Annotated in this window: 54 protein-coding genes and 2 pseudogenes; 25 read left to right on the top strand and 31 right to left on the bottom strand. The window is 53.4% G+C overall.

Going from position 1 to position 55131, the window contains the following annotated elements; translation table 11 throughout:
• Together PHE17_RS04400 and PHE17_RS04395 are read right to left on the bottom strand one after the other, a co-directional pair.
• On the bottom strand, positions 1-1323 hold a 1323-nt coding region (locus PHE17_RS04400; RefSeq protein ID WP_301014602.1), incomplete at its 3' end, for a C1 family peptidase.
• Positions 1324-1509: 186 nt separating this feature from the next.
• Positions 1510-2001 carry a hypothetical protein gene (locus tag PHE17_RS04395; RefSeq protein ID WP_301014601.1) on the bottom strand — a complete coding sequence of 164 codons (492 nt, stop codon included), beginning with the start codon at positions 1999-2001 and terminating at the stop codon, positions 1510-1512.
• Positions 2002-2096: 95 nt separating this feature from the next.
• On the opposite strand from PHE17_RS04395, the gene PHE17_RS04390 reads away from it, so the two are divergent.
• Positions 2097-2531 (top strand): hypothetical protein, encoded by a 435-nt coding sequence (locus PHE17_RS04390; protein WP_301014600.1) that lies wholly within the window; start codon positions 2097-2099, stop codon positions 2529-2531.
• A gap of 441 nt (positions 2532-2972) precedes the next feature.
• On the opposite strand, the gene PHE17_RS04385 is transcribed toward PHE17_RS04390, so the two are convergent.
• Complete coding sequence (locus tag PHE17_RS04385; protein ID WP_301014599.1) at positions 2973-3719, bottom strand: carbonic anhydrase family protein; 747 nt, start codon at positions 3717-3719, stop codon at positions 2973-2975.
• A gap of 185 nt (positions 3720-3904) precedes the next feature.
• Here PHE17_RS04385 and PHE17_RS04380 point away from each other — a divergent pair, with 185 nt between their 5' ends.
• Entirely contained in the window at positions 3905-4405 is a 501-nt protein-coding gene (locus PHE17_RS04380; RefSeq protein WP_301014598.1) for a hypothetical protein, read from the top strand.
• Positions 4406-4465: 60 nt separating this feature from the next.
• On the opposite strand, the gene PHE17_RS04375 is transcribed toward PHE17_RS04380, so the two are convergent.
• Complete coding sequence (locus tag PHE17_RS04375) at positions 4466-5269, bottom strand: hypothetical protein (RefSeq protein ID WP_301014597.1); 804 nt, start codon at positions 5267-5269, stop codon at positions 4466-4468.
• 42 nt (positions 5270-5311) lie between these two features.
• Entirely contained in the window at positions 5312-6934 is a 1623-nt protein-coding gene (locus tag PHE17_RS04370) for an SUMF1/EgtB/PvdO family nonheme iron enzyme (protein ID WP_301014596.1), read from the bottom strand.
• Between the two features lie 220 nt (positions 6935-7154).
• Here PHE17_RS04370 and PHE17_RS04365 point away from each other — a divergent pair, with 220 nt between their 5' ends.
• Positions 7155-8141, top strand: a complete 987-nt coding sequence (locus PHE17_RS04365; RefSeq protein WP_301014595.1) for a hypothetical protein — start codon at positions 7155-7157, stop codon at positions 8139-8141.
• 112 nt (positions 8142-8253) lie between these two features.
• Positions 8254-9411 (top strand): TMEM43 family protein, encoded by a 1158-nt coding sequence (locus tag PHE17_RS04360; protein ID WP_301014594.1) that lies wholly within the window; start codon positions 8254-8256, stop codon positions 9409-9411.
• A 64-nt stretch (positions 9412-9475) separates the two neighbouring features.
• Here the strand turns inward: PHE17_RS04360 and PHE17_RS04355 are convergent, their stop codons facing one another.
• Complete coding sequence (locus PHE17_RS04355) at positions 9476-9832, bottom strand: hypothetical protein (RefSeq protein WP_301014593.1); 357 nt, start codon at positions 9830-9832, stop codon at positions 9476-9478.
• Positions 9833-10003: 171 nt separating this feature from the next.
• On the opposite strand from PHE17_RS04355, the gene PHE17_RS04350 reads away from it, so the two are divergent.
• The 4 genes and pseudogenes from PHE17_RS04350 to PHE17_RS04335 all read left to right on the top strand — a co-directional run bounded on the left by PHE17_RS04350 (position 10004) and on the right by PHE17_RS04335 (position 15018).
• Entirely contained in the window at positions 10004-10294 is a 291-nt protein-coding gene (locus tag PHE17_RS04350) for an HdeA/HdeB family chaperone (protein ID WP_301014592.1), read from the top strand.
• A 174-nt stretch (positions 10295-10468) separates the two neighbouring features.
• A pseudogene (locus PHE17_RS04345) lies at positions 10469-10936 on the top strand (YiiX/YebB-like N1pC/P60 family cysteine hydrolase); the annotation flags it as partial.
• 355 nt (positions 10937-11291) lie between these two features.
• Positions 11292-13559: an acyl-CoA dehydrogenase gene (locus PHE17_RS04340; protein WP_301014591.1), complete on the top strand. Its 2268-nt coding sequence runs from the start codon at positions 11292-11294 to the stop codon at positions 13557-13559.
• Positions 13560-14172: 613 nt separating this feature from the next.
• The gene (locus PHE17_RS04335; RefSeq protein WP_301014590.1) at positions 14173-15018 is read left to right on the top strand and encodes a tetratricopeptide repeat protein; all 846 of its coding nucleotides are present in this window, start codon (positions 14173-14175) and stop codon (positions 15016-15018) included.
• A gap of 67 nt (positions 15019-15085) precedes the next feature.
• Here PHE17_RS04335 and PHE17_RS04330 read toward each other — a convergent pair whose 3' ends face one another.
• From PHE17_RS04330 to PHE17_RS04315, 4 genes are all read right to left on the bottom strand, one after another.
• A complete protein-coding gene (locus PHE17_RS04330) occupies positions 15086-15442 on the bottom strand; it encodes a hypothetical protein (protein ID WP_301014589.1) in 357 nt (118 codons plus the stop codon).
• Positions 15443-15580: 138 nt separating this feature from the next.
• Complete coding sequence (locus tag PHE17_RS04325; RefSeq protein ID WP_301014588.1) at positions 15581-16186, bottom strand: hypothetical protein; 606 nt, start codon at positions 16184-16186, stop codon at positions 15581-15583.
• 78 nt (positions 16187-16264) lie between these two features.
• Positions 16265-16540: a helix-turn-helix transcriptional regulator gene (locus tag PHE17_RS04320; protein ID WP_301014587.1), complete on the bottom strand. Its 276-nt coding sequence runs from the start codon at positions 16538-16540 to the stop codon at positions 16265-16267.
• Positions 16537-16827: a type II toxin-antitoxin system RelE/ParE family toxin gene (locus PHE17_RS04315; protein ID WP_301014586.1), complete on the bottom strand. Its 291-nt coding sequence runs from the start codon at positions 16825-16827 to the stop codon at positions 16537-16539. Before PHE17_RS04315 ends, PHE17_RS04320 begins: the two co-directional genes overlap by 4 nt.
• A 246-nt stretch (positions 16828-17073) precedes the next feature.
• Here PHE17_RS04315 and PHE17_RS04310 point away from each other — a divergent pair, with 246 nt between their 5' ends.
• The 3 genes from PHE17_RS04310 (at position 17074) to PHE17_RS04300 (ending at position 21291) form a co-directional block, all read left to right on the top strand.
• Positions 17074-18363 carry an acetyl-CoA C-acetyltransferase gene (locus PHE17_RS04310; protein WP_301014585.1) on the top strand — a complete coding sequence of 430 codons (1290 nt, stop codon included), beginning with the start codon at positions 17074-17076 and terminating at the stop codon, positions 18361-18363.
• Positions 18360-20303 (top strand): 3-hydroxyacyl-CoA dehydrogenase NAD-binding domain-containing protein, encoded by a 1944-nt coding sequence (locus tag PHE17_RS04305; protein WP_301014584.1) that lies wholly within the window; start codon positions 18360-18362, stop codon positions 20301-20303. The genes PHE17_RS04310 and PHE17_RS04305 overlap by 4 nt, the downstream gene beginning before the upstream one ends.
• A gap of 76 nt (positions 20304-20379) precedes the next feature.
• Positions 20380-21291 carry a hydrogen peroxide-inducible genes activator gene (locus tag PHE17_RS04300; protein WP_301014583.1) on the top strand — a complete coding sequence of 304 codons (912 nt, stop codon included), beginning with the start codon at positions 20380-20382 and terminating at the stop codon, positions 21289-21291.
• Positions 21292-21301: 10 nt separating this feature from the next.
• Here the strand turns inward: PHE17_RS04300 and PHE17_RS04295 are convergent, their stop codons facing one another.
• From PHE17_RS04295 to gspE, 7 genes are all read right to left on the bottom strand, one after another.
• Entirely contained in the window at positions 21302-22204 is a 903-nt protein-coding gene (locus tag PHE17_RS04295; RefSeq protein ID WP_301014582.1) for a type II secretion system protein GspK, read from the bottom strand.
• A complete protein-coding gene (locus PHE17_RS04290) occupies positions 22194-22811 on the bottom strand; it encodes a prepilin-type N-terminal cleavage/methylation domain-containing protein (RefSeq protein ID WP_301014581.1) in 618 nt (205 codons plus the stop codon). Before PHE17_RS04290 ends, PHE17_RS04295 begins: the two co-directional genes overlap by 11 nt.
• Complete coding sequence (gene gspI / locus PHE17_RS04285) at positions 22808-23209, bottom strand: type II secretion system minor pseudopilin GspI (protein ID WP_301014580.1); 402 nt, start codon at positions 23207-23209, stop codon at positions 22808-22810. Before gspI ends, PHE17_RS04290 begins: the two co-directional genes overlap by 4 nt.
• Positions 23193-23642, bottom strand: coding sequence for a GspH/FimT family protein (locus PHE17_RS04280; RefSeq protein WP_301014579.1), 450 nt, complete (start codon positions 23640-23642; stop codon positions 23193-23195). The genes gspI and PHE17_RS04280 overlap by 17 nt, the downstream gene beginning before the upstream one ends.
• On the bottom strand, positions 23614-24063 hold the full coding sequence (gspG, locus tag PHE17_RS04275) for a type II secretion system major pseudopilin GspG (protein ID WP_301014578.1): 450 nt from the start codon (positions 24061-24063) through the stop codon (positions 23614-23616). The genes PHE17_RS04280 and gspG overlap by 29 nt, the downstream gene beginning before the upstream one ends.
• Before the next feature lie 65 nt (positions 24064-24128).
• Positions 24129-25355, bottom strand: coding sequence for a type II secretion system F family protein (locus tag PHE17_RS04270; RefSeq protein ID WP_301014577.1), 1227 nt, complete (start codon positions 25353-25355; stop codon positions 24129-24131).
• The gene (gspE, locus tag PHE17_RS04265; protein WP_301014576.1) at positions 25342-27066 is read right to left on the bottom strand and encodes a type II secretion system ATPase GspE; all 1725 of its coding nucleotides are present in this window, start codon (positions 27064-27066) and stop codon (positions 25342-25344) included. The genes PHE17_RS04270 and gspE overlap by 14 nt, the downstream gene beginning before the upstream one ends.
• Positions 27067-27230: 164 nt before the next feature.
• On the opposite strand from gspE, the gene PHE17_RS04260 reads away from it, so the two are divergent.
• The 5 genes from PHE17_RS04260 (at position 27231) to folK (ending at position 30280) form a co-directional block, all read left to right on the top strand.
• The gene (locus tag PHE17_RS04260) at positions 27231-28361 is read left to right on the top strand and encodes a VWA domain-containing protein (RefSeq protein WP_301014575.1); all 1131 of its coding nucleotides are present in this window, start codon (positions 27231-27233) and stop codon (positions 28359-28361) included.
• A 219-nt stretch (positions 28362-28580) separates the two neighbouring features.
• On the top strand, positions 28581-28859 hold the full coding sequence (locus PHE17_RS04255; protein WP_301014574.1) for a glycine zipper 2TM domain-containing protein: 279 nt from the start codon (positions 28581-28583) through the stop codon (positions 28857-28859).
• A 21-nt stretch (positions 28860-28880) separates the two neighbouring features.
• Positions 28881-29342, top strand: coding sequence for an RT0821/Lpp0805 family surface protein (locus PHE17_RS04250; RefSeq protein WP_301014573.1), 462 nt, complete (start codon positions 28881-28883; stop codon positions 29340-29342).
• A gap of 87 nt (positions 29343-29429) precedes the next feature.
• Positions 29430-29801: a dihydroneopterin aldolase gene (gene folB, locus PHE17_RS04245; protein ID WP_301014572.1), complete on the top strand. Its 372-nt coding sequence runs from the start codon at positions 29430-29432 to the stop codon at positions 29799-29801.
• Entirely contained in the window at positions 29783-30280 is a 498-nt protein-coding gene (folK, locus tag PHE17_RS04240; RefSeq protein ID WP_301014571.1) for a 2-amino-4-hydroxy-6-hydroxymethyldihydropteridine diphosphokinase, read from the top strand. The genes folB and folK overlap by 19 nt, the downstream gene beginning before the upstream one ends.
• On the opposite strand, the gene PHE17_RS04235 is transcribed toward folK, so the two are convergent.
• The 5 genes from PHE17_RS04235 to PHE17_RS04215 all read right to left on the bottom strand — a co-directional run bounded on the left by PHE17_RS04235 (position 30257) and on the right by PHE17_RS04215 (position 34082).
• Positions 30257-30745, bottom strand: coding sequence for an SRPBCC family protein (locus PHE17_RS04235; RefSeq protein WP_301014570.1), 489 nt, complete (start codon positions 30743-30745; stop codon positions 30257-30259). The genes folK and PHE17_RS04235 overlap by 24 nt on opposite strands.
• Before the next feature lie 108 nt (positions 30746-30853).
• Positions 30854-31024 (bottom strand): 50S ribosomal protein L33, encoded by a 171-nt coding sequence (gene rpmG, locus PHE17_RS04230; RefSeq protein WP_301014569.1) that lies wholly within the window; start codon positions 31022-31024, stop codon positions 30854-30856.
• 20 nt (positions 31025-31044) lie between these two features.
• Positions 31045-31281 carry a 50S ribosomal protein L28 gene (gene rpmB / locus PHE17_RS04225; RefSeq protein WP_301014568.1) on the bottom strand — a complete coding sequence of 79 codons (237 nt, stop codon included), beginning with the start codon at positions 31279-31281 and terminating at the stop codon, positions 31045-31047.
• Positions 31282-31370: 89 nt separating this feature from the next.
• The gene (cls, locus tag PHE17_RS04220) at positions 31371-32804 is read right to left on the bottom strand and encodes a cardiolipin synthase (protein WP_301014567.1); all 1434 of its coding nucleotides are present in this window, start codon (positions 32802-32804) and stop codon (positions 31371-31373) included.
• Between the two features lie 15 nt (positions 32805-32819).
• Positions 32820-34082, bottom strand: coding sequence for an MFS transporter (locus PHE17_RS04215; RefSeq protein ID WP_301014566.1), 1263 nt, complete (start codon positions 34080-34082; stop codon positions 32820-32822).
• A 146-nt stretch (positions 34083-34228) separates the two neighbouring features.
• Between PHE17_RS04215 and PHE17_RS04210 the strand changes: the two genes are divergently transcribed.
• Positions 34229-34714 carry a hypothetical protein gene (locus PHE17_RS04210; RefSeq protein ID WP_301014565.1) on the top strand — a complete coding sequence of 162 codons (486 nt, stop codon included), beginning with the start codon at positions 34229-34231 and terminating at the stop codon, positions 34712-34714.
• Here PHE17_RS04210 and PHE17_RS04205 read toward each other — a convergent pair.
• The gene (locus tag PHE17_RS04205) at positions 34711-35289 is read right to left on the bottom strand and encodes a carboxymuconolactone decarboxylase family protein (protein WP_301014564.1); all 579 of its coding nucleotides are present in this window, start codon (positions 35287-35289) and stop codon (positions 34711-34713) included. The two genes, PHE17_RS04210 and PHE17_RS04205, sit on opposite strands and share 4 nt — an antisense overlap.
• Positions 35290-35436: 147 nt before the next feature.
• Here PHE17_RS04205 and PHE17_RS04200 point away from each other — a divergent pair, with 147 nt between their 5' ends.
• Both PHE17_RS04200 and PHE17_RS04195 read left to right on the top strand, forming a co-directional pair.
• Positions 35437-35811 carry a CidA/LrgA family protein gene (locus PHE17_RS04200; RefSeq protein ID WP_301014563.1) on the top strand — a complete coding sequence of 125 codons (375 nt, stop codon included), beginning with the start codon at positions 35437-35439 and terminating at the stop codon, positions 35809-35811.
• On the top strand, positions 35804-36538 hold the full coding sequence (locus PHE17_RS04195) for an LrgB family protein (protein WP_301014562.1): 735 nt from the start codon (positions 35804-35806) through the stop codon (positions 36536-36538). The genes PHE17_RS04200 and PHE17_RS04195 overlap by 8 nt, the downstream gene beginning before the upstream one ends.
• Here PHE17_RS04195 and PHE17_RS04190 read toward each other — a convergent pair.
• Entirely contained in the window at positions 36518-36985 is a 468-nt protein-coding gene (locus PHE17_RS04190) for a Dps family protein (RefSeq protein ID WP_301014561.1), read from the bottom strand. The two genes, PHE17_RS04195 and PHE17_RS04190, sit on opposite strands and share 21 nt — an antisense overlap.
• Before the next feature lie 181 nt (positions 36986-37166).
• On the opposite strand from PHE17_RS04190, the gene asd reads away from it, so the two are divergent.
• Entirely contained in the window at positions 37167-38285 is a 1119-nt protein-coding gene (asd, locus tag PHE17_RS04185; protein ID WP_301014560.1) for an aspartate-semialdehyde dehydrogenase, read from the top strand.
• A gap of 43 nt (positions 38286-38328) precedes the next feature.
• Here the strand turns inward: asd and PHE17_RS04180 are convergent, their stop codons facing one another.
• Positions 38329-38694 carry a hypothetical protein gene (locus PHE17_RS04180; RefSeq protein ID WP_301014559.1) on the bottom strand — a complete coding sequence of 122 codons (366 nt, stop codon included), beginning with the start codon at positions 38692-38694 and terminating at the stop codon, positions 38329-38331.
• A gap of 212 nt (positions 38695-38906) precedes the next feature.
• On the opposite strand from PHE17_RS04180, the gene PHE17_RS04175 reads away from it, so the two are divergent.
• A complete protein-coding gene (locus PHE17_RS04175; RefSeq protein ID WP_301014558.1) occupies positions 38907-39242 on the top strand; it encodes a TfoX/Sxy family protein in 336 nt (111 codons plus the stop codon).
• A 43-nt stretch (positions 39243-39285) separates the two neighbouring features.
• The gene (locus tag PHE17_RS04170) at positions 39286-39570 is read left to right on the top strand and encodes a hypothetical protein (RefSeq protein WP_301014557.1); all 285 of its coding nucleotides are present in this window, start codon (positions 39286-39288) and stop codon (positions 39568-39570) included.
• A 28-nt stretch (positions 39571-39598) separates the two neighbouring features.
• On the opposite strand, the gene PHE17_RS04165 is transcribed toward PHE17_RS04170, so the two are convergent.
• From PHE17_RS04165 to PHE17_RS04140, 6 genes are all read right to left on the bottom strand, one after another.
• Positions 39599-40030, bottom strand: coding sequence for a DUF3592 domain-containing protein (locus PHE17_RS04165; RefSeq protein ID WP_301014556.1), 432 nt, complete (start codon positions 40028-40030; stop codon positions 39599-39601).
• Between the two features lie 20 nt (positions 40031-40050).
• Positions 40051-41088 carry an ABC transporter permease gene (locus PHE17_RS04160; protein WP_301014555.1) on the bottom strand — a complete coding sequence of 346 codons (1038 nt, stop codon included), beginning with the start codon at positions 41086-41088 and terminating at the stop codon, positions 40051-40053.
• Entirely contained in the window at positions 41085-41978 is an 894-nt protein-coding gene (locus PHE17_RS04155; RefSeq protein WP_301014554.1) for an ABC transporter ATP-binding protein, read from the bottom strand. The genes PHE17_RS04160 and PHE17_RS04155 overlap by 4 nt, the downstream gene beginning before the upstream one ends.
• A 24-nt stretch (positions 41979-42002) precedes the next feature.
• The gene (locus PHE17_RS04150) at positions 42003-42584 is read right to left on the bottom strand and encodes an alkylphosphonate utilization protein (protein WP_301014553.1); all 582 of its coding nucleotides are present in this window, start codon (positions 42582-42584) and stop codon (positions 42003-42005) included.
• Positions 42585-42665: 81 nt separating this feature from the next.
• Positions 42666-43001, bottom strand: a complete 336-nt coding sequence (locus tag PHE17_RS04145; protein WP_301014552.1) for a hypothetical protein — start codon at positions 42999-43001, stop codon at positions 42666-42668.
• A 133-nt stretch (positions 43002-43134) separates the two neighbouring features.
• On the bottom strand, positions 43135-44295 hold the full coding sequence (locus PHE17_RS04140; RefSeq protein WP_301014551.1) for a YbfB/YjiJ family MFS transporter: 1161 nt from the start codon (positions 44293-44295) through the stop codon (positions 43135-43137).
• A gap of 163 nt (positions 44296-44458) precedes the next feature.
• Here PHE17_RS04140 and PHE17_RS04135 point away from each other — a divergent pair, with 163 nt between their 5' ends.
• From PHE17_RS04135 to PHE17_RS04125, 3 genes and pseudogenes are all read left to right on the top strand, one after another.
• On the top strand, positions 44459-45046 hold the full coding sequence (locus PHE17_RS04135) for a DNA-3-methyladenine glycosylase I (protein WP_301014550.1): 588 nt from the start codon (positions 44459-44461) through the stop codon (positions 45044-45046).
• Positions 45047-45217: 171 nt separating this feature from the next.
• Positions 45218-50239 (top strand): cadherin domain-containing protein, encoded by a 5022-nt coding sequence (locus PHE17_RS04130; protein WP_301014549.1) that lies wholly within the window; start codon positions 45218-45220, stop codon positions 50237-50239.
• Positions 50240-50452: 213 nt separating this feature from the next.
• Positions 50453-55131, top strand: a pseudogene (locus tag PHE17_RS04125) (hypothetical protein); the annotation flags it as partial.

The following is a 55131-nucleotide window of genomic DNA, read 5'->3' as shown; positions in this document are numbered from 1 at the left end:
CTCTTCTTCCTCTGACTCCTCGTCATCGGATTCCTCATCGTCTTCCGATTCTTCGTCGTCAACTTCCTCTTCTTCCTCTGACTCCTCGTCATCGGATTCCTCATCGTCTTCCGATTCTTCGTCGTCAACTTCCTCTTCTTCCTCTGACTCCTCGTCATCGGATTCCTCATCGTCTTCCGATTCTTCGTCGTCAGCTTCCTCTTCTTCCTCGGATTCGTCTTCGTCAGACTCTTCGTCATCGGCTTCTTCGGACTCTTCCTCTTCCTCGTATTCTTCGCTGGACGATTCATACGAGTAGAATTCTTCAGTCTCTTCCATGTACTCGGACACGTACTCTATCGTTTCAGAGTACGTTGTATATTCATCCGGCACATAGTCGGAATAATCCAGATCATCGGACAGATCGAAAAAGACCAAATCAAGCAGGTCATAGGCATCAAACGAGTACGGATTAATATTAAAGTTAGGTTTATTTTTAATGATGGATTTATTATTGTCATCCCAACCTTCTTCCGGCGTAGGGATATTTTCCGCTGCACGGATAATCCAAGAATCCCCCAGATTAAGTTTTTCACTCATCAAGTAATTGTAAGGAATGTAACAATATCCGCGTTCACCCCAACTATCCCCCCACGAGTTCCTGACAATAAATGCCTCATCCACATCGGAATAACCCACGCACAACATGGCATGAAGCCGATGTTCACCCCGACCAGCATCCGAAGGCGCAGGCATAGGAACAACACCGCCTTGTTTCTTACAATCGTCAAAGGAATCAAACAAAGCGCAGCCAAACACAATCGGGTAGCCTTCAGCCAAACAGCTTTTCCACTTATCCAACTGGGTTGGGAGATTTTGCATCTGCAAGACCTTGAAACGTGATGCCTCACTATAAGCCGCATCTTCTGGCTTATCCAGCACCGCTTTGACGTTATAAGGCCATGATTTTTCGGTACATGCACCAAACGTTTGCAAACTTTCCATCCCATATTGGATGCGGCTACCCGTCACCTTATTTTGGTTGCCTGCCCGCCAGCGGGCGTTGTAATAAATAAACAAGCGGCTAATATCGACTTCTGCGCCTTGTAAATGGCGTTTAATCAAATATTCATAAGCACCAGCAATGGCATTAGCAGTACAAGAACCAATTGACCCCTGATTTTCCACGGGAGTCATAAACGGGCGTAAATCTACTTTGCGGGGTAAATCTGCTTCGCTAACGACAGACGGCTCGTATTGCTCTGCTGCCGGATTAGCGTTCATGAACTGATAACCAGTGTCACCGTTTGTGCCTGATTTTCCCTTGGATTTAAGCTCTGACATACCATCCACTCCTTATATTTCACTTCTTTGGTGGGGAGATGCTAATTTGATTATTTGCTATGCAGTCACGCACCCGCATTGCTCCCTCGGGATTGATTTTGGCACGTAAAACGCAGAGTTTCCAACTTTATAAGTTATATGTTTTGTATATTAATATTTGCTTAAATACTTTAATAGCACCAATCCCTAACCCAGCCGCTGCTCCAAGCGTTTACGTAACGCCAGCGCCTCAGCCTCACTTGGATAAACGCCGAGTGAAAGGCTTTTTCCCCGCTTCGTCATTCCCTTCAGATGCCACTGCGGCGGCAAAGCTGTGACGCCGACGGTTCCTTGAGTGCGCGGAGTAACCATCACGGGAAATTCTTGTGTCACGGAAAACCCCGCCCACTCATCTATCCCGATCCGGCGGTAAACCCACGGCCATTTCAGCCCCCACGCAATGCTCAAACAGGCATCAGTTTCGTCCAAGCGCACAACACGCGGGCGCAGGGCAATCCCCATGAACAGAGCGCCAAGCACAAAAAGCCACCATTGACGCAGGATACACATCGGGCATCCTGCAACCAACATGATCAGTGGGAAGAGTAAAAACATGAGTCCAGCGAAGGCAAACGGCATGAACACTGGCACAAACAGGCGTTTATTAAGGATGCGGGGGGCAGGTCTGGAAGTATTCATGGAATGGTGCGCCATACTGGATTTAGAGGAATTGTTTGAACATTTCCCGTGAATAATTATAGACTTCACTTATCCTGTCAAAGCATTTGTAACCCATGCCACCGACCATACCCGATAGCTCCAGCAGCAACACCGACCGTCCAGCACCTCCTGCTGAACTATCCAACATGATCCAAAACCGGATCGCTGAGCTGAACCCCAAAGGGCTTGGGGATGGCCCAATCGAAACCTGCAAGGAACGGCTCAACGCCCTCCCGCTTCATGCCAATCTGGTCTACCTCTGGGCTATCCGACCCGATGGCATTTTGCTCTGTCTGGATCATGGGGCGTTCAACTACCCGACCGAACCGGAAACAGACCCCCTAATCATCTACGCTGCCCTGCTCCACGGCACGGCGATTTACCCCGAACTCCGTACACTGATCCCGCCCCGCCCACCACTCGCACGGCTTTGTGGTGAATGCCACGGGACGGGGATGCAGGATGCTGCAACTTTTTGTTTGGGGTGCAGGGGATTAGGCTGGGTCTAAATTTAAGCGGCGGCATAAACCCCCTGCTCTTCGCGCACCATCCCCAACGCGACTAAGATCAGTAACAGCAATAAACCGGATATTGGCGTTCAGGACATCACCCTTTATACTGAAAATCAACGCTGCCTCATCATGCTCAACGAAATTGATGAAGAGGGTGAATACCAAGTCAGGACACTTACCAACACTGACTGTCCCAACGGACTAGAATCGTTTCATGGTAAACCTTTTCCGGCACATGCCATAACTCGTGATTTTCAAACAGTGGTTAGCATTTTTGAAGAGTTTGCCGTCAAGGGAGATGTATCGTGTGCGCTTACCTGATCAAGTAATCCGCACTTGCTAACGTGAAAAAACCAAAAAGAAGCGGAACAATTTTCAGTTGCCGCTTCTTTTGTTTGGAGTCAGGTATTTTGTGGGCTTAGCAAGTCATCCACGACATTACTTCAATACCGTGCGGGCATTCACTGGCTGTACCGGGCGATTGTTCGGATGCCCCATGATCTGGGAGAACTTCTCAATTTGTGCTTTGGAGGCACTGACTGGCTGCTTCATCACCAGCCAAACCACCCCTTCAGTACACGGTGGCGTGGTCAAGGAGCCATTGAAGCGGTAGTAATCATGCTTGGCAGGCAACAGTTTGGAAGCATCCACCTTGGTCGTCAAAGCAACTTTTTCTTCGGCTTTAGCAGGAATTTGTGACCAGAATTGGTTCAACCCCGGATTGTCTGTAGCACTTTCGGTGAACATGAGTGCCAACACAGCCAAATTGCCATCTTTGTCAGCGTGTACCAGATGCGCCTCCATCGGGTATTGTTTGCTGTCAATTTCATTTTCACTGGGGGCGTGGAAGTGGAACTGTTTCAGTTCATACGAATACCCATCCAGCGTTAGCGTATTGCCGGGTTCATAGCTCACCTGAACGGTATGCCCATTATTGAGCACTTCCTTGCCGCCTGCCTTGTACGCTAGTGCCAAGGGGGAAAGTTGCGCCTCGATTTCATGCTGACTGTCGAGATTGATGGGGGATTGGTTTTTGCCAACGGTACACATTCGATAACTGTCGGCGAGTTCGCCCCAATGTTCTGGGCCTTCCGCCCCCTCATACGTCCAGTGGGTGGGCTTTTCCTGTACGTGGGCGCACCCAGCAGACAGTAATAACATTCCAGTAGCTAACCATGGTTTCATATCGTATCTCCAACTTTTAGATAAATTTTTACTCGCAAAAAATGGGGTGCGATTATAAGTGCTGTTTCAGAAATGTAACCCAAAGCTGCAATGAAAGCAGTAAATTTAAGGGCAATTGCACCCAAACTAAATAAGCATACGATAGCAAGCAGGCAATAATCACCACAGTCACAGGAGTACACGTTATGCCAAAACGTTGGTTACAAATAAAAGGCGACCCTTCCGTCCGTGCATTTCTGTTCCAACAAGAACGCCAAGTCAGCTTGTTTGACGAGAATATTGATAAGCTACACCGTATTATGTATGCCCTCGCCACCCGTAAAGGCGTGTTCAACATCAAGGTACACTACTCATCTTCCCAATTGAGTTGCTGGTTCTTTGATGACCCGTACAGTTACAAAATTTACGTGAAAGAAGAGGTCTTTGAGAGTGGCTTTCTCGACAGTTTTCCTACCATGAGTTATGAAGGGCGGCAACCTCGTATTGACCGCCACGGTATTGAACCGATCTTCGATGAATTTAAACGCTTGCGGCTGTCGGACGAGCAAATTTATTTACGCAGCGCATCCATCAACCGGATCAATGGCATGATCGGCATGAATTTTTCCTGCGACGGTAGCCACTACATTGAACACGAGGAATTTTTCCGGCGATTAAAAGAATTCGGCGCGACCAATGAACACTGACGCGCCCCATGAAATTCACCCCATCCTGTTATCAGGACGGGGCATGTTAGCTTTTAGGTTTTAGAACCCTGCCCTTTCCCACTTAACGCCCGTCCATTCGGAAACCGCCTCAGCATCTAGCGGCGCACCAAGCGTTTTACATTCATTAGAGAAAACAATATCGCCTTCCCGCATGGACTTTCTAATATCCCGCACCGTAAGGGTATCGCTGCTTTCCGGGGTCTGATTCCCTTCACTGTTGGTGGCTTTGAATTGCCGGAAGCTGGTCAATTCATAAGTGAAATTACCGCCATTTGAAAAGCTCATGTAATTGTATTCCGCACTGTCATCTTTGCTGTGCTGGAGACTTAATTCTTGCGGGAAACTTTTTTTCTTGGCAGGGACAGACAATTCAACTTTACCAATTTTGCCAAAGCGGTATTGCAAATACCCAGAATGGGAGGACACATCATCCGATGCGCACACAGAGACGGTTTTTTTATTTTTCAACTCACAAGAAAATACCGTAAGTTCATCGTCGGCACAATGTGTGGCGCTATCCGCACCTAACAGCTCAATTTCATCGAAGGATTCCATATCCCCCATGTTGTTGCCGCTGCCGTCAACTTGCGTACCCGTGCCGACCTTGATTTTGACCTGCGTGCCTTTAAAGCTGTCAGGCATGGCGGTTTCCGCATTCCAGCTTTCGCACAGCGTGGCGGTACACAGCCCCGTGTGTTCTTCGCCGCTTGCATCCATAACGGTCAAGTAGCAGTTGTCACCGCACTCGTACCCCGTAATTTTTCCCTCAAGGCTAGCGGCACTGGCGGGTAAGGCAAAACCACCTACCGCAGCCAATAAAAGTATCGTGTTCAGTGTTCTCATGGTTTTCCCTCACATTACATTGGTGGACTGTCGTTAAAAAAATTAATCATGGGCAAGACGTAAGCCCACGTTGAAAGTGCTGTTATCCGGCGTGCTGATGTGGCGGTAAGCGGAGCGCAAAAACCCCGCTGCGTTGTACCACGAGCCACCACGCAACACGCGGTTAGCGCCGGAGCTTGCGCCCGTTGGGTCTGCCTGCGGTTCGGCGGCATATGCACCCTTCCAATCCTGCACCCACTCCCACACATTGCCGTGCATGTCATACAGGCCAAAGGAGTTGGCGGCAAAACTGCCGACTGGCGACGGAGAATCAAACGTTTCACCGCACGAATCTTCGTAACAGTTCGCGTTGTCCTTGCCGATGCCATTGCCCCACGGGTAAGCGCTCGCCGTGCCTGCACGGGCGGCATATTCCCATTCAGCCTCGGTCGGCAAGCGATAATTTTTCCCCGTTTCCTGATTTAACCACGGAATGTATTGCAGGGTAACGTCATCCCAACTGACGTTGATTACCGGCAGATCACCGCGTCCCCAACCTTCATCGTCGGCATGGGGGCAGGCATCGGCCTTTTCACAGGCATCCCATTGGTCAAACATCACTTCCGTTTTCGCCAGTTGGAAAGCACTGATGCTGACTTCGTGGGCAGGTTTTTCGCCGCTATTGCAATCACCGTCCACGTCATCGCGCCCTGCCTTGCAGCCCATCGTGAACTTGCCGCTGGGGATTGCCACCATTTCAGGCTCGAAAGGAAGGCGGGCAGGCGGTGCTGCTGCCACTGGCTTTGCGGCTGTCGGCAAGGATACGGGTGAGGCTTGGGCAGGTTGCCCACACCCGGCGAAACAGAAACGCGCCAGCAGGGAACTGGATTCCCACGGCACTTGCTTCTTGCCCTCCCGTTCGGATTGTTGCAACACCCCCAAACGTGTCAGGCGTAGGGTTTCGCCAATGTCGATCCCTGGTGTCTTGATGTGCTGGAGCAAATGACTGGTAAACAGGCCGTTATCGCCCGTGCCATCCGCTGCCACATCGCCCGGTGAGGTGGCGTAAATAATCACAGTCCCGGTCGGTGCATCCATCCTTGCCAGTCCTTTGGTGCTGCTGCGAAAACTGCGCGAAAACGGGTTATTGCGGCAAGCATCAAGGATCAGGATGTTCAAGCCGTTGCGGGCGCTTTCCATTTTTGCCAGCACCAGATCGGCATCCACCGCCGCATCCGCCACCTCATCTTCATACTGGATTTCCGCCCCAATTGGGATCAGGTAGTTTTTGCCGCCGACTTGAGTACCATGCCCCGAGAAATAGAATAGCCCCACGCTGTTGCTATCCAAACGTTCACCAAAGCGGCGGATGGCAGCCTTGATGCCTTTTTGGTCGAGGTTGGTTGCTTTCATGACCTCAAAGCCCAAGCCACGCAGAGCCTCCGCCATTTTGTCCGCATCGTTAACCGGATTGCGCAAGGGTGAATCTGCATACGCCTGATTCCCGATAACCAAAGCCACCCGCTTACCGTCAGCCTCGGCATCAACGGCAGCAGGCACGGGAGACGGCGTGGACGACGGCAATACCTTCAACTCGCCGCGCTGTTCCTGTTGCGCTGGCTGTTTCTCACCGCAACCGACTAATAATGCAGCCAATAAGAAAAAAGCCGTTATGCTTAATTTCACCACAACATCACCTGTTTATACACACTTCATTGCCAGTATACAGACCCATGCTTATATCGCTAGATACAATCCTAGCAAAAAACACAATGACATTTCTCAAATTTATTGATAAATTCGACTTACTATCTTCTGGCCTTATAGTGTGCTCAGGTTTTTTGCGAGAAGAAGATATGTGCGTTCAAAAGATATTTCCGAACCAACCATATAAGCAGCCATTACCATGAAAAAATCACTTGTACTTTGTTTGCTCGCCTTATTAAGCTCCCCATTCGTCATGGCGGATCAATCCATTAACTTCCCTGAAAATGCCCCGCAGCTCGACGTAGCATTCCCAGACGACTGGGAACTCAAGCCGAAGGAAGGCGTACTGTTTGCCCACCCCAAGGATGATGCCAGCTTCTTCATGGAACTCTCTAAGCTCGAAGCCGACAAGGATCACCCTGACAAGGCAATGGAAGAAGCCAAAGCCTCTATCGAAGACAGCTTCAAGAACGTCACTTACGACGAAAAGCCAACCGAAGGCGAAAATCCGGGCGTGACCTTGCAAGTACTCAATGCCAAAGGCGAAGATGAAGACGGCAAAGCGAACATTAACCTCATTCTCGCCAACCACACAGAATCTGGCGACACTTACATGCTGCTGTGGGTTTCCTCCCAAGAAGCCTTTGAAAAGCACGCTGAAATTGCCGCAAAAGTTATCGAGTCAATCAAAGCCCACGGCGGCGGCGATGCGGACAAAGGCGACGACAAAGCAAGCGCTGAGCAAACCTACAGCTACCCAGACAAAGACAAACCGCTCTTTACCGTCGACTTCCCGGCTGATTGGCACGTGACGCCTGATTCCGAAGGTGCTTACGTGGAATCCCCCGACAAACTGGTTGCGATGAATGTACTGCTGATCGACCAAGGCGAACTGGATGTTGCTGTCGAAAAAATGAAAAAGGACGTAGGCGCGAAGTATGAAAGCATCGTGTGGAATGAAGGCAAAGACCCCGAAGTTGCAAAGGATGATGCTTTGGGCGTTACCGCGACCTATAACAACGGGCAGGCAGAAGCGAAAGGCGTCAAGTACTTCGTGAACTTCGTCGAGTATGCCAAAAAGGACGGCGAAAAATTCCTCGTGCTCATCAACCAAGCACCGAAAAAGGCGTTAGAAACACACGCCGACGCGATAGAAAAAACCCTCAAGTCCATCAAAGTCAAATAAGGGCTTATGCCGCCAATGGCCTGATTCCCCCTTGCCTTGCTGACATCGCAAGGGGAGAACCGTTACACAACGACAAACACCTGACTTAACAATCAGTTGAAGGATGTGTCAAATGTCGAATGATAATTTCACCGAAGTGACTTCTGAATCGTGGTTCAGCCGTCTTGGCGGCGCAATCAAAGGGATATTGGTCGGTATTGTACTGATTATCGTCGCCTTGGTGCTGCTGTTCTGGAATGAAGGCCGATCCGTCAAAGAATACAAAACACTCAAGGAAGGAGCGGGTTCTGTCATCTCAGTCGCTTCCGACGCTGTTGACCCTGCCAATGCAGGCAAACTGATCCATACCACCGGGAAAGCTGATACAAAAGCTGTACTGAATGACCCTATTTTTGGGGTATCCGCCAATGCCTTACAACTGCGGCGGGTAGCGGAGATGTACCAATGGAAGGAAACCTCACACAGCGAAACCCAGAAAAAGCTCGGCGGTGGCGAAGAAACCAAGACCACTTACTCATACGAAAAAACCTGGTCGGCAAGCGCAATCAACTCCGGTGATTTCAGAATTCCAGAAGAACACCAGAACCCTGCGACCATGCCCTACGAGTCCAGCACGCAGCTTGCGGATACGGTTTCCCTTGGGAAATTCAGCCTCCCCGCTTCCCTTGTGGAGCGGATTGATGAAACAAAACCCCTTGTTATTCAAGCGGCTGATATTAAAAAGATGGAACTTCCCACCGGAATAAAGTTACAGGCAGGTGGCTTTTACAGCGGAATGAACCCGGCAGCACCAAAGATTGGGGATCAACGCATCACCTTTGAAGTGGTGAACCCGATGGAAGTCAGCGTCATTGCCAAGCAGGTGCGGGATACGTTTGAGCCTTACGCCACCAGCGCGGGCGGGGAAATCGAACTGCTGGAAACGGGCATCCACAGCGCTGATGCCATCATCCAACATGCGCAAGAAAGTAACACCCTAATGACATGGATTATCCGGCTCATTGGATTCATCCTGCTCGTTATTGGGATTAATATGGAATTCAAGGTGCTCTCTGTCATTGCCGACGTATTGCCTATTGCAGGCGATATTATTGGGGCTGGCACGGGAATCATTGCATTTTTATTAGCGGTCATCCTCGCCTTAGCGACGATTGCTATTGCATGGATTTTCTACCGCCCATTATTAGCCATTATTTTGCTGGCAGCGGTCGTTGGTGTAATAACCGTAATCAAATTAAAACTGAACAAGCAACCTAAAGTAGCGGCGTAACAGCCTTATACAGCCCTTGCACCATTTTGATGCAAGGGCTTTTAGTTAATGCACCAATAATAACTTACATATAATCCGTGTCGGTAAGTTCAATTTCATTAAAGGCATCGGTCGTGCCCATCACATTGCCTTCGCCATCAACCTGCGAACCTTCACCGACGGTGACTCTGACGTTCACACCGATCATGCTATCCGGTATTGCTGCGTCCGCATTCCAGCTTTCGCACATAGACGCCGTGCACAACCCGGTATATTCCTCGCCACCTGCTGCCATAATGGTCAAATAGCAGCTATCACCGCATTCGTACCGCGTAATTGAACCCTCCAGAACCGTGCCCACCTCAAGCGTAGGCTCAGCATTGGCGGATAGTGCAAAGCCACCCGCAACAACCAGCAGCAGCGTTGTCATCAATGTTTTCATGGTTTTTCCCTCGCGTTGACAAACTATCAGTAAAAGCTGGTTTTGTCACAAATTCAACGAAAATGCAAGGCAAAATACAATGAGCTTGATTAATATCATTGACAAATTGAATTGATCTAATTCTTAAACCTATGCTATGTTCGAGATTCTACTAAAGCGAGAGTGTATATTATGAAAAAGTTATTACTGGCATTGCTTTTATCCTGTGCGCCATTTGCGGCGGCTAATGCATGGGAGTTCGACATGAGCACGGTTACTTGCAAAGACATGGCTGAGGATGAAGAACTCGGCACAATGATGATTTTCTGGCTGGATGGTTATATCAGCGCCGAACAGAAAAACACCAACATCAGCGAAAAATGGATGGATACCTTGGGCAAAGGCTTGGGCGATGCCTGCGCTAAAGACCCCGACATGAAGCTGCTGGATATTGTGAAAAAGTCCGACGAAAACCACGGCTAAGCCAGCTTGCGGTGGCATGGCAGACTGAAACTGCCGTGCCACTCGCGTCATCTGCCACTCCCTCCTAATCCCCTGCCGTTATCAGTCACATTACCCCCGCCATTACCTGAGTATTACACTAAACTATAAGGTAGCGCAGGGTCTGCGTGTTATTCCCCCTGCGAAGGAGCGATCATGTTCCCACGCATCCGTACATCCACTTCCCGCCTAACCAACTGGCTTTGGCAACAGGGCATCGGCTGGCTAAACGCTACCCCACACGCTGAAGATTTCAGCCCGATCTGCAATTTTGAATTTCTTGAGCGCGAAATCCGCCCGGCGGACGTAATCCTGTTTGCGGGGCAATCACGGGTCAGCAAAGTCATCCAAAGCGTGGCGCTGTCACCGTGGACACACGCGGCGCTGTACGTCGGGCGCATCAATGACATCCGTGACCCCAAGGCACGTTCGCGGCTGGCGGCGTATTACGATGGCGACCTCGGCGAACCCTTGGTGATCGAATCGCTGCTGGGGCAAGGCACTATCGTGACCCCGCTGCGCGATTACCGCAAAGAACACCTGCGGATTTGCCGCCCCGCCGGGTTGACGTGGCAAGACACCGATAAAGTGGTGGAATTCGCCATTGAGCATCTGGGCATGGGCTATGACGTGCGCCAATTGCTCGACCTTGCGCGGTTCATGTTCCCGTATGCGATCTTGCCGCGCCGCTGGCGTTCCTGCCTATTCCAGCACAATGCCGGACAACCGACGCATATCGTGTGTTCGAGCATGATTGCCCGCTGTTTCCAGCAGGTGCATTACCCGATCCTGCCGCTGGTGCGCAATGCCCAAAATGAGGAACTGCGCTTTTACGAACGCAATTTCCGGCTTTTCACCCCCAGCGATTTCGACTATTCGCCCTATTTTACTGTGATTAAGTATCCAGCATGGAATACCGGCAGCGCACCTGCCTACCGCACCCTGCCGTGGTATCAAGAACCTGAAACGGAGGTAAGCCATGAACAGGTTAACCCGCCTACGCCACCAGTACTTCAGCCAACCCGTGTTGCGCCGCCTGAAACAGCAGTTGCCACCGATCTCACCGACCGAACAGGACGCACTGGACAGCGGCAACGTTTGGTGGGACTCCGAACTCTTCTCCGGCAAGCCGGATTGGTGTCGTTTGCACGACCTGTCGATCAGCAAACTCAGCACTGAGGAACAAGCCTTCCTCGACGGCGCGGTGGAAGACCTTTGCCGCGACCTTGACGACTGGCAGATTACCCACGAATTGTACGACCTGCCGCCTGCTATTTGGGCATTCCTCAAGCAACAGCGCTTTTTCGGCATGATCATCCCCAAGGCTTACGGTGGCTTGGGCTTTTCCGCGCTGGCGCATTCCGAAGTGGTGATGAAAATCGCCAGCCGCAGCATTACCGCCGCCGTCACGGTGATGGTTCCCAACTCGCTCGGCCCCGGCGAATTGCTGCTGAAATACGGCACACCCGCGCAAAAGGATTACTACTTACCGCGCTTGGCAGATGGGCGCGAAATCCCCTGCTTTGGCCTGACCGCACCGGAAGCAGGCAGCGATGCCAGCTCCATCCCCGATCACGGCATCGTCTGTCGGCAGGATTTCAACGGTGAAAAAGCCGTGCTAGGCATCCGCCTGAATTGGGAAAAACGCTACATCACGCTGGGGCCGGTGGCGACTTTACTGGGGCTGGCATTCCAGCTTTACGACCCGGAACACTTACTGGGCGACAAGGAAAACATCGGCATTACGGTGGCACTGATCCCCACTGACCATCCGGGCGTGGAAATCGGCACGCGCCATTTTCCGCTGGATATTCCCTTCCAGAACGGCCCCAACATCGGGCGCGATGTGTTCATCCCGCTGGGTTGGGTAATCGGCGGACAAGCGCAACTCGGGCACGGCTGGCGGATGTTGGTGGAATGCTTGGGCGAAGGGCGCGGCATTTCCCTGCCCGCACTGTCGACCGGCGCGGCGAAAATGACCGCACGTTATATCGGCGCGTATGCGCGGGTACGCCAGCAATTCGGGATGCCCATCGGCTATTTTGAAGGGGTGGAAGAGCCGCTCGCCCGCATTTTGGGCAACTGCTATTTGATGGATGCCGGACGCATTTTAACCGCGACCGCTATCGACCAAGGGCAACGCCCCGCAGTAGTGACAGCCATGCTGAAATACCAACTGACCGAACGGATGCGGCGGCTGGTGAATGACGCGATGGACATTTCCGGCGGCGCGGGCATTTGCATGGGGCCATCCAACTACTTGGCGCGGGCTTACCAATCCATCCCCATCGGCATTACCGTGGAAGGCGCGAACATCCTCACCCGTTCGCTGATCGTGTTTGGGCAAGGCGCGTTGCGTTGCCACCCTTTCTTACTGAAAGAAATGCAGGCCGCGCAACACGACGATGTAGCCGCATTCGACGCCGCCTTGATCGGGCACATCAAACACATTGCCGGAAACTTGGGGCGCAGCCTTTGGTATGGGCTGAGCAATGCGCTGCTGGTGGTTTCCGGCACGCCGCGCACCCGCCACCACTACCGCCACCTCGCCCGTTTGAGCAGTAACTTTGCCCTGCTGGCGGATTACGCCGCGCTCAGTTTGGGCGGCAGCTTGAAACGGCGCGAACGTCTCTCGGGGCGCATGGCAGACATCCTCGCCAACCTCTACCTGTGTTCCGCCACCCTCAAGCATTTCGAGGAACAAGGCGAGCCGGAAGCCGACCTGCCCTTGCTGGAATACGCTTGCACACTCACTATCCACCGGGCGCAACAGGCGATGCTGGCGGCTTTCCACAACTTACCGATGCCGTGGTTGGCGAAAACCTTGCGCACCTTGATGTTCCCGTATGGCAAACCGTTCAGCCCGCCGGATGACAAGCTGATCCACCAAGTAGCGCGGCTAGCGTTGGAACCTTCTGCTACCCGCGACCGCCTGACACGCGGCATTTACATCACCAACGACCCGCAAGACCGCATGGGGCGGATTGAGGATGCCTTACACAAAACCCTTGCCGCCGCCGAGTTGGAAAAGCAATTACGCAGTCTGATGAAATCCGGGCAACTCCACGCCCACACCACCGAAGCCGCGATCCAAGAAGCCAAGGACAAAGGTTTGCTGGATACCTTCAGCGCGGAAAAACTGCTGGCAGCACGGCGGGCGACGTTGAATGCGATCCGGGTGGATGATTTCCCTGCGTCGTATTTCCAGCAGACAAGCATTGTTGGCGCACGCGGTTACGGTAAGTGACAACCCGGTTTTTGATGTAATCGGACAGCACTGGTGGATAATCTGCCTCGTCAATGCAGCCGCTGATGTAGCCTTCCAACCGCTGCCAGTCAGCGGAGGTGCTGCATCCGTCATGCGCCAATGCCCCGCGCAAATCGGTGAAAATGTGGTAACGCGCCATCTCGCGCTGGCATAACAGGTTACGCAGCGGGTTCGCGGTGGAACGTTGCTGGCAATGCGCCATCACTTTCCCCCAGTCGTGTTGCTGCTGGGTGTACGGGTCGATGAAATCCGCCATCACCTGATCCAACCACACCGGGTTTTCAAATTCTGGCTTGTGCTGGCAGGCTTTCAGGGCAATGCAATGCTGGTTGCGCAGGAAGCCGTCGGTAGGGCTGGCGGCATCCAACGGCAGCATTTCCAACTCACGCACCCGCTGGTAACAAATGTCGGCGCTGCTGGCAACCACCGCCGTTGGTTTCCACACATTAGCTTGCGGAACAGCCGTACACCCCGTAAAAAATGTTGCGCACAAGGACAACAAAATAACCCGCCTGTCGTTAAAGCAAATACTCAAAGTCATGTTTTAATTTACGCTATGATCAGACCGACTTAACCTGCTAGGAAACAACACATGTTACAAAAACAATTGCTTGCCGTTGCAACACTTGCCCTGTTCACCGCAGCGCCTGCGTTTGCGGATTTTGCCAAGGGTGTCGCTGCTTATAATGCGCAGGATTACGCCACAGCACTCCATGAATTCCAGCCACTCGCCGAAAAAGGCAACGCATCCGCACAATTCAATTTGGGCTTTATGTACGAGAGCGGCAACGGGGTCAAGCAAGACCTGACTGAAGCCGCGAAGTGGTATGAAAAAGCCGCAGCGCAGGGCGACGTGGATTCACAGTTTGCCATTGCTATGGTGTATTACGAAGGTACTGGCGTCGCTCAAGACTACGCCAAAGCGCTGAAATGGTTCCAAAAAGCCGCCGACCAAGGCAACCAAAAAGCGCAATACAACCTCGGCATCATGTACAACCAAGGCCAAGGCACGAAAGAAGACCAAGCCAAAGCCCTGAAGTGGTACCAAAAATCGGCGGATAAAGGCTATGACCAAGCGCAGCTAAACCTTGGCACAATGTATTACGAAGGGATCGGTATCAAGCAAGATTCTGCCAAAGCCATTAAGTGGTTCACCAAAGCCGCTGACCAAGGCAACATCACCGCCCAACGCAACCTCGGTTCCATCTATTACGCGGGCTTAGGCACGAAAGCAGATGTGGCGAAAGCCGCCAAATGGTTCCAAAAAGCCGCAGACCAAAACGACGCCGAATCGCAATACAACCTCGGCATTATGTCCCACGAAGGTATCGGCGTGACCCAAGATGATGCTGCCGCCAGTCAGTGGTTCCAGAAAGCAGCCGACCAAGGCAATGAAGACGCCAAGAAAATGCTTGAAACGCTCAAGCCTGCAAAATAAGCAAGGCAACAAAAAAGGCGCGGTGTTCCTCGCGCCTTTTCCGTTTCAGGGAAGATGGGTTACGCCATCAACCGCAGGCTTGGCAACCGTTGTTAGCACTGCCGGAAGAGCAACTGCCAGAACCGCCGCTGTTGCCGGTTTGTGCTACGTTGCTGTTGTTACCCATCAAGGCTTGCAGGATTTGCTGAATAAGTTGGGTAATAAGCTCCTGCATATTGCCTGAACTGCCATTACTGCTATTGCTGCCGCCGCAGTTGCCGCCCCGCCCAGACTTGCTGCCGCCTTCTGATTTACCCGAGCCATGCCCGCTTAAAGCCTGCTGGAATGCCTGTATGCTGCTGGAGGAAGGGGAAGATGCAGATGATGATGCGCCCGACGCACCGCACCCTGAACTCAGGGAGTTGATTCCATTAATGCTACACATAATAACGACTCCATGTCGTGTGGTTGAAAAATCCTGTTGCTAGCAGTCTACACCATACCTCTGAAAGTCTGAGAAATCGGGCGGGCAGCCCATCGGTCGTTTACGTGCGTTTATCCGTTAGCGGCATTCGCGGCGGGCTTATGGGTTGTGCGCTTCCCAAGCTTTGCGCAATTCCTCCAGCTTCTGCTGGTAGGCTTGCACATCCCCATAATCGACAAATTGATGGGTAAAACGGTGCGGGTCGGGGCTACGACGGGCGTGTTTAATCGGACACCAGTACTGCTCAGTGCGGGCGCTGACTTCGCGCACATATTCAACCAAGCCGTTGCCGTAGCTGCAATACAGGCAGTTGAGCTTTTCCACCACGTTCAGGTAGGCCAGATGATGGCGGTCGATGAGGATGTAATCTGAACGCCGCACCCGTGGGATGCCATACACGCGGAAACACACCTGCTGGTACAACGTCACCGCCGCATCCAACAACACAAAGGGGATGATTACCGCGTAGATAATCGGGGCGGTCAGCACGGTAAGAATCTGGGCGGATTTCAGGTACTGCCAAAGCGGCGTGCGTTGCCCGTGCTGCAAAACACGGATACTTTCCTCGAAATACACCTTGCCGCGCTGAAACCCATATTGGAACTGGCTGCGCTTTTCCTCCAGCAGCTTGTCGATTTCCGCTTCAAGCTCTTGCTGTAGCGCTTGGGCTTTCTGGTAAAGCTCCGTGAGTGTGTCGATATTCATTGCTGCACCGCCATTCCTGAAGCTAAAGAAGGCAAGAGTGTAGCGTTAATTCTGCCAGCACACCAAACCACCCGACTATCAGCAAATACGGATTTCCAACCGCTTGCCTAGGGAGTGGGCAAATTTCTCAAGCGTGGAAAGTTTCACGTCTTCTGCATGGTTTTCCATTCTGGATATGGCAGATTTTCGGGTGTTCAAGGATACCGCAATAGCTTCTTGGGTAATGCCAGCAGCGATTCTAGCTTGCCGCAGCAAAACACCAATCTTGAAAGACTGGTAGCCTTTATCGAAATTGTCCGCGAATTGGGCATCTTGCTGTTTGCGGCGGCTGGTGTATTTCTGTAAATCACTCATGCTTTTCTCTCCAGATAGTCTTTCTTGCGGTCCCCTGCCAGAATAATCTCGGCTTTAGGCGTTTTCTGGGTCTTCTTTTGGAAACCATTGGTCAGGACGATTAGTTTTCCACCATCAAAGAATCCCAATAGCCGAAAAATATTGTTCCCCTGCTGCGCCCGGATTTCCCAAATATCATCGGTATTAACCAGCTTTTTCAGGTATGTCACAGGAACTTGTTCAACTTCTTCAATCAGTTGCATAACCCATGCAACTTTTTGCGCTTGTTTGCTGGTGAGGCTGTCCAAGAACGCTTCTATCGGGGATTCGCCGGATGACGTTTTGTAAAAGTGGATTTCTCTCATGGGCGAAATGTTAACTTACAAGTGAACTTGTTGCAAATAGCCCTCTCCTACCAATGCCACCATATGTCTGAATCACACCCACGCCGATACCGTTACCAAACCCAAGGTTTCTGGCCTAAACTCGTGAAACCGTAGAAGATAAAAACCATAACAAGTGCACCGGCGATCTACACCGGAGGAGGAACGTCAATGTCCCGCACGGTTTTTCTCGTGGACGGAAGCCGCACCCCTTTCCTGCGTACCACAGGCAAGCCGGGGGAGTACCGCGCCAGTGACTTGGCTGTACACGTCGGGCGAGCCACGCTGCTACGCCAACCCTTTCCCCCTTCCACCCTTGATGAAGTCATTTTCGGCTGCGCAATGCCGGGGCCGGATGAAGCCAATATTGCCCGCGTCATTGCCCTGCGCCTCGGTTGCGAGGATAAAGTTCCGGCATTCACGGTGCAACGCAATTGCGCTGCGGGTTTGCAAGCCATCGACAGCGCTTACCGCAACATTGCCCACGGTTACACCGACCTGATCCTCGCGGGTGGTACGGAAGCCATGAGCCACGCGCCGGTATTATTCCGCCCAGAAATGGTGGCGTGGTTGGCGGATTGGCAACAGGCCAAAACCTTGCCCGCCAAACTCAAAGCACTGAGCCGCCTGCAAGCCCGTTACTTTTCCCCCGTCATTGCGCTGTTACGTGGCCTAACTGACCCGATTGTCGGCTTGAGCATGGGGCAAACCACCGAAAAGCTGGCTTACCGTTTCGGTATTTCCCGCGAACAGATGGATGCTTACGCCCTGCGCAGCCACCAACGCATGATAGCGGCAATGGATGCGGGCGAACTGGACGATGAAATTACCCCCTTAAGCACTGCATCCGGGACGGTGATCCGCTTTGACGACGGGGTACGGCGCGATTCCTCCCTAGAAAAGTTGGCAAAACTCCGTCCCATTTTCGACAAACCCACTGGTTTGGTAACAGCAGGTAACAGTTCGCAAGTGACCGACGGTGCGGCTTGCGTATTGCTTGCCAGCGAACCGGCAGTTGCGCAATACCAACTCCCGGTATTAGCCAAAATCAGCCCCGCCTACTGGGCAGGTTTAGACCCCAGCCAAATGGGTTTGGGGCCAGTCCACGCCAGCGCAAAATTATTAAACGCAAGCGGGTTAAATCTTGATAGTATTGACTATTGGGAGATCAATGAAGCGTTCGCCGGACAAGTGCTGGCGTGCTTACACGCTTTTGGGGACGGGAACTACTGCAAACAAGAACTGGGGCTGGAATCAGTGCTGGGACACATTAACGCGGCGCAAGTAAATATCGACGGCGGTGGCATCAGCCTCGGGCATCCTATTGGCGCGAGCGGCGCACGCATCGTCTTACACCTTGCCCACGTCTTGCGGCGCAAACATGCACAACGCGGCATTGCCAGCCTCTGCATTGGCGGTGGACAAGGCGGCGCAATGTTGGTGGAAGGAGTCAGCCCATGAGTACGTTCCAACACCTCCATCTGGAAACCGACAGCAGCAACATCCTGTGGCTCAAACTGGATGTGCAGGGTGAATCCACCAATATCCTCACCCCCGAAGTCCTCGACGAACTCAGCCGTGCAGGCATCGCCATCCGCAGCCACAAACCCGCCGGGCTGGTAATCTGTTCGGGCAAATCCACGGGCTTCATTGCCGGGGCGGATGTCAAACGTTTCACCGAAGTCAAAAGCACCGAACAGGCGCTAGCTTTCATCGAAAAAGGCCAAGCGGTGTGCCAGCAATTTGCCGACTTGCCCTGCCCCACCCTCGCCATGATTGACGGCTTCTGCCTCGGGGGCGGGTTGGAACTGGCGCTGGCGTTGGATTACCGCATTGCCAGCGACAACCCCGGTACACGCTTGGGCTTGCCGGAAGTCAAACTCGGCATCCACCCCGGTTTCGGCGGCACGGTACGCTCCATCGCCAAACTAGGCGTGCTGAACGCGATGGACATCATGCTCAGCGGCAGGCTATTACGCCCGCAAGCAGCACTGAAAATGGGCTTGCTGGATTACTGCGTAGCGGAACGCCAATTACACAGCACTGCCGTCCAAACCTTGCTGAAACCACCCGCCAAGACTAAACCGCCATTCTACCTGTCGGCACTGAACCAACTTGCCCCCGCCCGTCACCTATTGGGAGCAAAACTGCGTAAGCAAGTCGCCGAACACGCCCGCCCCGAACATTACCCCGCGCCCTATGCCCTGATTGACCTGTGGGAAAAGCACGGCGGCAACCCGGCAGCGATGTACAAGGCCGAAGCCGTTTCCGTCGCCAAACTGGTGTTGGGCGATACTGCGCAAAATCTGGTGCGGGTCTTTTTCCTGCAAAACCGTTTGAAAGCCTTGGGCGACAAAAAGCTGTTCCAACCGCAGCATGTGCATGTGGTTGGCGGTGGCACAATGGGCGGGGAAATTGCCGCGTGGTGCGCCATGCAAGGTTTACGCGTCAGTGTGCAAGACCAAAATGCCGATGCGCTCGCCCGTGTGGTGGCACGCGCCAGTGAAGCCTTCCAACACCGTTACAAGAAAGATGCCCGCGCCATCCAAGCCGCGTTAGACCGTTTGATTCCCGACCCGCACGGCGAAGGTATCGGCAAAGCCGATGTCATTATCGAAGCCATTTTCGAGAACTTGCAAGCCAAACGGCAGTTGTTTGCCGCACTGGAAAGCAAAGCCAAACCGGACGCAATTCTTGCCAGCAATACGTCCAGCATTCCTTTGGAAGACATTGCTGGCGCACTGCGCGAACCACAACGGCTGGTCGGGCTGCATTTTTTCAACCCGGTCTTCAAAATGCCGCTGGTGGAAGTCGTCTACGACCCGCACGCCAAAGATGATGCCGTGCTTGCCCGTGCGCTCGCGTTCACGCGCCACATCGACAAGCTGCCGCTGCCAGTGCACAGCTCGCCCGGTTTTCTGGTCAACCGCATCCTCATGCCCTATTTGCTGGAAGGTATCCGCCTGCAACAGCAAGGCATTCCCGCCGCCATTATCGACGAAGCGGCGCGTGATTTCGGGATGCCGATGGGGCCGTTGAAACTGGCAGATACCGTCGGCCTCGACATTTGCCAACACGTCGGCGATATTCTGGCGAGAAAGCTGGGGCTGGACGTTCCCCTTACCCTCAACCACATGACCAGAGCAGGCAAACTCGGCAAGAAAAGCGGCGAAGGTTTCTACCGTTACCGCAATGGCAAAATGATGAAAACCGAAGCGGTGGAATGGCAAGGCAACCGCACCATGCTGCAAACCAAATTGATTACCCCGCTTGTCAACGAAGCCAAAGCCTGCCTCGCGCAAGGTATCGTCGATGATGCTGATCTGCTGGATGCGGGTGTGATTTTCGGCACAGGATTTGCGCCATTTCGGGGCGGGCCACTGCATTACGCGCAAAGCTAAAGTTTTTTTACTATAATACAGAAAATAGAATATTATCCGAACGGTAAGCCTTAAAACCGATAACATTGAGGTTGCCATGAACCTGCCGACTGTCAAACAGCTCCGTTATTTTGTCGCGCTGGAAAGCCACGAACACTTCGGCAAAGCTGCCGAGGCTTGTTTTGTCTCCCAATCTGCCTTCAGCACCGCAATCCGTGAGCTGGAAACCACGCTGGAAGTACAACTGGTTGACCGCACCAACAAAAATGTCACCGTCACTCACGTCGGGCGGCAAATTGCTGGCGAAGCCCGCCGCTGCATCCGTGACATTGAAAGTTTGGTGGAACTCGCCCGCAGCAACCACGCGCCACTCACTGGCGAACTGCGGATCGGCATCATCCCCACCATTGCACCCTTTTTGTTGCCACAAGTACTGCCCGCCATCCGCAAACGTTTCCAACAATTACGCCTATACCTGACGGAAGACATGACCCTGCGCGTGTACGACAAACTCATGAATGGCGAACTTGACCTGATTATCATTGCCCTGCCTTTCGCGCTGCGCAATGTGGAAATGCTGCCGTTGTTCAAAGACCGCTTCCTGCTGGCTTGCCGCGAAGATACCCGCCATACCCACCCACGCGGTTATATTTTCAACGAGTTGAACCCAGAAAGTATCCTGTTGCTGGAAGACGGGCATTGCTTGCGTGACCACGCGCTATCCGCCTGCCACTTGCAAGACGTGGACAAGATCAGCCGCTTTACTGCCAGCAGCTTGCTGACGCTGGTACAAATGGTGGATTCGGATTTGGGCATTTCCTACCTGACCGAAATGGTCAAGAAATCTACCCTACTGACAGGCACGGCAGTCAAGCTATGGCCTTTGCCAGAAGACAGTTACCGCGAAATCGGGCTGGCATGGCGGCGCGGCAGTGCGCGGGAAGCGGAGTTTGAACAATTGGGTAAATTTATCCAAAGCGCATGGGAAACAACACTTCCAACCACTTAAACCACCAACGCTATTCAAACTGTGCCGAAGACGCCTGCAACACTCGAAAATACGTCACAAACGGCGGCATTTTTTCTGGGCTTAAACGCACCGAACGCTCTTCAAAATACGGTGGCGCAGTTTCATCCGTAAACACCCTGATCTGCATCCGGTACAAAGGTTGCTGGCTATTATCGAAAAATGCTTGCCCAAAATCAGGCAATACTGAACGCCCATCTTTCGCCGCCTCTTCCCGTTCCGCAATATAAGCATCCACTTTCCCGGCATCACCTTCCGTCAGCATCAGCAATATCTGGCGCGGAGCCAGCATCGGGTTAATCCCAGCAGCACCAGAATTGACCGTCAAATAGCGGGTCAATGCCTGATAAAGCTGCGGGGTCATGCCCAGCACTTGCTGCAATTCCTCGATGCGTTCAAACGGAGCATCTTTCGCACCGAAAGCCAAACCCGCGCTTTCATAATCACCGTCTTCCGCACCGTTGAGGCGTTTCAGGTCATCCACATCGCGGAAATCTTCCAACACGTCGAGCATGTCGGACGCGGCTTGGTCTTCCACACCGACCTCTTTGAAAATCTGCGCCAATAGCTCACGGCTGGCATAGTTGATGTCGATCAGGCCATTTTCACCGACCACGCGGATTTCAACCTTCGCGCCTTCGTATTGCCACAATAGCGGTTTGCCACCGAGTTGCAGGTCACGTTCCTGCGGCGGCAAGAAAAGCTGCATCACCGCATAATGCGCAGCAGCATCAGCCGTGGCGCGGGCGATGGCGGTACGGCGGGCGTAATCCACCATGCTGGATTCAGTGCGGGTAGCGTAAAGCAGGCTGGCAGCGAGGGTCATCATCACCATGATCATCCACAACACCACGATCATGGCAACACCGGATTGTTTCCGTGGACTATTTCCCATAATCACTCACCTGCGGCAAACTGACCTGCATTTCCGACCACGCCCGTTCTGCATCTGCCAGCGTCAGTTTCAACAGTTGCGGGTATAGCGGTTTGTCTTCCCAATCGGACGACCACTCAGGGTCTTTGCCCTCTTCTTCTGCGCCAAAATACGCAAATGAAGCATCTTTCAGCCCATCAAATACCGGTACGGGTTCTGCGTCTCTGAAAGCGTCTTCCCACGTCAACTCGGGGCGGTAAGGGGCATACAGCATTTCCAGCGCTTTGCCATTTTTGCCACTGACAATATCCAGCTCAACCAGAAACACCCCGCCTTGATGTTGCAGGGGTTGCAAGGGCGCGGCGTAACGCAGGGAGGTGGACGTGCCTTCAAACGCATACACACCGCCATCCTTTTCACCCTTGATCTTGACCACCATTGCCTGCCCCAATTGGCGGCGCAGGAAATCGCTGATCAGGCGCATGTCTTCAGTCTTGTTCATGCGCGTGTCAGCGGCATCCCAACTGTGCCCAATGGTGTTGAAACTAGCGAACAGCGCAAGGAACAGCAGGGAAACCAACGAGAAGGCAATCAGCATTTCCAGCAGGGTAAAGCCGCGTTGCTTCATAACTTTTCCCCAAAGCGTAAACTCGACAGGTGGAATTCGCGGGGCTTTTCGCTACTTTTCCACGTCACCGCGACATCCACGCGGTACATTTGCAATGCGACTTGCAGCTTTTCCGTTTTTTCATCGGCTTTGATTGGTTCCATGCTCACATTCCAGTGGTAGCCAGAACCTTTTTCTTCACCGGAGACGTTGCCTTGCTCGACTTTGATTTCGCTGCCGACTGCCGCCAAGCGTGATTCCGCCACTTGCACGGCAAAACTGTATTCATCGGAAAGCGCGACACTGCGCATGGATGCCCCGAACAGTTGCAACAGCGTGCCGACCACCAGCCCCATCACCACGAATGCGACGAGGACTTCGAGCAGTGAAAAACCCTGTTGCTTACTGGATACTGACACGACCCGTCACCCATTCGACATTGACCTTGTAGGTCTGTTTTTTGTAAGTCAGGTCGACTGAGCCGCCCGTCGAACTGCCATCCGGGAAAAAGCGGATGCCGCCTTGATCAGCAGAAATCACTTCAGCAGCACTGGTGTTAATTTTGGCTTCCATTGCCTGATTGAGATTACGGTCAGCATCCTTGTCGCCGCCGTCGATCCAGAAGCGTTTGGCTTTGATGTCCATTTTCCACACCACCGGCTGTTGGCGCATTACCGCTTGGGCACGGGCATGACGCAAACTGGTGGCGACTTCCCTGCTGCTTTTACGCAATACCGGGCCTTCAGAAAGTGAGGTGGCTACCACCGCCATCAAAAGCCCGCCGATGACTAGCACCAGCAGGACTTCGAGGAGGGTGAAACCCTTATTGCTGCCAGAGGCTGAGGTCTGCATCTTCGCCTTCGCCGCCAGCCGCACCATCCGCACCGAACGAACTTAAGTCGTAAGGGTGGTTGTTGCTGCCCGGACGTTTGTATTGGTAATCGTTGTTCCACGCATCTTTAGGCACTTCACCTTTTTTCAGGTAAGGGCCGTTCCAGCCACGCGCATTGGAAGGGGCTGCAACCAGCGCTTTCAGGCCATCAGCAGAAGTGGGGTAATTGCCGACTTCCAGACGGTACATATCCAGTGCCGCGCTTAAGTTTTCAATTTGCACCTTAGTAGATTGGGTTTTGCCTTTACCGAGGTATTTCATCGCCTGCGGGCCGACGATCCCCATGATCAGGCCAAGGATGACCAACACGATCATCAGCTCAATCAGGGTAAAGCCGCGTTGCTTATTCGACAGGCGTCGCTTGTAGGGTTTGTGTTGCATTATTAGCTCCTTGTTATTGCTATTATTTGCTTCGTTTTTTTATGACACTTCTTCGTAAAAACCCGTCATTTCACCAAATCAGCCATATTGATCATCGGTAACAAGACCGAGCCAATAATCGCCAAGATAGCCACCGCCATGATCAGGATCAGCACAGGTTCCAGTAGTGCCAACATCTGTTTCACGGAAGTTTTGACTTCATCATCGTAAATGTCTGCCACTTCACGCAGCAGCTCTTCCATGCGCCCGGTTTCCTCACCGACACGCAGCATGTGCAAAGCGTATGCGGGGAACACACGTTTTGCCAATAATGTCCGGGTCAGGCTTTCGCCTTGCTTAAGGCTGTCAGCAGATTCTTCCACTGCTGAAGCCATGACCCGGTTTCCTATGGTATTTTTTGCAATTTTGAGCGCCCCCAACAGCGGCACACCGTTGTGCAGCAAGGTTCCCAGACTGCGGGAGAAACGCGCCGTCTCGATTTTGCCAATCAAGTTTCCGACAATCGGCCACCGCAACATGCTGCGGTCAAGGCCAGTACGCGCCTTTTCGTTGGTGAGGACATATTGCCCCAACAACAGCATCAGCAAGAAACCACCCAACACCACCCACCAGTAATGTTGCAATGTTCCCGATATACCCATCACAACCTTGGTGATAGTGGGCAATTCCGCGCCCATGTCGGCAAACATTGAGGCAAACTGTGGAACCACGAAAGTCAGCAGCGCAATGATCGACGCCACCGCCACAAACGCCAGAATCGCAGGGTAAATCAGTGCAGAGATCACCGTACCGCGCAATTCTTTCGCCCGCGCCATGTATTCGACCAAGCGGGCAAGTGCGTCATCAATCGAACCGCCTGCTTCCCCTGCCCTGACCATGTTGACGTAGAAACGGTTGAACTTGCCGCTTTCCTCCAAAGCATCAGCGAAACGTTTACCGCTGCGCACATGGTTTTGGATGCCTTGTACCAATTCCGTCACCACCGGCTTGTCGCTGATTTCCAGCAAAATACCCAAAGCACGGTCGAGCGGCAAACCCGCCTTGAGCATGGAAGACATCTGTTGGGTAATCGCCATGATGTCTTCTTGCTTGACGGCTTTACTGGCAAACAGACCAGATGGCTTTTTCGCGACGGGCGCATTGCTCGCCCCCGCCTTGCCCGCCAGAATCTTGATGGGAATCAGCCCTTGCGCGTGCAAGTTTTCCACCACCAAGGCTTCATTGGCAGCTTCCAACATGCCTTCTTTGGCGACACCCGCAGGGGTGATTGCTTTGTAACTATACGCTGGCATTCGGGGTTTCCTCCGCCACGCGCAGCACTTCTTCCAGTGTGGTCACACCTTTGAGGGCTTTCATCAGGCCGTCTTCGTACATGGTGCGCATCCCGGCTTTACGGGCTTGTTCCTGCAAAACGCCTGCGTCTTCGTGCTTAAGGATCAGGCGGCGAATATCATCGTCCATCACCAAAAATTCGTGGATGGCACTGCGGCCTTTGTAACCCGTATGCCCGCAAGCACTACAGCCCTTGGCGTGCCACAGGCGCAATTCACCATCCGGCTGGTATTTGCGCAAACCCAGTTCACGCTCGATTTCCGGCAAAACACTGTGCGATTCGCGGCATTGCGGGCATAAACGCCGCACCAAGCGTTGCGCGAGGATGCCGTTCACCGTGGAGGTCAGCAGGTAATCTTCGATCCCCATATCCATCAAGCGCGTAATACCACTCGCCGCGTCATTGGTATGCAAGGTGGAAAGCACCAAGTGCCCGGTCAGTGCCGATTGGATGGCGATGCGGGCGGTTTCCACGTCACGCATTTCCCCGATCATGATGATGTCCGGGTCTTGGCGCACAATGGAACGTAGCGCATCGGCAAACGTCAGCCCAATTTTAGGGTTGGCTTGGATTTGATTGATGCCTTCGAGCTCGTATTCCACTGGGTCTTCGACCGTAAGGATTTTGCTTTCCGGGGTATTGAGCTGAGTCAGTGCGGCATACAATGACGTGGTTTTCCCCGAACCTGTCGGGCCTGTTACCAGTACTACCCCGTGTGGCGCTTCCAACTCTTTCTGGAGTTTCTGGAAATTGTCGTCGGAAAAACCCAAGGTCTTCAGGTCGAGTTTGACACTGTGTTTGTCCAATAAACGCATTACCACGCTCTCCCCGTGCATCGTTGGTACGGTCGATACGCGCATGTCGATTTCCTTGCCCTGCGCCCGCATTTGGATACGCCCATCTTGCGGCAAACGGCGTTCGGCAATGTTCAAACGCGCCATCAATTTGATACGGGAAATGATCGCGGCAGTCAATTGCGCGGGCGGTGATTCCACTTCATGGATCACGCCGTCAATGCGGTAACGCACTTTCAGGTGGGTTTCAAACGGCTCAATATGGATGTCCGACGCCCGCTGGCTCATGGCATTGGTCATGATCTGGTTGACCAAGCGGATAACTGGCGCTTCACTCGCCATGTCTTTCAGGTGCTCAATGTCATCCAGGTTTTCATTGCTGCCGGTAATCTCGAATTCATCATCGTTACCGTGGGCTTTATTGGCTTCCGTACCGTACAAGCGCTCAATATTCGTGCGGATTTCACTTGGCAAACCCAGCAAAGCTTCCACCTGCTTGCCGCTTGCCATGTACAAGGCTTGGCAGGAAAACGTATCTTGCGGATTGGACATCGCCACAATCATGCGGTCTTCTTCCAGATGTACCGGAACCAGTTCCGCATTACGCATGTAATTGATGGAAATGCCGGGGTTTTCTACCGGAAGTGAGGGGTAATCGCGTGTCATTGCCATGCGCACACCCAAATGGCGTGACAGTACGAAAGCCACTTCTTGCTCAGTGAGCATCCCCAGCCGCACCAACACACTGCCCAGAGGCTGATGTATTTCAGCCTGCGCACGTAAGGCACGTTCAAGATCAGCGGGTTTCAACTTACCCAGTTTGACCAGCCGTTCGCCAAACAGGGCAGGAGAAGCATTGGATGTTACAGCCTGCATGATAGGTTTCTTTTATTGTTTTTATGTCCTGCGATTCTTATGAATGCGCGGGGAACATGCAAGCAGTTTCCTTCCAAACGGTCGGAAAATCCCACCCTTTCCAGCGCACAGTGCTAACATTTACCAAGCCCTTATCTCACTGGACACGTACTTTTCCTGACATCATGAAAAAATACTTAACAACATTGCTGATCACCAGCCTACTCGCGTTCCCCACCCTCGCCGCCGCCAACGATAACCTCATCATCGTGCTGGATGCTTCTAACAGCATGTGGGGGAAAATCAACGACAAGCACAAGATTGAACTCGCCCGCAGCAGCCTTGCCACCTTACTCGACAAACAACCCGAAAACGCCAGCATCGGCCTGATCGCTTACGGCAACCAACGCAAGTCCGACTGCCACGACATCAATGTGCTCGCAAAACCGGGAGAAAACACGCCTAGCGACCTGCTCAAGCAAGCCACTGACATCATGCCACTGGGGCGTTCGCCCATCAGTGCCGCCATCCAACAAGCCGCCAGTATGGGCAACACCATTTTGCTGATCAGTGATGGGCAGGAAAGTTGCGACGCTGACCCCTGCGCTACCGTCAAGGAACTCAAGGCCAAAAATTCCGCCCTACGCATCCAAGTACTCGGTTTCCGCGATGATCAGGACTCACAACTCAAGTGCATCGCTACCAACAGCGGAGGAAGCTTCGCCATTGCCAGCGACACGCCAGCCGTTACCAACCTGCTGAACAGTTTGCCCGCACAGGAAGTGACAGCCAACACCCCGGCAGACAATAAAACCAATACAGCCAGCGCCCCCGCGACCCTGCAATTGACAGTCGGTGCTAGCAATGATCCCGAAAACTTACCTGCCAGCTTCCTGCTTTACGACACCGAAGACCGGCACATCACCAACTTCACCGCGCAAACCCAAGTTTCCCACAGTATCCCGGCGGGAACTTACCGGGTTGATGCGTTATGGGGGGAAATCAAACACACCCAGACCTTAACTTTGACCTCCGGCAAAACCACATCCTACCGTTTCGATCTCGGCCCAATGGGGAAGTTATCGCTACAAGCGCAGGATGCACAACAAAAGCCCGTCGACGCCAACTTCACGTTTTACAGCGCCAATGGCAACTATTTTTCAGACCGCTTACTGAAATCCCAAATCAAGGAAAAACTGCCGATAGGTTCCTACCGCATCAAAGCATCCGTGGGTGAGCAAAGCCAAGAAGCCACCGTTGAAATAACTACCACTGCTGAAACCTCACACACATTTACCTTTAAAGCAGCCCATTAAGGCATAAATTCCCCCAGCCGAACTGAAATTTTCGCTGGCACTCCCCCTACACTTGGGGGAGAATGGCTGGCAGGGAATGTGCCGAGTCGCGGTTAACGACAAAAAATAATGGCTGTGCTGCCGAACTACTGCATGGTTCCCCGGTCAAATCTGACGCCAGCAATAAAAACTTGGCAAATGCCAATACATAAACACAGCTTGTTTTAAGGAGCTATCTAAATGAAAACTGTAATTATATCCCTGAGCGCAATAGCAATGGCGGCTACCCTCCTGACTGGTTGCGGTGGTGCTGCACCCATGAATAACGCCCAAACTGGCGCAATCGCTGGTTCTGTTCTCGGTGGTGTGCTTGGTCGTCAGCTCGGCGACGGTGACAATCCAACTACCTCAGCCGTTGTAGGCGCTGTCGCGGGTGGTTACATTGGTGGTCAAATGGGCGCAGCCCAAGACCAAGCTTATCGCCAACCACAACAACAGCCTTACTATCGCCCTTACTAAACCAAACAAAAAGGAATTTTCATGCAAACCTTAATGAAACAAACTATCGCCGCCGTCACGGTTGCTGCCACACTCGCACTCACAGGTTGCGGCGGTGGTGCTGGTGCGATTAACAATGGACAAGCTGGTGCTATTGCAGGCTCAGTGTTGGGTGCTGTTGTAGGCAACCAATTCGGGGAAGGTGATGGCAAAGACGTAGCGACAATCGCTGGCGCACTGTTAGGCGGCTACATCGGCGCTCAAATGGGTAGCCAATACGACCGCCAACAACTGGGGCAAGCTGTTGCCACAGGTAGTCCACGTAGCTGGCAGAACCCAGACACTGGCTACCGCTACAACGCGACCCCGGGCCAGACTTACCGTGCTAGCAACAACCAAGTATGCCGCCCAGTCAACGTAACAGGTTACATTGACGGCAGACAGGAAAACATCCAGATGAGAGCCTGCCGCCAGCAAAACGGTCAATGGGTAACAATGAACTAATACCTTATCTGCCCATAGCATCAAACCCATACCCCGCACGCCGGGGGTGGGTTTTTTTGCGTTATTGTAATCGTAAAAAGGTAAGGTATGGATACAGTATACGTGCGTGATTTACGCATGGATGCCCGCATCGGCATCTACGAATGGGAAAAACGCATCCTACAAAAAATCCGCGTTGATCTGGAAATGGCCTGGGATAATCGCACCCCCGCCGCCAGCGATGACATCAAAGACACCCTCAATTACAAAACTGCCGCCAAACTGGTCATGCAACTGGTGGAAAACACCCACTATGAACTGGTGGAACGCTTGGCAGAAACCATCGCCACCACCCTGATGCAAGAATTACACGTTCCGTGGATTCAAGTCACCGTCGGCAAACCCGGCGCAGTCCGTGGTTCCAGCGAAGTTGGGGTACGCATCGAACGGGGAAACCGCCAATGGCAAGCGTCTATGTAAGCATCGGCAGCAATATCGAGCGTGAAAGCAATATCCGCTCCTGTATGCAATGCCTCCAAGCCGATTTCACGAACGTCACTTTTTCCAGCATCTACGAAACGCCTGCGATTGGCTTTAATGGCAACCCATTTTTCAATCTGGTGGCAGGCTTTACAACCGAGTTTGACCCCAGCGCCCTACGGGACTATTTACGCAAGCTGGAAGATGCCCACGGGCGGGTACGCAATCAGGACAAATACAGCGCCCGCACCCTTGATGTTGATTTACTGTTATACGACGGGCTGAACCTCCAGCCGGAAATTAACCTGCCACACAGCGATATTCTCGCTTACCCGTTTGTGCTGTTTCCATTGACCGAAATCGCACCTAACGTACTGCATCCAACCTTGGGGCGATCCTTGTCAGCCCTTGCCAGTGAATCAAACCTTGACCGCGAATCGCTGCGTTTAGTGGCGTTAGACGGCAAATTTTGCTTTTAATTGTTGGATAAAACTGTCCAGCCGCTGATCCAAACCACCGCCCATACGCGCCCTGATACGCCCGATGGGAGTGCGTGTTTCCAGTATTTCAGTGAAAGTTACACGGGTTCCGCCCGGTACGGCATTCATGCGGGCTGAGCGTGTGCCCTTACTGCTGCCTTGCTGCATTTCCAGCAATAACTCTTGGGCGGGAAGCTCTTTAAGTTTACGCAATGTCACTGCCCCACCCCGCTCGGGCTGCTCAACCCAACGCAAGCCATGATCATCATCCAGCATTTGCACACTCTTTAAGCCTGTGCGCCAGTGGGTTTGGCGCGGCAGGTCACTCAAGGCTTCCCATACCTCTGCCACGGGTGCTTTGAGCAATTCAACCCTTGTTACCTGTTGGCGTGACGGCAACGACAAACCAAACATGAACAACAGCACCAAGACTGCCACTACAACGCCCAAAACAATCCACATCATGTGATCCCCTATTCCTAATGACTATGCACTACAAGTGTAGACCGCAAACGCAAAAAGCCCGGACTTGTTGCAGCCGGGCTTTGCAAAGAATCGCGAGGAACCAATCAATTACTTGATTTTGGCTTCCTTAAAGATAACATGCTTGCGGACAACCGGATCATACTTGCTGAACGCCAGTTTGTCTGGGGTTGTGCGCTTGTTCTTGGTTGTAGTGTAGTAAAAACCAGTCCCTGCGGAAGAAACCAGCTTGATCTTATCGCGACCACCTTTCTTAGCCATTGTCTGTTACTCCCGTAAAGTTAGACTTTTTCGCCGTTAGCACGCATTTCTGCTAGAATGGAATCAATGCCATTCTTGTCGATAATACGCATACCTTTTGTAGAAACGCGCAGGCGAACCCAGCGTCCTTCACTTTCAACCCAGAAGCGCTTCGCGTGCAGGTTAGGCAGGAAACGGCGTTTGGTTTTGTTGTTAGCGTGCGACACATTATTGCCGGTGGTCGGACGCTTACCTGTTACTTGGCATACACGAGACATCTGGATTCTCCAAATCTGCGATTCTTAAACTGTATAAGGCGCGTGAGGATAACAAAACACATACCCCCACGCAACCAACAGTTTGCATTTTATAGTAACGGGGCAAGAATACGGGCTGCGTTCTCCGCCAGTCGGTGCATTTTTCCCACCTTATCCCGCCCGTTTTCGGTCACTTCCTTGGCAGTCGCACATAAAGCGAGGAAATCCTCCCCCAGTTTCCCGGCAATTTCTGCCCCGTAGAAGAATACATTGCCCTCGAAATTGAGGCGGAAACTGCGCTGATCCATGTTTGCCGACCCCAGTGTGGCGAAACTGCTGTCAATGATCACCGCTTTGGCATGGGGCATGGCGCTGTACAACTCGAATACCCGCACCCCTGCCGCCAGCAGGTCATCAATGAAGGAACGCCCAGCATACAACACCAGCAGATGGTCAGAACGCCCCGGCAATAATAAGCGCACATCCACCCCGCGTAACGCAGCAGTTTGCAAGCTCATTAGCAAGGGGCGGTCAGGCACGAAATACGGGGTTTCAATCCAAATGCGCTGGCTTGCCAAATTCATTGCCGCAAACAAAACGGTGTAAATCGTTTGCCAGCGGGCATCCACCGGGCCACTGGCGAGGAATTGCGCATGGATATGGCCTTGTGCCGCGATGACGGGGAAATAGGCATCGCTAACCAAGTTTTTGCCAGTGACATGAAACCAGTCTTGGCAAAACACTTCCTGTAAGGCACTGACTACCGGCCCTTGCAAACGGGCGTGGATGTCTTGCCACGGCTCGCCCCGCCCTGCATACACATCACCCACATTCATACCACCCGTGAAAGCCACACACCCATCGACGACCACAACCTTGCGGTGGTTACGGTTGTTCAGGTTCAAATGGCGGCTGAGGACATTCACCCGCAGGAAGCGTTCAACACGCCCACCTGCCACCGTGAGTGGCGTAAAGAAACGCGGTGTGGCTTGCCGGGAACCCACATCATCCAGTAATAAGCGCACTTTCACGCCGCGTTGCACCGCCCGTATAAGCGCATCGCGCAGGCGTTCCCCCGTGAAATCCGCCTCCCATATATAGTAGAGCAGGTGGATATGTTGGGTAGCCGCATCAAAGGCACTTTCGAGTGCATCAAACACTTGCCCACCGTCACGCATGATTTCCACCGCATTGCCGGAAACGGGGCCAGTTTCATCCAGCCTATCAAGCAAGACTAATAACGAAGGGGAAAGCCCCTCAATCTGCGGGTCTGTAGGGAGATAAGATTGGACACGCTCCAACGCTGGGGCGAGTTTTTCTTCTGCTTTGCGGCGTTTACGGCGACGGAAATATAGCGGCGTTACGCCAAACAACCAAAAGCCCAGCAAACCGATGAAGGGTAACAATACAATCACCAGCATCCATGCCAGCGTTGCGCCAGATTCACGCCGCTGCGATACCACGGTCGGGATCAAGATCGCAATAATAAGGATGTCGAGCAGTAATAGCCCTGTATTTAACCAACCGTTTAAGTAAATGTCCAAACGATCGTCCCTACACTAACGCTGCGGCACACGCCACAACAGCGCCCCACCCAGTCCAAACAGCAACAACACCGCCAACAGCCCCAGCCGAGGCGAACCTGTAATAACGCCACCCCAGCCCACCAGCAATGGCCCCAGTATCGAGGCGAATTTACCTAGCATATTGTAAAAGCCGAAAAACTCCGCCGCTTGTTCTGCCGGAATCAGGCTGGCATACAATGAGCGGCTCAATGCCTGCACCCCGCCTTGCACCAAGCCGACCGACAGCGCCAGCAAGTAAAAGTCACTGGAATTATCCATTTGCACCGCCATCAGGGTAATCAGCACATAGCCCACCAGCCCAGCGAGGATCGCACGTTTCGCCCCCAAGCGATTACCCAGCCAACCAAATGCCAGCGCCGCCGGAAATGCGATGAACTGGGTAATCAGCAACGCGGTAATCAGGCTATCGTCGGCAAAACCCAACGCCTTGCCATAATCCACCGACATCAGGATCACCGTATCCACCCCGTCGATGTAAAACCAATACGCCAGCAAAAACAGCCACACCACCCGCAACTGGCGGATATGGCGGAAAGTATCCAACAACTGCCGAAACGACTGGCGTAACAACGCGGGTAACGCCGGACGCACTGCCTGTGCCGGAGCACGTTCGCGTACCCCTCGCCACAGCGGGATGGAAAAGCCCGCCCACCACAGCGCCGTAATACCAAACGCCCAACGTACTGCTGCGGCCTTATCCCCCAACCCAAACCATTCCGGGTGCAAGGTCAACAGCACGCACAAGGCAAACAGCAAACCACCGCCCAGATAGCCAAGCCCATAACCCAAGGCCGACACACGGTTAAAATCGGTTTCATCTGCCACATCCACCAACAGCGAATCGTAGAAAATGTTCGCGCCCAGAAACCCCACCACTGCCAGCACAAAGCCGAACATTGCCCACTGCCACTGGCTTTCCCCCACCATCGTCAGCCCTAGCGTGGCACACACGCCCAAGGTAACGAAAGCCGCCATCATGGGCTTTTTGATCCCACCTTGGTCAGCTACAGTGCCCAAAAACGGCGCAAGCAACATGATCGACAAGCTTGCCAACGCATTGGCCGTGCCCAAATGTAGGGTAATGTCTTCCGACGGCAGGCCATTTGCCCAATATTTGCGGAAAAAGATCGGGAAAAACGCCACCATCACCGTGGTGATGAACGCAGAATTTGCCCAGTCGTAAAACGCCCAAGCCCATTGCTGGCGGGTGGTGTGACTAATGATATTGATGGACATGGAAGCTTCCTTCGGTGCGGATAACCCTACTTATAAGTGCCTGCATCATACCGCGTTTCCTACCCAATAGTGAGAATAGGCAGACGCACGATGCCTCAGCTATATTCAGGCGATAACAGAAGATTTATATACGCTAGGAGAAATACATGAAAACAGCACTACGGGGCAATGCCGTAGCGTGGGTGTGTGCCTGCGTGCTGGCTGCCGGTTTCGCATCCCCGGTTTTCAGCGCTGAAAAAAGTGCCTACGAAGGCGAGTGGACAACCCAAGCCCCCGCCCTTTCCCTAAAAATCACCGCAAAGGACGCGAGCTTCACCATTAACGGCAAAACCTATACTGACCCGACCCCTGAGTATTTTTACGGGCAACTCGAAACCGCGCCGTTCTTGTACTTGCAAGCCGAAGAACCTTCCGGCAACCCGGCGGACGCACAGAACCAGCACCGCCTATACCTAATCATCGGTGAAAATGCCAACGGTAACGAAATGAAACCCAGTTTGCACGGCTATTACGACCTTGCTCACCTCGCGAAAGGCCAAACGGGCAATGTCACGAGCGAGTCCTGGCCCATCCAGATGGAACGGGCAGGAAACGCACCTGTGGTACAGGTTTCGCCAGTGAAGGGAGGTTAAGCTGCTTGCGCGATGTATTCGGGTGCTTGTTCCAACGCCTGAACCAAGTGTGGGATTTGTGACAACGCGGGTGCACCGTCCATGAGCAGGGCGATAGGCATGACCTCGAAGATTTCTTCCGGGGTGGAGCCGTATTCGAGTGCTGCATGAGTGTGCATTTCAATCAAACGGGAGTCCTGTTGCACCAAGGCGATGCCCAAGCCCACCAATTCGCGGCAACGGCGGTCGACGCAACCTTTGCTCAAGGAAAACTCGCGCCACGAATCGCTCCACGCCGTCCATAACTCACCGTGACGGTGCTCGGGGCTGGCTTGTGTGTACAGCGCCACTTTACGGACTTGCAGGATTTCGGTTTCCGAAGCTCCCATGCGGGTTGCCGCATCGGTGTGGATTTCAATGCAACGGTGGCAACCTTTTGCCAGCGCAATCCCTAGCGTAATCAATTCCTTGTGTTTGCGGTCAATGACCCCTTTTTTGGTGCTTTCCTGTGAAAGTTCACCGATGATTTCCAAAAACTCGCCCAAGCCGTAAGTACGGGCTTTTTTCAACGAATCCATAAAGCTAGGTTCAATCATGATTTTATCCTTTTTGTCATAATCAGTTTGTTGTCTCAGAAGTGCGCCGGAGTATACCGAAACTTTACCTTTTGCGTAGGTGAGCACTTGTTGTTGCAATGCAATATTCATACCTTACACCCTATTTACTGACAAACGGAGTTATTCATGTCCCCCAACTTCCTCAATGGCATCACCATCCTGCTGGTATACCAACTGGTGGGCGAAGTCAGCGCCCGTTTGCTGCAACTGCCTGTCCCCGGCCCGGTGGTGGGTATGGTGCTGCTGTTCATTACCTTGCTGTTGCGTGGCGGGTTGGAAAAAACGCTGGATACTGCCAGTAGTGCTTTGCTCAGCCATTTGTCGCTGCTGTTTGTGCCTGCGGGCGTGGGGGTGATTGTGCATTTCCACCGCATTGGCAATGAATGGCTACCCATCACGGTCGCGCTGCTGTTAGGCACGGTCATTACGCTGGCAGCAACCGCTTTGATCATGCTGGGTGTCAGCCATTTGCTAGGCAAGCGAGGGGGCGGGCATGAATGACAACAACCTGACGCAAGTTTGGGTATACCTTTCCGCGTCGCCGCTGTTCGGGCTGAGCATGACGTTGATTGCCTATGGGTTGGCTCAACGGTTGTATGTGTATGCCAAAGGTAATCCGCTGCTGAACCCGGTGGTGACGGCAGTCGCCTTGCTGATTGCCTTGCTGCTGGCAACCGGGATGCCGTACAAAAACTACTTCGACGGGGCGCAATTCGTGCATTTCCTGTTGGGGCCTGCGACGGTGGCGTTAGCCATTCCGCTGTATCGCCAGTTCGGTAAGCTCAAGCAATTGTGGTTGCCAGTGCTCGTGGCATTGCTGGCAGGTGTCACCATCGGCGGTGTTAGTGCAGTCGGGATTGCGTGGTTGCTGGGGGCGGATACGCAAACCCTGCTGTCGCTTGCGCCCAAATCAGTCACTGCCCCGGTAGCAATGGGGATTGCGGAACGCATTGGCGGCATCCCTTCCCTGACCGCCGTATTGGTAGTGACAACGGGGATTATTGGCGCAGTGTTGGGAACTCGCGTGTTCGACCTGCTCGGCATCCGCGATGACAGTGTGCGCGGGATTGCGATGGGGGTAGCTGCACACGGCATCGGCACTGCCCGAGCGTTTCAGGTCAGTGCCGAAATGGGTGCGTTTGCGGGGTTGGCAATGGCGTTATCCGCCTTCACTGCCTCGCTGATTTTGCCGTGGCTGGTCGACTTATTACTCCAACATGCTGCGTAACATCCACGCATTCTTTTCGTGGATTTGCATCCGTTGGGTGAGCAAGTCGGCGGTAGGTTCATCACCTGCTTCATCCACAACCGGGAAAATGCTGCGGGCGGTACGTACCACCGCTTCTTGGCCTTCCACCAATTTGCGGATCATGTCTTGCGCTTTCGGCACTCCCTCTTCCTCTTTGATGGAAGACAAACGGCTATACGCGGCGTAAGTGCCCGGTGCGGGGTAGCCCAAGGCGCGGATGCGTTCTGCGATCAAATCCACCGCCAAAGCGAGTTCGTTGTATTGCGTCTCGAACATGAGGTGCAAGGTATTGAACATCGGCCCGGTCACGTTCCAGTGGTAGTTGTGGGTTTTCAAATAGAGTGTGTAAGTGTCAGCCAATAAGCGCGAAAGGCCGTCGGCAATGGCTTGGCGTTGTTCTGTTTTGATACCGATATTGATGTCCATGATCTGATCTCCGTGGTTGTGTGCGCTTCGATGGGATCAGTATAGGGTCGCGCCAATACACAGTAAATTTGATTGTTTACCTTGTTTCAATCCAATAAATAGCACGGTTTGACGCAGGTTTTTCTCGACCTAGCACGGTGCTACAATGCGCGGTTTATTGCGGTTTTTGACGGAGTTTGTGATGTTAAAGGTAGGTTTTGTCGGTTGGCGCGGCATGGTCGGCTCAGTGCTGATGGAGCGGATGCGTGCTGAAAATGATTTCCAAGGGTTTGAACCTGTGTTCTTCACCACCTCGCAGTCCGGCAAGCCCGGCCCTGACGTAGGCATGGGTGCAAAGCCGCTGGAAGATGCCATGAACATCGACAAACTGGCGGAAATGGACATTATTCTGTCCTGCCAAGGCGGCGATTACACCACGGCTGTGTACGAAAAACTGCGTGCCAACTGGAATGGTTACTGGATTGACGCGGCCTCCACCCTGCGCATGACCGACGACGCGATCATCGTGCTCGACCCGGTAAACCGCAACGTGATCGACGCCGGTTTGCAAAACGGTATCAAGAATTACGTTGGCGGCAACTGCACCGTTTCGCTGATGCTGATGGCGTTGGGCGGTTTGTTTGAAAAAGGTTTGGTTGAATGGATCACTTCCATGACTTACCAAGCGGCATCCGGTGCGGGCGCGAAAAACATGCGCGAACTGCTGACCCAGATGGGCGAATTGAATGGCGAAGTGGGCGATTTGCTGGCAGACCCGGCTTCCGCGATCCTCGACATTGACACCAAAGTGACCGCGAAATTGAACGACGGCACACTTTCCACCGCCAATTTCGGCGCACCGCTGGCAGGCAGCCTGATCCCGTGGATCGACAAAATGTGGGCAAACGGTCAAACCAAGGAAGAATGGAAAGGCATTGCCGAAACCAACAAAATCCTCGGCAAAACTGGCGCGGAAATCATCCCCGTCGACGGTCAGTGCGTGCGCATCGGCGCTATGCGTTGCCATTCGCAAGGTTTCACCATCAAATTGAAACAGGATTTGCCACTGGCTGAAATCGAAAGCATCATCGCTAGCCACAATGAGTGGGTCAAAGTCATCCCGAATGACAAAGAATCCACCTTGCATGGGCTGACTCCGGTACAAGCTTCCGGCACACTGACTGTCCCGGTCGGGCGTATCCGTAAGATGAATCTGGGGCCGGAATACATCACCGCGTTCACCGTTGGCGACCAATTGCTGTGGGGTGCGGCTGAGCCTGTGCGCCGGATGCTGAAAATTACGCTGGAATTCCTGAAGTAAAACCATTTTGTGGGGGAGAAGGCTGACGCCCCTCCCCTGTCCCTTACCAATTGAACGGCATCATCCCAAATGGGGAAAACTTGTCATTCATCTGATCCATCTGGTGATTTATTGAACCCATTTGGTAGCCCATGATGAAGCGCATCTGGGCGACGTTCTGGTTCATCAGTTGCATATTTTGGTTCATCAACGTCATCTGCTCCAGCATTCGCGGAGCCATGTCAGAGGCAGGCTTGGTGGTTTCATCCAAATGCCCAATCGCTTGGCTGATATTGCCAAAGTCCGCAAATCCGGCAGTCCATAGCGGTTGCCACACGACCACCATCAAATACAGCACAATCCCCATTGTGACGGTACTGAATAGGTAAAACATACCCCTCCAGAAGTCGGCAAACTTCTTCATGTCCATTCTTCTCTCCTCGTGCGGCTCACTGTGTGCGCATAGGCCACCTCTTCCGGGTAGCCCATTGTTCCCACTATAACGCTTCGGAAAAAACCACATCCAAACGAATATCAACAAATGCTAATATTTGCGCATATTGGTCGCATCCAATGCCCTGCCATTCCGCAAAGCAGGGTGATAAGGTAGGGGCATTAACCAATGCAAGAAGGTAGCCCCCCATGCCAAAACACAGTGAATACCTCGATTACACCCTCGAACTGCTCGCCCCGTTAGGGCAAATCACCTCCCGCGCCATGTTCGGCGGCTACGGCATTTACCGTGACGGGGTAATTTTCGCTATCGTGGTCGATGAAACGCTCTATTTCAAAGTCACCGCCGACAATCAGGCCGATTACACGCAGGCGGGCAGCCAGCCATTTACCTACAGCAAAAGCGATGGCAAAACCGCCACCATGTCGTATTGGGAAGTGCCGTTGGAAGTGTTGGAAGATCAGGATCAGCTTTTGGCGTGGGCGCGGAAGGCGTATGCAACGGCGCTTAAGCACCGTAAATAGCGGCGTGACTCACGCAGAGCCACCAAAACGGAACAGCGATACTATGAAAATTGAGCAACTAAAAACCCGCCTCAGCAAAGACCGCCCCATGACGACCATCACGCTGCGGATGCCCGTTGACGTGGTTGACGACCTCAAACGCATCGCCCCGCTGATGGGTTTCACTGGCTACCAAGGCTTGCTGAAAGCGTATGTAGGGCAAAGTTTGCGACGTGATCTTGAACGGTTGGACAACAATACCGTTACCGCTTTGCTATCCAGCCTGAAACGCCAAAGTGTCAGCGATGAAGTGATTACCGAAGCATTGAATGAGGTGGCGCACGGATGAAATTTACAATCAATCCACTCCGGCTACATTAGCGCGGCTCCCCTTCCAACCGCGAGCCAAACGCAAACAAGCTAAGGCCGATCAAGAAAAACACTGCCCCTAGCCCACCTAAAATCGTCGGCCCGCCCCACAACGGAAACCATGCACTGATTTCCGCCTCGTGTGACTTGTTGGGCAGGTACAGGACATCCACCGCCTCACCCTCTTCGTAGTCAGGCGGGTAACTGCCGGAAGCCGAAGTAAATTCGATCTCCTTACCCTGCCGGTCGCGGAACCGCACCACAGGCCGAGAGACCCGCGACTTACTGGAATTGGACAGCTCAAAACTCACCACTGTCCCGCCCGTCACCATCGCGCTATCCACGAAACTGCGGGTATCCTGATACCAGAGCCAACCGCCGAGCAATAGGCCGCAACCGCAGGCAGTGAAAACGTATTTCACAATCGTTACTGCACTCATATCCTGCACGCCCATTGCCGTTACTCCGCCGTCCACTTGAAGGTGTAAGCACCCACCGCCAAGAACACCACCGACATCCCCGCCAGCACCAGCAGATGTGTGCTGATGGCGGCAAGGTTTGCGCCATCCAACATGATCGCCCGCGCTGCGGTGAGCATGTGCGTCAGCGGCGACAATTGGCTCAACGCCTGCATGAACGGGTTCGTGCCTTCCATCGAAAACCACACGCCGGACAGCACCATCATCGGCCACGTCAGCAAGTTGAGCAGCCCACCTGCGAGTTCTTCGCTGCTGACCCGTGCCGCCACCAGCAGACTGAGCGAGATCAGGGTAAACGCACCCAACACCAGCACCAACAGCAAGTTCAAATAGCTGCCTTCCATCGTGAAGTGCATGAACAAATTCGTGCCCGCAAACACCACCGTCGTCACCAGCACCACCAAAACCAAGCGCGAAAAAATCTGTGCCAGCAAAAATTCGGTTGCGCTCAGCGGCGTGGCATTGAGGCGTTTCAGATAACCGCTTTTACGGTAACGCACGATCACGAAACCGACCCCGAACAAGCAACTGAACATGATATTCATGCCCAAAATACCGGGGACAACCCAATCGACGTAGCGGATTTGTTCGCCCTGCACGCTTTGCTTACCCAGTTTCGCGCCACTGCTACCTTGCAGAAGCTGTTCCAGAAAATAGCCTTTTTGCGAATCGCCGTTGACCCAGTAGTGCATTTTTCCCGCGCGTAAATCCAGCAGCATATCCGCCTGATGCCGCCCGACTTTACGCACCGCAGCATCCACCGTATCTGCCGGGACGCTGTAAAAATCGACATGCGCGATTTGCAGGAAGGGATGCAACGCAGGATTGGGTTTGGCTTCCACGCTGGTATTTTCCGCCACTACGCCGACCTTAAATAGCGGTTGGCCTTCACCAGAAAACACGAAAGCCAGCCCGAACACCAGTGCCACCGGCAGGATCAAGTTCCAACCCAAGGTGGAACGGTCGCGCACGAATTCCAAACTGCGGGCGTAAAATGTTGCCCAGATACGTTGCATCATGCGCGTAGCTCCTTGCCGGTGAGTTCGAGGAACAGGTCTTCGAGGCTACGCGGGCGCACCTGCAAACCTGCCAATGACGCGCCGTGCTGCATCAACAGCGCCAACGTGCCATTCACATCCGAGGTAATGATTTCCACCGTGCCGGTCACATTGTCCAAATAGCGGTGCGGGATGTCGCGGGCAGCTTCGGGGAAATCGCGTTCCGGCAATTCAATGATGACATCGTGGAAATGCGCCGCCAGCAGGTCGTCGGGCGAACCGTGCGCAATGATTTTGCCGTGATCCATGATGGCAATTTCATCACACAGATTGTACGCCTCCTCCATGTAATGTGTGGTCAACAACACGGTTTTGTTCCGCGCCTTGATGCTATTGACCAGTTCCCAGAAATTCAGCCGTGCTTGCGGGTCAAGGCCAGTAGTCGGTTCGTCGAGGAACACCACGTCCGGGTCATTCACCAGCGCGATTGCCAGCAACATGCGCTGACGTTGCCCGCCAGAAAGTTTGCTGGCGTCACGGTCGAGGTATTCCTGCAAACGGCAAATTTCCACCAACGCTTCCAGCGGCAAACCGTCAGGATAAAGGCTACCGAAAAACTTAAGGTTTTCGCGCACCGTAAGGAAATCCTGCAACGCCGTCGATTGGAACTGGATGCCCGCTTCTTGGCGGAAACGTGCACCTTGCAGTTCGCTTTTGTAGAGGATTTCGCCGGAAGTGGGCTTGATAATGCCTTCCATCATTTCGATGGTGGTGGTTTTGCCCGCACCGTTGGGGCCAAGCAGGCCGAAACAGATACCCTTGGGAACAGCGAAATCAATGCCATTCACGGCTTTGACACCGGGGTAGTGCTTGTGCAGGTTGCGGACTTCGAGGATCGCGCCTTTTTCCACGGTATTATCCTTGTACGGCCTGAATCAGCCCGTTTTCTTCACAAACTTGGTCAAAATCACAATCTGCTGGTCATTCACGCGCCCTTCGATATGCTCGGGGTTGTCGTGAACCAGCGAAATATTGCGTACTGGCGTGCCGCGCTTGGCGGTGAAGTTTGCGCCTTTCACGTTCAAGTCTTTGATCAGCACCACGGAGTCGCCCGCCTGCAGTTCCACGCCGTTGCTGTCGCGGTGTTTGGCGACTTCTTCTACCGCTTGGCCTTCGCCCGTGGCTTGCGCCCATGCCAGCGTGGCTTCGTCTAGGTAGAGCATATCGAGCAATTCTTGAGGCCAACCTTCACCGCTCAGGCGGGTCAACATGCGCCATGCCATGACTTGCACAGCGGGGACTTGGCTCCACATGCTGTCGTTCAGGCAGCGCCAGTGGTTCGCATCCATGCTTGCCGGGTCTTCGACCTGCGTGCGGCAAGTGGCGCACAGCAAAACGCTGTCGTCAGCGTTGCCATTGGCGTTGGGCGGAACTTCGTACACGCCGAGGTTTTCAGTAGCGCCGCACAATTCGCAGCAAGAGCCGCTGCGGGCATGGAGAGTTTGTTCTGTGTTCATGGTTTACCATCACTTAAATCGGGATGGCAGGGAGTATGACGACAAGCAGTAGCGGATAGCAAGCCTGCAACCACCGCACCATTAGGGGCGGCAGCGGAAAGTGTAACCCGTCACCACCAACCCGGACATATCCGCTTTCCCGCTGGCTTCCACGATCAAGGCGTAACCCGATTGCACGTCCTCAAAAACAAAATCACAGGAAACATTAAGGCGCATATCGCACGACTCCCTTTCTGGCAGCTCGCCAAAAGACTTCCGCACAGGCTCCCAATCATCGGCGATCAAGGCTTTGCGGGCAACCGTGTAACTTTCGCCAACCACAGGCGGTGGGGTACGGGGTGATGCCGGGCGGCAAACATAAGCTGCTTCCACTGCGCCATTGCACAGCAAGCAGATAAGCAAGAACATCCGTGTCATGCTGAAATCCGTTGGTTAATGTAATTATCAAATAGTCGTGTGGCGTCGGATAAAAGGTTCAATTAAAGCTTAGTCAAACGTAACAAAAAATCCACTAAAGGTTGCAATTAGCGAAGAATAATTCCGCAAATAATCAGCGCGGCTGGGTAAAAGGCAACTTCCACAATATTCCCAAGCCCACCGACATAACCAACGCCGCGATCAGCAAACCGCCTTGGTAACTGCCGGTGCTTTCCGCAATATAGCCAGTAATCGCCGGGGCAATGATTTGCGCTACCCCATAACTCAGGGTCAGGCGAGCCATCGCTTTGGCAGGATTATCCGGGTAAAAGCGCCCAATAACCGTCAGCGTCAAACTGACAATGCCGATGAAAGTCGCGCCATACAACGCCGAACTAAACACCGCTGCCGCTGCACTCCCCGTCACCGCTGGCAACACAATGGAAATGATCTGCCCCACAAATGCCAATTGCAACGCGGGCATATCACCGATGCGGCGCGAAACCCGATCCCAAATAAAACACGCAGGCGTCGCGGCAATCCCAACCAAAATCCACACCCAACTGCCCCACCCCGCCAACGCCGGGATTTTTTCCACCATCGCCACGGTAAATGTCGCACTCACCACAAAGCCGAAACCTGCACAGAAATACGTCGCAATCATCATCAATAACCACTGTCGTGACGGCGGTTGTTGGCTGTGTTTGTGCTGGGCAGACGCTGGGGCAGGTTCCGGCAACCACAACCACGCAGGGATGAAAAACAGCACACCTAAGATACCCAACGTCCACCACTGTTGCGCCCAATCCAGATGCGCCGCCAGCATCAGCACCGATACCAACCCGGACACCAGAATGCCACCGCCCAAACCGCCAAAATGAATCCCCAATTCCGGGCGATGCCCATTACGCATCAACCAGTTAAGCATCAGCCCCGAACCAATCAGCAAGCCCGCCGCACTGCTCAAACCCGCGATATAACGCAGGATCGACCACAGCACCATATTCTGGGTAAACGCCATCCCGGTAATGCTCAACACCGCCAGCACCAGCCCCACCCGATACAAACGGTACTTAAGGTGCAAGCTGCTAATCGAAGCCGCCAGCAATGCCCCGCTCATGTACCCCATGTAATTGAAAGTTGCCAACCAACCGCCCGCCACGACCGTCAGCCACGTTTCCGCCCGCATCACTGGCAACAACGGCGTATACGCAAACCGCGCCAACCCCACCGTAAGGATCAAGCTGCAAATGCCCGCCAGCAACACTTTCCACGTATCCGCCGCACGCAACATAAACCGCCCCTTATAACTTACCAAATAAGTATGGATAATGGCACAAGAGCAGGGTGCGGGGGAATTCTTCCTGAAACCTGCGCAAACTCGCTTTGCTCGGACACGGCTTCGGTTTCAGGAAGAATTCCCCCGCACCCTGCCACCACCCTAAAAGGAGATCGCCATGCCAAACAACCACACCCTCTGCCGCTGCCCCTGGGTAGACCTAAGCAAACCCGATTACGTCGCCTACCACGATGAAGAATGGGGCGTCCCCGTCCACGACGACCGCAAACTGTTTGAATTCATCGTCTTGGAATCCGCACAAGCAGGTTTAAGCTGGTACACCATCCTCCGCAAACGCGAAGGCTACCGGCAAGCATTCGACGCTTTCGACCCAGAAAAAATCCGCCACTACGACGAGCACAAAGTAGCCGAACTGCTTGCCAACCCCGGCATCATCCGCAACCGCCTGAAAGTGCTCGCCACCATCAACAATGCGCAGCGTTTCCTTGACGTACAGGCGGAATTCGGCAGTTTTGACGCCTACATCTGGCGCTTTGTCGACGGCAAACCCATCGTCAACGAACGGCGGACACTGGCAGACTATCCCGCCACCACCAAGGAATCGGATGCACTCAGTAAGGATTTGAAAAAGCGCGGCTTCAAATTCATGGGGTCAACGGTGTGCTACGCGCACATGCAAGCGATAGGAATGGTGAATGACCACGCGCTAGGCTGTTTCCGGCGGGAGGAAGTCGCTACACATTAAAAGGCGCAGGACTGTTTCAGCCGTGTCCATTAATCTGGTTTTTATTGCCACCGATATGAATTCTATAGATCATGCGTGAAGTAACATTGCGCAGTTACGCGGCATACCGCGCGTGACCAATATATCGGCAATCAAATTAATAACAAATAATAATGACCGGGGGACTTCCTGATGAAGGGTTCTAACATCCCATTCACACACACCAACCTAAAAACAAAACATTCTGCCCTAACACAGAAAGTTAGGCTGGCGTTGGGTATTGCGGTGACAGCGGCAAGCTTTGCTTCCCCCGCCTTCGCTGCCAGCGCCTTGACCGCTGATGGTGCGTTTTTACAAGGTAAGTACATCGAAGCCGGTATCGGCCCAGATGGGGTCTATGGGGCAAACAACCCACCCGCTGGCTACCATTCCCGCACCAACAGCGCGGCTGGTTTAGGCTTTGTCTCTGACCGGGACAAAGATGGCTGGGCGGTGTACGACGGCGACTTCTTCACCCCCGGTTCCCCTGAGGAAGGCTGGAGTATCCAGATTGGCGGCTCGGTTTGGCATAACAATAATAATACTGGGCAAGGGATTCCCGGCAGCCTATCCAACCTGCAAGCCGATGGCATCAAAGATAGCGTCGAGTGGCAAGGCGCAATTGGTGGCCTTGATATTAAGAAGGTCTACCATATCCAACAAGAAGGGCAATTCCTGTTCTGTACGGTAACGTTTACCAATACCACTGCCAGCGCCCTGAACAATGTGTATTACATGCGTAACGTCGACCCCGACAACAGTGTCATGGTCAACAGCGATTACGTTACCACCAATACTGTCCTTACCCAAGGCAATACCAGTGGCTTGGCTTCCGTCAAAGCCGTGGGCGGCACAGGTGCGACCTTAGTTTTGATCGGTTACGGTGCAAATGCCCGTGTTACCCACGGCGGCTTCAGCAACCGTAGCCCCACGGACGTGTGGAATGGCACGGGTGGGCTATCCTTATCCGGCGCGGCTACTGCGGATGAAGCGGTTTCTATGGCGATCAAGTTCGACACCATTGCCCCCGGCGAAACCGTCAACTTCAAGTGGAGTTATAACCTTGCGGACGTAAAACCGCCAGAACTTGACCTTGATACCGCTGCGGCTGGCGTCGGTTATGCCGCCACTTATGTTTCTGGTGAAGCGGCAATCCCGCTACATGCCACCACCTCAGTGATTGATACCGACAATACCAAGCTGCGGGAATTGCTGGTGGAGCTGCAAAACCCACAAACTGGGGACAAACTTTCCGTTGAAGGTGCATTGCTAGGGGGCATCACGATCGACCCATCCAGCACCGATACCAAACTACTGCTGACGGGTGTTGCCAACCTCGCCCATTATCAGGCCGCCGTGGAAGCCATCCGCTTTGCAAACGCAGACCCTTCTGGCTCCAAGACAACCCGTATCGTCAATATTACCCCGACGGATGAGGACTTTGTAAACGGTGGTGCTGCCCCCGCAACCATTACCGTCAACGTCAATATGCCGCCTGCCATTACCACCGCAGCAGCCATTAACTACGTGGAACGCGCCACTGGCAAAATCGACATCAGCAGCTCGGATGACAGCAACAGCGAAGGCAGCGGCCTGACCTACAGCATTTCTGGCGGGGCGGATGCCGGTAAATTTACCATTGATCCAGCAACGGGCGAGCTGAGTTTCACCGCTTCACCGCTGTATAGCCCCGCCGCCGATGCGGATGGCAATAACGTTTACGATGTGGAAGTCACTGTTACCGATGCCAAAGGGCTGACGGGCAAAAAGACCATGAACATCACTATCCTGAAAGATACTGACAAGGATGGCGTACCCGACGCAACTGACCTCGACAAAGACGGTGACGGCATCCTGAATACCGTGGAAGGCACGGGCGACGCTGATGCCGACGGCATTAGCAACGATTTCGACCTTGATTCCGACGGCGATGGCATTCCCGATAATATCGAAGCGCAAGCCACAGCGGGTTACACAGCACCGTCTGGCACGGTTGCTGCCAATGGGGTGGATACAGCTTACGGCGCTGGCCTGACCCCGGTGAATACTGACGGTGCGGATGCCCCCGATTATCTGGATACCAATGCGGATAACAGCGGCACTGATGACACTGCCGAGGCAGGCATTACCCTGAGCGGTAAGGATGCTGACAAAGACGGGCTGGATGACGGCGTTGATTCCGACGATGCGGGTTTTGGCCCTGCCAATGCGGGCATTACCGACGTGCTGGCTACCTACCCCGGCAACGGCACGGACGTGTACTGGCGTTTGGTGAATGCTGCCCCGGTTATCCCTAATGCTGCGGCGATTGACTATGTGGAAAAAGCCACGGGTTCCGCGACTGACCTTGCAGCTACGGATGACACCAATGCTGAAGCCAGCGGCCTGACTTACAGCATGACGGGCGGTGCGGATTCCGGCAAATTTACCATTGACCCTGCAACCGGCGTGCTGACCTTCAAGACAACGCCCAACTTTGCTGCCCCAACCGACGCCGACGCCAACAACACCTATCTGGTGGAAGTGGCAGCAACGGATGCGGAAGGCGCGATTACCAAAAAATTGCTGACCATTACCGTGCTGAAAGACACCGACCATGACGGCATAGGCGACAAAAACGACCTCGACACCGACGGTGACGGCATCCTCAACAGCGTGGAAGGCACGGCTGATACCGACGGCGACGGCATCCAAAACCAGTGGGATTTGGACTCTGACGGTGACGGCATCCCCGACAATATCGAAGCGCAAACCACCGCAGGTTTCAAAGCCCCATCCGCTGTAGATGCGGATGGCAATGGCGTGGATGATGCCTACGGCGCTGGCCTGACCCCAGTAGATACGGAAGCTGACAGCAAGCCAGATTACCTCGACCTCGATTCCGAAAATACCGGCGGCGATGACAATACCGAATCCGACGTGCCCGTGCTCTCCGGCGTGGATGCAGACAAGGATGGCTTGGACGACACCATTGACAGCGATGACACCAGCTTTGGCCCTGCCAACGCAGGCATTACCGACGTGCTAGCGGCTTACCCGAAAACCGGCGCGGAAGTGAACTGGCGCGTACCGAACACCCCGCCGGTATTCACCTCCCCAACCGCGGCGACGTTCAACGAAAACAGTACCGACGTGGTACTGAATGTGGAAACCACTGACGATAAGAACAGTGAAGCCGCGTCTACCATTGGCTACAGCATTGTCGGTTCCGATGACGATGCGCGTTTCACCATTGATGCAAAAACGGGGGACATCAAGTTCAAACTCGTGCCGGACTATGAAAAACCCATCGACAAAAACAAGGACAATTCCTACATCCTGAGCGTGAAAGCCTGTGATGCGGAAGGCGGTTGTGCCACCCAAACCATCACCGTCAACGTGATTGACGTGGATGAGGACAACGATAACGACGGGCTGCTGGATTCCAAGGAAAAAGCACTGGGCACTGACCCGTGGAACCCTGACAGTGACGGCGATGGTTTGAAAGACGGCGAAGAGGTCGACACCTACAAGACTGACCCGCTGAAAGCCGATAGCGATGGCGATGGCCTGAGCGATGGCGACGAAGTACTGAAATCCAAAACCGATCCCGCCAACCCGGATACCGATGGCGATGGCGTCAACGACAAGGCCGAAGTGGGCGCAGACCCAGCAACGCCGGTTGATACCGACAAAGATGGCACTGCCGATGTCTTCGACACCGATGATGATAATGACGGTACATTAACCAAAGACGAAGCGCCAAATGACGACGGCAACCTTGACCCCAGCAATGCCCGCGATTCGGACGCTGACGGCACACCTGATTACTTGGACAACGATGATGACGGCGATGGCGTATTGACCAAATACGAAGACCCGACCGGCAAACGCGATTCCGACAAAGACGGCATCCTCGATTATTTGGATGAGGACGATGACAACGACGGTATCCTGACCGCATACGAACAGCCTGACCCGAACAGCGACGGCAACCCGGCTGACCAACGCGACACCGACAAAGATGGCATTGCCGACTGGTTGGATGCTGACGATGATGGCGACGGCGTACTGACCCAATACGAAATGGCGGATAAAGATGGCAACGGCAACCCAACTGACGCCACCGATACTGACGGCGACGGCAAGTTCAACTGGTTAGACGTGGATGATGACGGCGATGGCATCCTCACCAAGTACGAAAAACCGGACGTAAACACTGACGGCAACCCAGCAGATGCGCAAGATTCCGACAAGGACGCTAAGCCGGATTACCTCGACAACGATGACGACAACGACGCCAAACTGACGGTTGACGAAAAGGCCGACAAGAACAAAGACGGCAACCCGATTGATGCGTATGACATGGACGCGGATGGCATTCCAAGTTACCTCGACCCAACGGAAGTACCAACCGTGGTGCTGCATGTACGTGGCTTCTTGCAAGGTGCTTACAACGCTGCCGACGGCCTGATGCGGGATGATTTACGTCGGCTGAACTACATCCCAACAGCGCAACCGTACACCAATGCCGTAACTTCCTTGGGTTACACTGGCGCGGAAACGGTGGCTCCGGCGGTACTGGCAACCACTGGCAATGACGCCCCGGTTGACTGGGTAGTGGTGGAACTGCGTGACAAAACCAACCCGAAAACACGGGTGGCAGCAGCGGCAGCGTTGCTCCAACGTGATGGTGATGTGGCTGACCCACAAACCAATGAGGCCAAGTTACTCATCCCGAATGTGGTGGAAGGCTCGTACTATGTCACCTTGCGCCACCGCAACCACTTGGGTGTAATGACCAAAGACCCGATGCTGTTGTCGCCTACCCTGACGGCGACGGATTTCAGCCTGCCAAGTTTTGCGGTCAGCGGCACGAATGCACGGCTGGATGGTAAAGACATTTCCACCATGTGGGCGTGCGATGACAACAACAGCGACAGTGTGATTGCCAACGGCCCCGGCAATGACACCAACGTGGTCTTGGGTACGGTGCTGATGCACCCAACCAACCTGTTGGTCAACAGCAACTTCCGCCTGAGTGGGTATTTTGTCACCGACCTGAACTTGGATGGCACGACGCTCTATTCCGGCCCCGGCAATGACATCAATATGCTGTTGGGCAATGTGTTGCTGCATCCGGGCAATGTCAGCGTGGCAGCTAACTACATTGTGAGCGGCTCCGTTCCGAAGTAATTTCCCTTCGCAAAGGAAACACAATCACGGCTTGTTCCCGCAAGGGGCAGGCCGTTTTTGTTTGTGATCGAACCATAACAATTACCGCCATTTATCCGTTTTATATTGCCGCCCACATAAAATTTGAGCGACCATTAACGTTACTTATATCCGTTACTGATAAAAATTAAAGCTTTTCATAATAAGAAATTAGAGACAACCGGGGGTTTCCGCATGACAGGTTCGTTTGACTGGCGGCTAGCGCTGCATCGCAAAACTGCACTGTCCATTTTGATGCTATTGGCAACGTTACTAGCTATCTTGCCGGGGCTGGCGAATGCCGCAGACCGATGTGGGGCAAACATTGTGGTTTGTTCTCACGCAGGTGCTTACGGTGACATTGGTGGTGCTGGTGCAGCAGCCATGCGGGCAAAACTGGCAAATACAGCTTACTTTGGGCCTTCGGGCAGCATGACCCCCGAAACATTCAGTTTTGCATCCATCCCCAGCATTACGGAAGCGAACCTGACTGCCAACAATTGCCAAATATTCCTCTCTGGCTGGGATTCCAGTGCGACCATTGATGCCGCAGAGCAAACTGCTCTGAATACTTGGTTACAGGCCAGTAATGATCACTTCTTATTCGGCGGTTGTGACGCTGACGGCATGGACATGGTGTGTGATGCTGTAGGGCGCAGTGTCACCAATTACAGCAATATCCCGGTAGCAGTGACTGAACCCGTGTTACAAAACCCTTTGTTATGTTCAGGCCAGACCATCGTCACAACCTCTGGTGGCGCATCATCTTATTTCGCTTCGTATGGCACGGACAAACCACTAACGGTTTACACCGATGACGCCACGAAAGTAGAAGCCATCACTGACAGCCTGTCCGGTGATGCGAAATACCTGCTGACTGGCGACATCAATATGTGGATCACGCCAAACCCAGACATTACTGCTGGCGCGACCGCTACCGGGCAAAACGATTTGTTTATTTTGAACACCTTCAAGTTTGCGGCTGACAACATTTGCGGACGTACTATCGCCAGAGGTGTTTCCGAATGCCCGATTGGGATTTCCGGTGGAAAAATTACCGGGCAGTTGTACTACGACAAAGATGGCAGCGGCGCGTATACATCGGGTGCAGACGATCCGATGGCTGCGGGTATTGCGACAAGGTTATATGATTCCGGCAATAAACTGTTGGGAACTGTATACAGCAATGCCACTGGTGCGTATGAATTCAAGAACGTTCCGGCAGCTAGCGGCTACTACATTACTGTCGATACCAGCGACGCAGATATTCCATTAGGCTACTCCCCCAAAACCCTGCCAACAGGCATTACGGTAGCCGATAACGCCACCACGGCTGACCAGCACATCAGTTTCAGCTACTCCGACAAACTGCCAGAGTCACTGACGAAAACAGGTGTCGTTTCCGCCCGTGCACCTGATGGCAGTTCCAGTACGATGGACTGGATCATCACCCACGCCAACAACCGCGCCAGTATCATGGAAAACGTCATTCTGACAGACCGGATGGAAAACGGGCATACGCTGGTGGGTGGCTCGCTGAAAATGCCGCCGGGTTGGACAGCGCAGTATTCCTCAGACAGTGGTGCAAGTTTCAGCAGCTCACAACCGGCTTCCGGCGTCAACGCTATGATCTTCAGCAACCCGTTTGTTGTACCGACAGGCTTAGGTAAAGGGCGCACCATGACTTTGCCACTTTCCGGCCCGGTCAATTTGAGCGGTGGCGGTGACGGTTTTGCCCCCGGCATCCTCAGTAATGGCAAAATCATGGGGATCAACCACCATCAAGCCAGCCCGAATATCTGGTGCTACGACACCAACACGGAAGCGGTGTGTACGGGCTACCCCAAAGCGCCCGGTATTCCAACGGGTATGTCACCGCTGGTTGTTAGCATCGGCTCAAAGCTCTACATCGGGGATGACTCTGGTAACGCTGCTTATGGGCAGCGCGGTCAAATTTACTGCTGGGACGGTGAAACCGATACTGCCTGCGGAACCAGCCCCGTGGTACAAGATGGTGGTTATGCTGGGCCTGTTGTCGTTGATAACAAAATCTATGTTTTGACCAAAGGCGGGAATATCGACTGTTACGACCCAGCCAATTCCCTGCAACGCTGCCAAGGCTTCACCCCCGTAGCTATTGGCGTCAATGCACTGGATACCAATAGCTGGGGGTCTTCCGGCTCTGACATCCAGACTATCGGCAAACGTCTTTATGTTGCCAGTACGGCAGGCGCAATGGCCTGTTTCGACACCACAACCAATGCCAAATGCGCGGACTGGGCAACCAACCCTATTGCCATTCCAGCCGGACAAACCGACGTATTTCGGCGCATGGATGCCAAAGAAAAGATCACAGGTGTCTGTATCGCAGGCTACTTAACCGATGCCACTTGTTACGATCTGAATGGTACAAACCCTGCTAGCGTCGCGCTCAGCGGCGTTCACGGCAGCCAACCCGGCCTCAATGCCGTGGCGGAAACCTATGTCGACACCCGCGTATTTTTCCCACAATTCTCTCCCCAAAATAGCCTTGGCTGCTGGGACTGGGCAACTAACGCGGCCTGTACTGGCAGTAGTATGTCAGGCGGCTCATTTGGCGCAGGTGCGGCAGGCTACCCTTATGGTTTAAATACTGATGGGGCGTGCGTGTACTCCTTCGGTGATGGCGGTCAACTAATTTCTTGGGATCCAGAAACCGGGGCAACCCCCTGCACCCGATCTACCGGGAAACTTACTGTGCCCGTCGAAGAATACCGTTGTGACGGCAAAACTGACCCAACCTTAACATGGGAAAAGGTTAAATTTTTCGACACCAGCATGACATCAGGGGAAGATTTCACCTCGTTGAAAGTTAAGGTCGTTGATGCTGCAACGGGTGAAGTTCTCAAAGGCCCAGTCGAAATGATCGGTGGCACAGGTGAACTCAGTATTGCTGACATCTCCCCATCCATCAAAGAACTGGAGCTTCAATCTGTTGGCAGACCTGTCGGCAAGACCGCATGGAGCGATGACGTACCACCGAAAGTGGCGATGACCTTCAAATCTGATGCGCCGCCGCAGTTCTGTTACACCTCGACCGCAAGCTGTTCGCCAACGTCCAAGCTGATGAAAAATACCGTGCGTACCAACATCACGCCGGGCTTGAGCGTGTCAACGGAAGTCGCGGGCTGTAACCCTCTCCCCGTCATTACCACGGCGGATACCTTCAACTTCTTCTCGGGTAAAACGGGCACGGTGATTGACGTGCAAAGTACCGATGATGCCGACATGGAAATGAGTGATGGTACTGGCTTGGTTTACACCCTTTCTGGCGGTGCTGACAAAGACTTGTTCAACATCAGTGCTACCGGGGAACTGACCTTCAAGGCAGTACCTGACATTGCTAACCCGCAGGATTCCAATAAAGACAATGTTTACAGCGTAGAAATTTCAGTAACAGACCAACTGGGTGCGACTACCAAACAGACCATCACGGTGACAATCGTCAAAGACAGTGACGGCGATGGGATACTGGATGAGTCAGACCTTGATGATGACAACGACGGCATCCCGGATACCGCTGAAGGCATGGTTTCTTCATTCCACTATGCAACCTACTCCAGCATTGCGGGTAACAATGCCATCGGTTCAATCAACGGCGTTGGTTTCACCTACACCTCCTCATCTCCTGTTACTACGACCAGTGGCATGTACAGTCATGCCACTTTCCCGGCGCAATACAACGTACCAAACGTCAACCCGACCATCCAGAACACCCAGATAACCAACAATACCTTGAGCTTTGACACCCCGATCCCTAACCCGGTATTGGTGTTCTCCTCCGTTGGCAACCCTGGCAACTCCGTACCGATTGTGTTTGGTCAACCTGTTGAAGTCTTGTTCTCCCAAGGCATTACTGTCAACAGCCCTACCAAGATTACTGGCACGGAAGGCTATGCCGTTGTGCGGGTCAAGGGAACCTATAGCAGTATCACCTTCCAGTACACACAAGCTGAGGTCTATGCCAACTTTGCATTCGGTGCAGACTTCTTTGCCACAAGGGACACCGATGGCGATGGAGTGAAAGACTACGTTGATCTTGATTCCGACAACGACGGCATCCCCGACAATATCGAAGCGCAAACCACCGCAGGCTATAAAGCACCTTCCGGCGTGGATGCGGACAAGAACGGTCTGGATGACGCCTATGGAGCTGGACTGACACCCGTCAACACAGACGCTACTGACAACCCTGACTATCTGGATACGGACTCCGATAACAACGGTGCAAATGACACACTGGAAGCTGGTGTAAGCCTGCGGGTAAAAGATACGGACAAGGACGGACTGGATGATGGCGTAGATACCGATAATGCCGCATTCGGCCCGGTTAATGCTGACATCACCTCCCTACTGACCACTTACCCTGACAACAGCACGGAGGTATTCTGGCGGCTGACCAATACCGCGCCAGTCATTCCCAACGCTGCTGCCATTGACTACGTAGAAAAAACTTCCACACCGGCAGTAGATATTGCGGCAACTGATGACACCAGCAGCGAAGGCAGCGGTCTGACCTACAGCCTCACTGGTGGCGCAGATGTGGGCAAATTCACCATTTCATCCAGTGACGGCAAGTTGACCTTCAAAACGTCACCTGTGTTTGCCACACCCACCGATGCTGATACCAACAACACCTATCTGGTGGAAGTGGCTGTCACTGACGCGGAAAATGTTATCACCAAAAAACTGCTGACCATTACCGTCCTGAAAGACACTGACCGTGATGGCGTGGCTGACAAGAATGATGCGGACTTGGACGGTGATGGCATCCCGAATGCCACTGAAGGCACTGCCGACCCGGATGCGGATGGCATCCCTAACCAGCTTGACCT

The sequence above is a fragment of the Thiothrix sp. genome, assembly GCF_028714775.1.
Classification (GTDB): domain Bacteria; phylum Pseudomonadota; class Gammaproteobacteria; order Thiotrichales; family Thiotrichaceae; genus Thiothrix.
Note: the sequence above shows the minus strand (reverse complement) of the source record. Positions and strands in the feature narration are given on the sequence as shown.

Excerpts from the sequence above, each read along its gene's own strand:
- rpmG (WP_301014569.1), bottom strand. The coding sequence starts at position 31,024 with ATGGCTAAGAAAGGTGGTCGCGATAAGATCAAGCTGGTTTCTTCCGCA.
- PHE17_RS04160 (WP_301014555.1), bottom strand. The coding sequence starts at position 41,088 with ATGATGCAACGTATCTGGGCAACATTTTACGCCCGCAGTTTGGAATTC.
- PHE17_RS04305 (WP_301014584.1), top strand. The coding sequence starts at position 18,360 with ATGAGTACGTTCCAACACCTCCATCTGGAAACCGACAGCAGCAACATC.
- PHE17_RS04145 (WP_301014552.1), bottom strand. The coding sequence starts at position 43,001 with ATGACACGGATGTTCTTGCTTATCTGCTTGCTGTGCAATGGCGCAGTG.
- PHE17_RS04135 (WP_301014550.1), top strand. The coding sequence starts at position 44,459 with ATGCCAAACAACCACACCCTCTGCCGCTGCCCCTGGGTAGACCTAAGC.
- asd (WP_301014560.1), top strand. The coding sequence starts at position 37,167 with ATGTTAAAGGTAGGTTTTGTCGGTTGGCGCGGCATGGTCGGCTCAGTG.
- PHE17_RS04360 (WP_301014594.1), top strand. The coding sequence starts at position 8,254 with ATGTCGAATGATAATTTCACCGAAGTGACTTCTGAATCGTGGTTCAGC.
- PHE17_RS04295 (WP_301014582.1), bottom strand. The coding sequence starts at position 22,204 with ATGGGAAATAGTCCACGGAAACAATCCGGTGTTGCCATGATCGTGGTG.
- PHE17_RS04175 (WP_301014558.1), top strand. The coding sequence starts at position 38,907 with ATGCCAAAACACAGTGAATACCTCGATTACACCCTCGAACTGCTCGCC.
- PHE17_RS04190 (WP_301014561.1), bottom strand. The coding sequence starts at position 36,985 with ATGGACATCAATATCGGTATCAAAACAGAACAACGCCAAGCCATTGCC.
- PHE17_RS04140 (WP_301014551.1), bottom strand. The coding sequence starts at position 44,295 with ATGTTGCGTGCGGCGGATACGTGGAAAGTGTTGCTGGCGGGCATTTGC.
- PHE17_RS04215 (WP_301014566.1), bottom strand. The coding sequence starts at position 34,082 with ATGTCCATCAATATCATTAGTCACACCACCCGCCAGCAATGGGCTTGG.
- PHE17_RS04205 (WP_301014564.1), bottom strand. The coding sequence starts at position 35,289 with ATGATTGAACCTAGCTTTATGGATTCGTTGAAAAAAGCCCGTACTTAC.
- PHE17_RS04210 (WP_301014565.1), top strand. The coding sequence starts at position 34,229 with ATGAAAACAGCACTACGGGGCAATGCCGTAGCGTGGGTGTGTGCCTGC.
- PHE17_RS04270 (WP_301014577.1), bottom strand. The coding sequence starts at position 25,355 with ATGCCAGCGTATAGTTACAAAGCAATCACCCCTGCGGGTGTCGCCAAA.
- PHE17_RS04350 (WP_301014592.1), top strand. The coding sequence starts at position 10,004 with ATGAAAAAGTTATTACTGGCATTGCTTTTATCCTGTGCGCCATTTGCG.
- PHE17_RS04365 (WP_301014595.1), top strand. The coding sequence starts at position 7,155 with ATGAAAAAATCACTTGTACTTTGTTTGCTCGCCTTATTAAGCTCCCCA.
- PHE17_RS04250 (WP_301014573.1), top strand. The coding sequence starts at position 28,881 with ATGCAAACCTTAATGAAACAAACTATCGCCGCCGTCACGGTTGCTGCC.
- PHE17_RS04385 (WP_301014599.1), bottom strand. The coding sequence starts at position 3,719 with ATGAAACCATGGTTAGCTACTGGAATGTTATTACTGTCTGCTGGGTGC.
- PHE17_RS04170 (WP_301014557.1), top strand. The coding sequence starts at position 39,286 with ATGAAAATTGAGCAACTAAAAACCCGCCTCAGCAAAGACCGCCCCATG.
- folB (WP_301014572.1), top strand. The coding sequence starts at position 29,430 with ATGGATACAGTATACGTGCGTGATTTACGCATGGATGCCCGCATCGGC.
- folK (WP_301014571.1), top strand. The coding sequence starts at position 29,783 with ATGGCAAGCGTCTATGTAAGCATCGGCAGCAATATCGAGCGTGAAAGC.
- PHE17_RS04340 (WP_301014591.1), top strand. The coding sequence starts at position 11,292 with ATGAACAGGTTAACCCGCCTACGCCACCAGTACTTCAGCCAACCCGTG.
- PHE17_RS04195 (WP_301014562.1), top strand. The coding sequence starts at position 35,804 with ATGAATGACAACAACCTGACGCAAGTTTGGGTATACCTTTCCGCGTCG.
- PHE17_RS04260 (WP_301014575.1), top strand. The coding sequence starts at position 27,231 with ATGAAAAAATACTTAACAACATTGCTGATCACCAGCCTACTCGCGTTC.
- PHE17_RS04310 (WP_301014585.1), top strand. The coding sequence starts at position 17,074 with ATGTCCCGCACGGTTTTTCTCGTGGACGGAAGCCGCACCCCTTTCCTG.
- PHE17_RS04355 (WP_301014593.1), bottom strand. The coding sequence starts at position 9,832 with ATGAAAACATTGATGACAACGCTGCTGCTGGTTGTTGCGGGTGGCTTT.
- PHE17_RS04325 (WP_301014588.1), bottom strand. The coding sequence starts at position 16,186 with ATGAATATCGACACACTCACGGAGCTTTACCAGAAAGCCCAAGCGCTA.
- PHE17_RS04180 (WP_301014559.1), bottom strand. The coding sequence starts at position 38,694 with ATGGACATGAAGAAGTTTGCCGACTTCTGGAGGGGTATGTTTTACCTA.
- PHE17_RS04130 (WP_301014549.1), top strand. The coding sequence starts at position 45,218 with ATGAAGGGTTCTAACATCCCATTCACACACACCAACCTAAAAACAAAA.
- PHE17_RS04235 (WP_301014570.1), bottom strand. The coding sequence starts at position 30,745 with ATGATGTGGATTGTTTTGGGCGTTGTAGTGGCAGTCTTGGTGCTGTTG.
- PHE17_RS04330 (WP_301014589.1), bottom strand. The coding sequence starts at position 15,442 with ATGTGTAGCATTAATGGAATCAACTCCCTGAGTTCAGGGTGCGGTGCG.
- PHE17_RS04165 (WP_301014556.1), bottom strand. The coding sequence starts at position 40,030 with ATGAGTGCAGTAACGATTGTGAAATACGTTTTCACTGCCTGCGGTTGC.
- PHE17_RS04375 (WP_301014597.1), bottom strand. The coding sequence starts at position 5,269 with ATGAGAACACTGAACACGATACTTTTATTGGCTGCGGTAGGTGGTTTT.
- gspG (WP_301014578.1), bottom strand. The coding sequence starts at position 24,063 with ATGCAACACAAACCCTACAAGCGACGCCTGTCGAATAAGCAACGCGGC.
- PHE17_RS04255 (WP_301014574.1), top strand. The coding sequence starts at position 28,581 with ATGAAAACTGTAATTATATCCCTGAGCGCAATAGCAATGGCGGCTACC.
- PHE17_RS04395 (WP_301014601.1), bottom strand. The coding sequence starts at position 2,001 with ATGAATACTTCCAGACCTGCCCCCCGCATCCTTAATAAACGCCTGTTT.
- PHE17_RS04335 (WP_301014590.1), top strand. The coding sequence starts at position 14,173 with ATGTTACAAAAACAATTGCTTGCCGTTGCAACACTTGCCCTGTTCACC.
- rpmB (WP_301014568.1), bottom strand. The coding sequence starts at position 31,281 with ATGTCTCGTGTATGCCAAGTAACAGGTAAGCGTCCGACCACCGGCAAT.
- gspE (WP_301014576.1), bottom strand. The coding sequence starts at position 27,066 with ATGCAGGCTGTAACATCCAATGCTTCTCCTGCCCTGTTTGGCGAACGG.
- PHE17_RS04150 (WP_301014553.1), bottom strand. The coding sequence starts at position 42,584 with ATGAACACAGAACAAACTCTCCATGCCCGCAGCGGCTCTTGCTGCGAA.
- PHE17_RS04390 (WP_301014600.1), top strand. The coding sequence starts at position 2,097 with ATGCCACCGACCATACCCGATAGCTCCAGCAGCAACACCGACCGTCCA.
- PHE17_RS04380 (WP_301014598.1), top strand. The coding sequence starts at position 3,905 with ATGCCAAAACGTTGGTTACAAATAAAAGGCGACCCTTCCGTCCGTGCA.
- PHE17_RS04200 (WP_301014563.1), top strand. The coding sequence starts at position 35,437 with ATGTCCCCCAACTTCCTCAATGGCATCACCATCCTGCTGGTATACCAA.
- PHE17_RS04300 (WP_301014583.1), top strand. The coding sequence starts at position 20,380 with ATGAACCTGCCGACTGTCAAACAGCTCCGTTATTTTGTCGCGCTGGAA.
- PHE17_RS04280 (WP_301014579.1), bottom strand. The coding sequence starts at position 23,642 with ATGCAGACCTCAGCCTCTGGCAGCAATAAGGGTTTCACCCTCCTCGAA.
- PHE17_RS04320 (WP_301014587.1), bottom strand. The coding sequence starts at position 16,540 with ATGAGTGATTTACAGAAATACACCAGCCGCCGCAAACAGCAAGATGCC.
- PHE17_RS04290 (WP_301014581.1), bottom strand. The coding sequence starts at position 22,811 with ATGAAGCAACGCGGCTTTACCCTGCTGGAAATGCTGATTGCCTTCTCG.